General features: G+C 70.5%; 52 protein-coding genes and 6 pseudogenes (2 of these 58 only partly in view). 25 read left to right on the top strand and 33 right to left on the bottom strand.

Annotated elements, in window-relative coordinates; translation table 11 throughout:
- On the bottom strand, positions 1–1,355 hold the 5' portion of the coding sequence (locus tag ACU6WZ_RS03025; RefSeq protein WP_447031574.1) for a hypothetical protein. The gene continues 961 nt to the left of window position 1, outside the view; the window shows 1,355 of its 2,316 coding nt (coding positions 1–1,355); the start codon lies at positions 1,353–1,355; the stop codon falls past the left edge of the window.
- Positions 1,356–1,432: 77 nt separating this feature from the next.
- On the opposite strand from ACU6WZ_RS03025, the gene ACU6WZ_RS03020 reads away from it, so the two are divergent.
- Positions 1,433–2,649 (top strand): IS3 family transposase gene (locus ACU6WZ_RS03020; RefSeq protein ID WP_447031573.1). Its coding sequence is split into 2 segments (ribosomal slippage): positions 1,433–1,685 and positions 1,685–2,649, totalling 1,218 coding nucleotides; the frame shifts between segments, so codons are not numbered across the junction.
- Between the two features lie 32 nt (positions 2,650–2,681).
- Here ACU6WZ_RS03020 and ACU6WZ_RS03015 read toward each other — a convergent pair.
- Positions 2,682–2,886, bottom strand: a pseudogene (locus tag ACU6WZ_RS03015) (membrane dipeptidase); the annotation flags it as partial.
- A 54-nt stretch (positions 2,887–2,940) separates the two neighbouring features.
- Positions 2,941–3,330: a VOC family protein gene (locus tag ACU6WZ_RS03010; RefSeq protein WP_447031572.1), complete on the bottom strand. Its 390-nt coding sequence runs from the start codon at positions 3,328–3,330 to the stop codon at positions 2,941–2,943.
- A gap of 75 nt (positions 3,331–3,405) precedes the next feature.
- Between ACU6WZ_RS03010 and ACU6WZ_RS03005 the strand changes: the two genes are divergently transcribed.
- Positions 3,406–4,053: a nucleoside/nucleotide kinase family protein gene (locus ACU6WZ_RS03005; RefSeq protein ID WP_447031570.1), complete on the top strand. Its 648-nt coding sequence runs from the start codon at positions 3,406–3,408 to the stop codon at positions 4,051–4,053.
- Positions 4,054–4,085: 32 nt separating this feature from the next.
- Here ACU6WZ_RS03005 and treZ read toward each other — a convergent pair whose 3' ends face one another.
- Positions 4,086–5,840 carry a malto-oligosyltrehalose trehalohydrolase gene (gene treZ, locus ACU6WZ_RS03000; RefSeq protein ID WP_447031569.1) on the bottom strand — a complete coding sequence of 585 codons (1,755 nt, stop codon included), beginning with the start codon at positions 5,838–5,840 and terminating at the stop codon, positions 4,086–4,088.
- Between the two features lie 111 nt (positions 5,841–5,951).
- A pseudogene (locus tag ACU6WZ_RS02995) lies at positions 5,952–6,179 on the bottom strand (GNAT family N-acetyltransferase); the annotation flags it as partial.
- Between the two features lie 89 nt (positions 6,180–6,268).
- Here ACU6WZ_RS02995 and ACU6WZ_RS02990 point away from each other — a divergent pair.
- Positions 6,269–6,817 (top strand): FHA domain-containing protein, encoded by a 549-nt coding sequence (locus ACU6WZ_RS02990; protein ID WP_447031568.1) that lies wholly within the window; start codon positions 6,269–6,271, stop codon positions 6,815–6,817.
- 14 nt (positions 6,818–6,831) lie between these two features.
- Here ACU6WZ_RS02990 and treY read toward each other — a convergent pair whose 3' ends face one another.
- The gene (gene treY, locus ACU6WZ_RS02985) at positions 6,832–9,225 is read right to left on the bottom strand and encodes a malto-oligosyltrehalose synthase (RefSeq protein WP_447031567.1); all 2,394 of its coding nucleotides are present in this window, start codon (positions 9,223–9,225) and stop codon (positions 6,832–6,834) included.
- A 333-nt stretch (positions 9,226–9,558) separates the two neighbouring features.
- Positions 9,559–11,676, bottom strand: coding sequence for a glycogen debranching protein GlgX (gene glgX, locus ACU6WZ_RS02980; protein WP_447031566.1), 2,118 nt, complete (start codon positions 11,674–11,676; stop codon positions 9,559–9,561).
- 199 nt (positions 11,677–11,875) lie between these two features.
- On the opposite strand from glgX, the gene ACU6WZ_RS02975 reads away from it, so the two are divergent.
- From ACU6WZ_RS02975 to ACU6WZ_RS02960, 4 genes are all read left to right on the top strand, one after another.
- The gene (locus tag ACU6WZ_RS02975) at positions 11,876–12,727 is read left to right on the top strand and encodes a Tat pathway signal sequence domain protein (protein WP_447031565.1); all 852 of its coding nucleotides are present in this window, start codon (positions 11,876–11,878) and stop codon (positions 12,725–12,727) included.
- 63 nt (positions 12,728–12,790) lie between these two features.
- Complete coding sequence (locus ACU6WZ_RS02970) at positions 12,791–14,116, top strand: copper amine oxidase (RefSeq protein ID WP_447031564.1); 1,326 nt, start codon at positions 12,791–12,793, stop codon at positions 14,114–14,116.
- A gap of 108 nt (positions 14,117–14,224) precedes the next feature.
- Positions 14,225–15,460 carry a DUF5919 domain-containing protein gene (locus ACU6WZ_RS02965; RefSeq protein WP_447031563.1) on the top strand — a complete coding sequence of 412 codons (1,236 nt, stop codon included), beginning with the start codon at positions 14,225–14,227 and terminating at the stop codon, positions 15,458–15,460.
- A gap of 90 nt (positions 15,461–15,550) precedes the next feature.
- Positions 15,551–16,273, top strand: a complete 723-nt coding sequence (locus tag ACU6WZ_RS02960) for a 3'-5' exonuclease (protein WP_447031562.1) — start codon at positions 15,551–15,553, stop codon at positions 16,271–16,273.
- Between the two features lie 5 nt (positions 16,274–16,278).
- Here ACU6WZ_RS02960 and ACU6WZ_RS02955 read toward each other — a convergent pair whose 3' ends face one another.
- A complete protein-coding gene (locus ACU6WZ_RS02955) occupies positions 16,279–17,133 on the bottom strand; it encodes a phosphotransferase enzyme family protein (RefSeq protein WP_447031561.1) in 855 nt (284 codons plus the stop codon).
- Positions 17,134–17,400: 267 nt separating this feature from the next.
- On the opposite strand from ACU6WZ_RS02955, the gene ACU6WZ_RS02950 reads away from it, so the two are divergent.
- From ACU6WZ_RS02950 to ACU6WZ_RS02920, 7 genes and pseudogenes are all read left to right on the top strand, one after another.
- Positions 17,401–18,270, top strand: a complete 870-nt coding sequence (locus tag ACU6WZ_RS02950; RefSeq protein WP_447031560.1) for a carbohydrate ABC transporter permease — start codon at positions 17,401–17,403, stop codon at positions 18,268–18,270.
- On the top strand, positions 18,267–19,106 hold the full coding sequence (locus tag ACU6WZ_RS02945; RefSeq protein WP_447031558.1) for a carbohydrate ABC transporter permease: 840 nt from the start codon (positions 18,267–18,269) through the stop codon (positions 19,104–19,106). Before ACU6WZ_RS02950 ends, ACU6WZ_RS02945 begins: the two co-directional genes overlap by 4 nt.
- Positions 19,106–20,419, top strand: coding sequence for an ABC transporter substrate-binding protein (locus ACU6WZ_RS02940; RefSeq protein ID WP_447031557.1), 1,314 nt, complete (start codon positions 19,106–19,108; stop codon positions 20,417–20,419). The genes ACU6WZ_RS02945 and ACU6WZ_RS02940 overlap by 1 nt, the downstream gene beginning before the upstream one ends.
- A 42-nt stretch (positions 20,420–20,461) precedes the next feature.
- Positions 20,462–21,660 (top strand): annotated as a pseudogene (mgt, locus tag ACU6WZ_RS02935) (macrolide-inactivating glycosyltransferase).
- A 382-nt stretch (positions 21,661–22,042) separates the two neighbouring features.
- Entirely contained in the window at positions 22,043–23,242 is a 1,200-nt protein-coding gene (locus tag ACU6WZ_RS02930) for a S8 family peptidase (RefSeq protein WP_447031556.1), read from the top strand.
- A gap of 75 nt (positions 23,243–23,317) precedes the next feature.
- Positions 23,318–23,872 carry a DUF1697 domain-containing protein gene (locus tag ACU6WZ_RS02925; RefSeq protein ID WP_447031555.1) on the top strand — a complete coding sequence of 185 codons (555 nt, stop codon included), beginning with the start codon at positions 23,318–23,320 and terminating at the stop codon, positions 23,870–23,872.
- A complete protein-coding gene (locus ACU6WZ_RS02920) occupies positions 23,862–24,230 on the top strand; it encodes a nuclear transport factor 2 family protein (protein ID WP_447031554.1) in 369 nt (122 codons plus the stop codon). The genes ACU6WZ_RS02925 and ACU6WZ_RS02920 overlap by 11 nt, the downstream gene beginning before the upstream one ends.
- Before the next feature lie 28 nt (positions 24,231–24,258).
- Here the strand turns inward: ACU6WZ_RS02920 and ACU6WZ_RS02915 are convergent, their stop codons facing one another.
- From ACU6WZ_RS02915 to ACU6WZ_RS02850, 14 genes are all read right to left on the bottom strand, one after another.
- A complete protein-coding gene (locus ACU6WZ_RS02915; RefSeq protein WP_447031553.1) occupies positions 24,259–25,026 on the bottom strand; it encodes a sirohydrochlorin chelatase in 768 nt (255 codons plus the stop codon).
- A gap of 5 nt (positions 25,027–25,031) precedes the next feature.
- On the bottom strand, positions 25,032–25,925 hold the full coding sequence (locus tag ACU6WZ_RS02910; protein WP_447031552.1) for an ABC transporter permease: 894 nt from the start codon (positions 25,923–25,925) through the stop codon (positions 25,032–25,034).
- Entirely contained in the window at positions 25,912–26,709 is a 798-nt protein-coding gene (locus ACU6WZ_RS02905) for an ABC transporter ATP-binding protein (RefSeq protein WP_447031551.1), read from the bottom strand. Before ACU6WZ_RS02905 ends, ACU6WZ_RS02910 begins: the two co-directional genes overlap by 14 nt.
- A gap of 43 nt (positions 26,710–26,752) precedes the next feature.
- Positions 26,753–27,874 carry an aliphatic sulfonate ABC transporter substrate-binding protein gene (locus ACU6WZ_RS02900; protein ID WP_447031550.1) on the bottom strand — a complete coding sequence of 374 codons (1,122 nt, stop codon included), beginning with the start codon at positions 27,872–27,874 and terminating at the stop codon, positions 26,753–26,755.
- 232 nt (positions 27,875–28,106) lie between these two features.
- Positions 28,107–29,447 (bottom strand): sulfate adenylyltransferase subunit 1, encoded by a 1,341-nt coding sequence (locus ACU6WZ_RS02895; protein WP_447031548.1) that lies wholly within the window; start codon positions 29,445–29,447, stop codon positions 28,107–28,109.
- Between the two features lie 2 nt (positions 29,448–29,449).
- Complete coding sequence (gene cysD, locus ACU6WZ_RS02890; protein WP_447031547.1) at positions 29,450–30,388, bottom strand: sulfate adenylyltransferase subunit CysD; 939 nt, start codon at positions 30,386–30,388, stop codon at positions 29,450–29,452.
- The gene (cysC, locus tag ACU6WZ_RS02885; protein ID WP_447031546.1) at positions 30,385–30,948 is read right to left on the bottom strand and encodes an adenylyl-sulfate kinase; all 564 of its coding nucleotides are present in this window, start codon (positions 30,946–30,948) and stop codon (positions 30,385–30,387) included. The genes cysD and cysC overlap by 4 nt, the downstream gene beginning before the upstream one ends.
- The gene (locus ACU6WZ_RS02880; RefSeq protein WP_447031545.1) at positions 30,948–31,667 is read right to left on the bottom strand and encodes a phosphoadenylyl-sulfate reductase; all 720 of its coding nucleotides are present in this window, start codon (positions 31,665–31,667) and stop codon (positions 30,948–30,950) included. Before ACU6WZ_RS02880 ends, cysC begins: the two co-directional genes overlap by 1 nt.
- Entirely contained in the window at positions 31,664–31,843 is a 180-nt protein-coding gene (locus tag ACU6WZ_RS02875) for a hypothetical protein (protein WP_447031544.1), read from the bottom strand. Before ACU6WZ_RS02875 ends, ACU6WZ_RS02880 begins: the two co-directional genes overlap by 4 nt.
- Entirely contained in the window at positions 31,840–33,537 is a 1,698-nt protein-coding gene (locus ACU6WZ_RS02870) for a nitrite/sulfite reductase (protein WP_447031543.1), read from the bottom strand. Before ACU6WZ_RS02870 ends, ACU6WZ_RS02875 begins: the two co-directional genes overlap by 4 nt.
- 199 nt (positions 33,538–33,736) lie before the next feature.
- Complete coding sequence (locus tag ACU6WZ_RS02865) at positions 33,737–33,820, bottom strand: putative leader peptide (RefSeq protein WP_447033823.1); 84 nt, start codon at positions 33,818–33,820, stop codon at positions 33,737–33,739.
- 167 nt (positions 33,821–33,987) lie between these two features.
- Entirely contained in the window at positions 33,988–34,557 is a 570-nt protein-coding gene (locus tag ACU6WZ_RS02860; RefSeq protein WP_447031541.1) for a GNAT family N-acetyltransferase, read from the bottom strand.
- Between the two features lie 62 nt (positions 34,558–34,619).
- Positions 34,620–35,882 (bottom strand): GAF domain-containing protein, encoded by a 1,263-nt coding sequence (locus ACU6WZ_RS02855; RefSeq protein WP_447031540.1) that lies wholly within the window; start codon positions 35,880–35,882, stop codon positions 34,620–34,622.
- Positions 35,883–36,169: 287 nt separating this feature from the next.
- Positions 36,170–37,804 carry an acyl-CoA dehydrogenase family protein gene (locus tag ACU6WZ_RS02850; RefSeq protein WP_447031539.1) on the bottom strand — a complete coding sequence of 545 codons (1,635 nt, stop codon included), beginning with the start codon at positions 37,802–37,804 and terminating at the stop codon, positions 36,170–36,172.
- 17 nt (positions 37,805–37,821) lie between these two features.
- On the opposite strand from ACU6WZ_RS02850, the gene ACU6WZ_RS02845 reads away from it, so the two are divergent.
- Together ACU6WZ_RS02845 and ACU6WZ_RS02840 are read left to right on the top strand one after the other, a co-directional pair.
- Positions 37,822–38,982, top strand: a complete 1,161-nt coding sequence (locus ACU6WZ_RS02845; protein ID WP_447031538.1) for a YihY/virulence factor BrkB family protein — start codon at positions 37,822–37,824, stop codon at positions 38,980–38,982.
- Between the two features lie 67 nt (positions 38,983–39,049).
- A complete protein-coding gene (locus ACU6WZ_RS02840) occupies positions 39,050–39,832 on the top strand; it encodes a helix-turn-helix domain-containing protein (RefSeq protein ID WP_447033821.1) in 783 nt (260 codons plus the stop codon).
- Here ACU6WZ_RS02840 and ACU6WZ_RS02835 read toward each other — a convergent pair.
- A pseudogene (locus tag ACU6WZ_RS02835) lies at positions 39,748–40,217 on the bottom strand (VOC family protein); the annotation flags it as partial. The gene ACU6WZ_RS02840 and the pseudogene ACU6WZ_RS02835 sit on opposite strands and share 85 nt — an antisense overlap.
- A 75-nt stretch (positions 40,218–40,292) precedes the next feature.
- Between ACU6WZ_RS02835 and ACU6WZ_RS02830 the strand changes: the two are divergent.
- From ACU6WZ_RS02830 to ACU6WZ_RS02820, 3 genes and pseudogenes are all read left to right on the top strand, one after another.
- Entirely contained in the window at positions 40,293–41,012 is a 720-nt protein-coding gene (locus tag ACU6WZ_RS02830; RefSeq protein ID WP_447031537.1) for a response regulator transcription factor, read from the top strand.
- Positions 41,005–42,117, top strand: coding sequence for a sensor histidine kinase (locus ACU6WZ_RS02825; RefSeq protein WP_447031536.1), 1,113 nt, complete (start codon positions 41,005–41,007; stop codon positions 42,115–42,117). Before ACU6WZ_RS02830 ends, ACU6WZ_RS02825 begins: the two co-directional genes overlap by 8 nt.
- Before the next feature lie 94 nt (positions 42,118–42,211).
- Positions 42,212–43,191 (top strand): annotated as a pseudogene (locus ACU6WZ_RS02820) (slipin family protein).
- Positions 43,192–43,252: 61 nt separating this feature from the next.
- Here the strand turns inward: ACU6WZ_RS02820 and ACU6WZ_RS02815 are convergent.
- The 3 genes from ACU6WZ_RS02815 to tdh all read right to left on the bottom strand — a co-directional run bounded on the left by ACU6WZ_RS02815 (position 43,253) and on the right by tdh (position 46,556).
- Positions 43,253–44,167, bottom strand: a complete 915-nt coding sequence (locus ACU6WZ_RS02815; protein ID WP_447031535.1) for a LysR family transcriptional regulator — start codon at positions 44,165–44,167, stop codon at positions 43,253–43,255.
- On the bottom strand, positions 44,164–45,345 hold the full coding sequence (locus ACU6WZ_RS02810) for a glycine C-acetyltransferase (RefSeq protein ID WP_447031534.1): 1,182 nt from the start codon (positions 45,343–45,345) through the stop codon (positions 44,164–44,166). Before ACU6WZ_RS02810 ends, ACU6WZ_RS02815 begins: the two co-directional genes overlap by 4 nt.
- A gap of 182 nt (positions 45,346–45,527) precedes the next feature.
- Positions 45,528–46,556: an L-threonine 3-dehydrogenase gene (gene tdh, locus ACU6WZ_RS02805; RefSeq protein WP_447031533.1), complete on the bottom strand. Its 1,029-nt coding sequence runs from the start codon at positions 46,554–46,556 to the stop codon at positions 45,528–45,530.
- Positions 46,557–46,856: 300 nt separating this feature from the next.
- Between tdh and ACU6WZ_RS02800 the strand changes: the two genes are divergently transcribed.
- The 5 genes and pseudogenes from ACU6WZ_RS02800 to ACU6WZ_RS02780 all read left to right on the top strand — a co-directional run bounded on the left by ACU6WZ_RS02800 (position 46,857) and on the right by ACU6WZ_RS02780 (position 50,035).
- The gene (locus ACU6WZ_RS02800) at positions 46,857–47,933 is read left to right on the top strand and encodes an enoyl-CoA hydratase/isomerase family protein (RefSeq protein WP_447031532.1); all 1,077 of its coding nucleotides are present in this window, start codon (positions 46,857–46,859) and stop codon (positions 47,931–47,933) included.
- 19 nt (positions 47,934–47,952) lie between these two features.
- On the top strand, positions 47,953–48,582 hold the full coding sequence (locus tag ACU6WZ_RS02795; protein ID WP_447031531.1) for an alpha-ketoglutarate-dependent dioxygenase AlkB: 630 nt from the start codon (positions 47,953–47,955) through the stop codon (positions 48,580–48,582).
- A gap of 65 nt (positions 48,583–48,647) precedes the next feature.
- Complete coding sequence (locus ACU6WZ_RS02790; RefSeq protein WP_447031529.1) at positions 48,648–48,833, top strand: DUF6480 family protein; 186 nt, start codon at positions 48,648–48,650, stop codon at positions 48,831–48,833.
- Between the two features lie 381 nt (positions 48,834–49,214).
- A pseudogene (locus ACU6WZ_RS02785) lies at positions 49,215–49,467 on the top strand (transposase); the annotation flags it as partial.
- 88 nt (positions 49,468–49,555) lie between these two features.
- A complete protein-coding gene (locus ACU6WZ_RS02780) occupies positions 49,556–50,035 on the top strand; it encodes a hypothetical protein (RefSeq protein ID WP_447031527.1) in 480 nt (159 codons plus the stop codon).
- On the opposite strand, the gene ACU6WZ_RS02775 is transcribed toward ACU6WZ_RS02780, so the two are convergent.
- The 5 genes from ACU6WZ_RS02775 to ACU6WZ_RS02755 are packed head-to-tail and all read right to left on the bottom strand — an operon-like array spanning position 49,983 to position 53,559.
- Positions 49,983–50,771, bottom strand: a complete 789-nt coding sequence (locus ACU6WZ_RS02775) for a 4'-phosphopantetheinyl transferase family protein (RefSeq protein WP_447031526.1) — start codon at positions 50,769–50,771, stop codon at positions 49,983–49,985. The genes ACU6WZ_RS02780 and ACU6WZ_RS02775 overlap by 53 nt on opposite strands.
- Positions 50,768–51,664, bottom strand: coding sequence for a cation:proton antiporter (locus ACU6WZ_RS02770; RefSeq protein ID WP_447031525.1), 897 nt, complete (start codon positions 51,662–51,664; stop codon positions 50,768–50,770). Before ACU6WZ_RS02770 ends, ACU6WZ_RS02775 begins: the two co-directional genes overlap by 4 nt.
- Complete coding sequence (locus ACU6WZ_RS02765; protein ID WP_447029501.1) at positions 51,645–53,039, bottom strand: IS30 family transposase; 1,395 nt, start codon at positions 53,037–53,039, stop codon at positions 51,645–51,647. The genes ACU6WZ_RS02770 and ACU6WZ_RS02765 overlap by 20 nt, the downstream gene beginning before the upstream one ends.
- The gene (locus tag ACU6WZ_RS02760; RefSeq protein ID WP_447031524.1) at positions 53,006–53,260 is read right to left on the bottom strand and encodes a hypothetical protein; all 255 of its coding nucleotides are present in this window, start codon (positions 53,258–53,260) and stop codon (positions 53,006–53,008) included. Before ACU6WZ_RS02760 ends, ACU6WZ_RS02765 begins: the two co-directional genes overlap by 34 nt.
- A complete protein-coding gene (locus ACU6WZ_RS02755) occupies positions 53,251–53,559 on the bottom strand; it encodes a cation:proton antiporter domain-containing protein (protein WP_447031523.1) in 309 nt (102 codons plus the stop codon). Before ACU6WZ_RS02755 ends, ACU6WZ_RS02760 begins: the two co-directional genes overlap by 10 nt.
- Positions 53,560–53,936: 377 nt before the next feature.
- On the opposite strand from ACU6WZ_RS02755, the gene ACU6WZ_RS02750 reads away from it, so the two are divergent.
- Positions 53,937–55,148, top strand: coding sequence for a Cmx/CmrA family chloramphenicol efflux MFS transporter (locus tag ACU6WZ_RS02750; protein WP_447031522.1), 1,212 nt, complete (start codon positions 53,937–53,939; stop codon positions 55,146–55,148).
- 82 nt (positions 55,149–55,230) lie between these two features.
- Here the strand turns inward: ACU6WZ_RS02750 and ACU6WZ_RS02745 are convergent, their stop codons facing one another.
- Positions 55,231–55,611 carry a 3-deoxy-7-phosphoheptulonate synthase gene (locus tag ACU6WZ_RS02745; RefSeq protein ID WP_447031521.1) on the bottom strand — a complete coding sequence of 127 codons (381 nt, stop codon included), beginning with the start codon at positions 55,609–55,611 and terminating at the stop codon, positions 55,231–55,233.
- A 229-nt stretch (positions 55,612–55,840) separates the two neighbouring features.
- Positions 55,841–56,136, bottom strand: partial view of a GNAT family N-acetyltransferase gene (locus ACU6WZ_RS02740; protein WP_447033820.1) — the 3' portion only. Its footprint extends 178 nt past the window's final position; the window shows 296 of its 474 coding nt (coding positions 179–474); the start codon falls outside the window, past its right edge; the stop codon is at positions 55,841–55,843.

Raw genomic sequence — 56,136 nt, 5'->3', positions numbered from 1 at the left:
CTGGCCGCGTCACCGAGCCTGTCACTGTGTGCGTCGTGGCCCTGTCGGCCCAGGCTGTCCAGATCTGCGGTGCTGGGCGAAATGTCGGCCCGGCCGGGTAGTGCGCCGGTGCCAGATCGACTATTACCGTCCCGGCCCGAGGGTTCGTGGTTGGCCCGCGGCGGTACATTCTCGCCTGCATGTGCGCTGGCTTCAGGTGCGTGAGGATGAGCGCTGACCGGGGCAAGCTCCCGCTGTTCAGGGACTTTCTCCGGTGTGGCGTGCGCACCAGCAGGCGTCTCTTGGTGCGGACTGGTGGTGTTGATCTTCCCGTTGGCGTCGATGGGGATGAACTCGCCGTCTCTGATGACGACTTTGGAGCCGTCCTCGAGTTCGATGACGCTGTGCAGGCGCTGTGAGGTCGAGGTGGTGTCGAAGGCGCTGCGGATACCCGCCGTTACGTCGGACAGCCTGGGTATCGAACCGACCGCCTTCCCCGTGACCTTGAGGCCGGCGGAGAGTGGGTCGATCCAGGTGCCGACCTTGGCCGCGGTGCCGGCGGTCTTGGCGAGTGCGCCGCCACTGCCCGCCTTCGCGCCGGCGGCGAGGGCACCGCTGCCGAGAGTCAGGACGGTGAAGGTGACGGTCGCGGCGGCGCGTGCGGGGTTCTCGTCCCACATGTCCCAGCCGACCAGGGCCTTGCCGAAGTCCCGGGTGGCCTGCTTCTGCCGTTCTACCGCTGGGTCCTTCGGTTCCTCGCCGAGCGCCTGGTCCATGAGCCAGTTGTACGGCGTGGCGGTGTACTGGCCGATGCCGCCGACGACGTCCCCGAGATGGCTCCAGGCGTCGCTGGTGTCCTCGTCGCCGATACCGACCAGGGTCCCCAGGCCCTTGAGGCCCCCCCATATGTTGTCGACGATGAGCCCGTCCCACACATAGCTCTTGGCCCAGTAGCCGATCTCCCACCCGGAGTGGGTCTCGGAGACGGGGGTGCCCCAGGGCACTTCCTCGGCCTGCTTGAGGGTGTCGAGGTCGTTGCCGTACATCACCGTCTTGTCGTTGACGGTATGGCTGCCGTCGTCGAAGACGAACTTCGGGCCGCCGACGATCGCCGAGATCTTGCTGGCGGCTCTGTTCTCGGCTTCCTGGAAGGCCGCCCGCGCGGCGCTCACGCCGTCAAGGAGCTGCTGGTGCCGGTTGATCTTTTCTTCGTCCTCCGTCCACTCGTCGTCACCCTTGACGCTGTCGACGAAGGCGAAGGCATCGGCCTTGAGCTGGGCCAGTTTCTTGGCGAGCGGGCGGGCCTCGATGGAGAACGTGTCCAGCGCGTCGGCCACCGTCTCCAGGTTCGTGGCGAAGGTCTCGGCCTTGTCCATCACCGGGCGCGTGAGGCGACCCCGGCGGTGTGGACACTCTGACAATGGATCTTGCAGATTCAAGGAAGGGTGTCCTGGTGGGACGGAAGTCTCCGTATCCGGCGGAGTTCAGGAACGATGCCGTCGCGCTGTACCGCGCGGCGGGTGGGAAGCGCGCGTATGCGGCGGTGGCGGCGGATGTTGGGGTGACCGGCGAGACGCTGCGCAGTTGGGTGCGCCAGGCCGATGAGCAGGCGGGCCGCGGCAACCGTGACGAGCCGGTCGCCGAGGGCAGGGATGAGGAACTGGCCCGGCTGCGGGCGGAGAACGGCCGGCTGCGCAGGGCGGAGAAGGAATGGGAACTCGAGCGGGAGCTCCTGCGCCGGGCGGCCCAGTATTTCGCGATGGAGATGAGGGCATGACCCTCCGCTGGGGCTTCATCTCCGACAACCGGGCCGACTTCGGCGTGCAGCGGATATGCCGGGTGCTTCAGGTCTCGCGCTCGGGCTTCTACCGGTGGATCGCCGACGCGAAGGCCCGCGAGGTGCGGCAGGCCGCCGACGATGCCCTGGCCGCGGAAATCCGCGAGATCCACACCGACCACAAGGGAACTTACGGAGTGCGGCGTGTCCATGCTGAGCTGCGGGGCTTCGGACACACGGTGAACCGCAAGCGCGTCGAGCGGCTCATGCGCAAGCACGGCCTGGAGGGCCTCCATCTGCGGCGCCGTAAACGCACCACGGTCCCGGACCGCCTCGCACCGCCTGCCGCGGACCTCGTCCAACGTGACTTCTCCGCCGGGCAGCTGGACGAGAAGTGGTGCGGTGACATCACATATGTGCAGGTCGGCGGGTCGTGGCTGTATCTCGCCTGCGTCCTGGACATCTGCTCACGCCGGGTGCTCGGCTACTCGATGGCCACCCATATGCGGGCCGAGCTGGTCATCGACGCCCTCAAGATGGCGGTGGCGGCCCGCGGCGGTCACGTGGACGGCGTGATCTTTCATGCGGACAGGGGCTCGCAGTACACCGCTGCCGCGTTCGCGCAGGTCTGCGACGGTTTCGGGATCCGCAGGAGCATGGGCCGGGTCGGCTCGAGTTACGACAACGCCCTCGCCGAGTCGTTCTGGCAGGGCCTCAAGAGGGAGACGATGCACCAGAGGCTGTTCTCGACGATGCGTCAGGCGAGGCTGGAGATCTTCCAGTGGCTGACCTACTACAACGCCCGCAGACGTCACAGTGCCCTCAACTACCTCTCACCGGTGGAGTTCGAACAGCAGCATCTGCGAGCAGCTAAACTCTCAATCGCGGCATGAGCCCCTGTGTCCACACTCCGGGGGACGCCTCACTCGCGCAGCGCACCCTCCGGGCGGAACTGGACCTCGATGAAGACCGGCAGCACCTGAAGGTCCACCCCGCCCTCACGGAGCTGCGGAAGCCACCGCTCGCGGAAGAAGGACGCCCAGCGGCGCGGCGGCCGGGCGGTGACGGCCATGAGCAGGTCGTTGTGTGTCGGCTACCACGGCGCCGCGGTGGAGCAGTTCGAAGGACATGTGGGCGCATGGTAGAGGGCCTGGGGGTTGCGCTGCCCAGTGGGTGTGGCGGGGTCACGCGGGCTGCAGCAGGTCCCAGCGGTTGCCGTACAGGTCCGCGAAGACCGCTACTGTTCCGTACGGCTCGTGGCGCGGCTCTTCCAGGAAGCGGACGCCTGCCGCGGTCATCCTGGCGTGGTCGCGTGCGAAGTCCTCGGTGTGCAGGAAGAAACCGACCCGATCGCCGGTCTGGCCGCCCACGCGGGCGAGTTGTGCTTCCCCACTTCCACGCGCCAGCAGCAGGCCCGTACCGTCCGCCGACCCGGGCGGGCACACCACCACCCAGCGCGAGCCGTCGCCCCGGTCGGTGTCCTCGGCCAGCTCGAAGCCGAGTGCGCCGGTGAAGAACGCGAGGGCCTCGTCATAGTCGCGGACGACGAGGGTGACCAGGGCGATGCGGGGCACGGGCGTTTCCCTTCATGAGAGCGAGCTTGGTGCGTCATACGTATCACCTGGACCCGGCCCGGCAACAATGCGTGCATGGAACCGCACCGGCTCGGCGAACGCGCCCGCCGTCTCGTCGTCCCCGGCCGCCGGCGCATCCTCGGCATCGCGGGCGCGCCCGGATCCGGCAAGTCCACCCTCGCCGCGCAGCTCGTCGACGGTCTCGGCGGACTGGCCGTGCTCGTCCCCCTGGACGGGTTTCACCTTGCGGGGGCGGAGCTGGACCGGCTGGGGCGTACGGACAGGAAGGGCGCCCCCGACACCTTCGACGCCGCCGGGTACGTCGCCCTGCTGGCGAGGCTGCGGGCGCCGGGAGGAGCGGGCACTCTCGTGTACGCACCCGCCTTCGACCGGACCCTCGAAGAACCCGCGGCCGGCAGCATCGCGGTGCCGGGGCCGACGGACGTACCTCTCGTCGTCACCGAGGGCAACTACCTGCTGTTGGCGGACGGTGTCTGGGCCGGGGTGCGCGATCTGCTCGACGAGGTCTGGTTCCTGGAGCTCGACTCCGGTGAGCGCGTACGCCGTCTCGTCGAGCGGCACGTACGCTTCGGCAGGTCGCGCGCGGATGCCGAGCGCTTCGTGCGGGCATCGGACGAGGCCAACGCCCGGCTGGTCGCGCCGGGGCGGGCGCATGCCGACCTCGTCGTCACCCTCGACGCGGCGGAGGCCCCGCCGGCCTGAACGACGGCGGGCGGGGCGGCAGGGTCGGGCGGTCAGGTGCCTGCGGGGCCCAGTACGACGCAGGATTCGGGCGGCAGGACCAGCAGGCCGTCGCTGCCCGGTGCCTGCACCGGCTCCCAGGCCGCGAGGACGCGGCTGCGGCCGTTGCGGCCGAGGCCGATGGTCGCGGGCTCCTTCGACAGGTTCACCGCCACCCGGATGTCACCGCGCCGGTACGCCAGCCAGCGCGCGCCCTCGTCGTACGCCACCTTGACCGCCGCCAGGTCGGGGTCGCCGAGGTCGGGGCGGGCGCGGCGTAACGCGATCAGCTCGCGGTACCAGGCCAGCATGCGCGCATGGGGTTCGTGCTCCGGCTCGGACCAGTCCAGACAGGAGCGTTCCCGGGTACGCGGATCCTGCGGGTCGGGGATGTCCTCCGCCGCCCACCCATGCGTCGCGAATTCCCGCCTCCTGCCGTCCCGCACCGCCTGCGCGAGCTCCGGGTCGGTGTGGTCGGTGAAGAACTGCCAGGGGGTGCGGGCCGCCCACTCCTCACCCATGAACAGCATCGGAACGTACGGCCCGGTGAGCACGAGCGCCGCGGCGCAGGCGAGCAGCCCCGGGGAGAGGGTGGCGGAGAGCCGGTCGCCCTGTGCCCTGTTTCCCACTTGGTCGTGGGTCTGGGCGTAGCCGAGGAAACGGTGTGCGGAGGTTTTCGTGCGGTCCACGGCACGTCCGTGTGCGCGTCCCCGGAACGTCGAGTACGTGCCGTCGTGGAAGAACACCCGGGTGAGGGTCTTGGCGAGCGCGCTCACCGGGGTACGCGCGAAGTCGCCGTAGTAGCCCTGCGATTCACCGGTGAACGCGGTGTGCAGCGCGTGGTGGAAATCGTCGTTCCACTGAGCGTGCAGACCGAGCCCCCCGGACTCGCGCGGAGCCGTCACACGCGGGTCTCCCAGATCGGACTCAGCGATCAGGAACAGTGTCCTGTCCACATCGCGGGAGAGCGCGTCGACCGCGGAGGACAACTCCTCCAGGAACGTCAGGGCCCGGGTGTCGGCGAGGGCGTGCACCGCGTCGAGCCGCAGCCCGTCGAGACGGTAGTCACGCAGCCAGCCCAGCGCACTGCCGAGCAGATACTGCCGCACCTCGTCGGACCCGGGAGCGTCGAGGTTGACGGCCGATCCCCAGGGCGTGTGGTGGGTGTCGGTGAAGTACGGGCCGAACAGGGGCAGGTAATTGCCTGAAGGGCCCAGGTGGTTGTGGACCACGTCCAGCACCACGCCCAGGCCCAGCCCGTGCGCCGTGTCGACGAAGCGCTTGAGCCCGTCGGGCCCGCCGTAGGGCTCGTGCACCGCCCACAGCGACACACCCTCGTACCCCCAGCCGTGCGTTCCCGGGAACGGGCAGACGGGCATCAGTTCGACGTGCGTGACACCGAGCTCCGCCAGGTGAGCGAGCCGCCGGGCAGCCGCGTCGAAGGTGCCCTCTGGGGTGTACGTACCCACGTGCAGCTCGTAGAGGACCGCCCCGGGCAGCGGGATGCCCGGCCAGTCGGCGTTCCACTGATGGGCGTCGTGGTCCACCACGGCACTGAGTCCGTCCGGCCCGTCCGGCTGGCGGCGCGAGCGCGGGTCGGGCAGCACGGGGCCGCCGTCCAGCGAGAAGCCGTAGCGGGTCCCCTCGTCCGCGGCGGCCTCGGCGGCCCACCAGCCGTCCCGTGCCGGGTCGGGTTCCATGGCGTGCGTCTCGCCCGCCAGCCGGAGCTCGATCCGGTCGGCCTTCGGTGCCCACACCTCGAACCGCACTGGCGGCCCCTCTCGTCGACGATGCCGCCACCATGGTGCTTCAGACGAGCCTGATCCGCCCGCGAATCGTCAGCACTGTTCAACTCCACGTCATGTTGACCGCCCGCTCAAAAGAGCCAGCGGCGGCTCGCCGCCCTTCGCCGTCCACCAGTACGCGCGGGCCAGGACCGGTCACCGCGCAGCGCCACCCACATCCACTCGGGACGCCTCCTGCCGGTGGCGAGGTCGTCGGCGAGCTCGTGGTCCAGGACGCGGGCGAGTCGGCAAGAACAGACCCAGCTCCTCGGGCCCTGCGAGCGGTCGTACGGTGAGGGGCTGCTCCTGCGGTATCGCGGTCAAGCTGTCCTTCTGGGACGTGCGGGTGCGCAGACAGTGGCAACGCCGTTTCTTCTGGACACCGGTGGCCGGACGGACCGACAATCACCCGTGTGACGTCCTCTTTCGAGTTCCACACGTATCCGGCGCGGCTCTCCGACGCCGAGCGGGACCGTGTGCTCGGGGTGCTCAGAGAAGGCGCGGCGCAGGGCAAGTTGTCGCATGACACGTTCCTGCGCCGGATGGAACTCGTCCTCGCCGCCCGACAGTCCGACGACCTCGCCGAACTGACCGCGGACCTTGAGACCGAGAGCCGGTGGTCGCGCGGTCTGTTCGGCGTGGTGGAGCGGGTGTCGGCCTTCAACGTACGGCTGCGCAGGGCGTGGCAGTCGGAGCGGCTGCCGAAGCTGCTGTTCCCCGAGCCCGGCCCGTCCCCGCTGCGCATCGGGCGCGACCCCGCGAACGGACTGCGCCTGAGCCACGACACGGTCTCGCGTGTGCACGCCGAACTGTCCGCGCAGGGCGGCATGTGGACTCTGCGCGACCTCGGCTCCACCAACGGGACCGCGGTCAACGGCCGCCGGGTCACCGGAGCCGTCCTGGTGCGGGACGGCGACCAGGTGAGCTTCGGCCGCATGACGTTCCGCCTCTCCGCCCGCTGAGCGGAACAGCCGGCTCAGGAGCCCGCCTGGGAGCCCTCCTGCCCGATCTGGGTGAGGAGTGACACCGGGCTGTCGGCGAACAGGTCGGCCAGCCTTACCGACCCCGTGAACCCGCGCGCCGGCGTCGTCAGGACGTCCCCCCAGCGGCCCTGCGGGAGCACCAGCTCCGTGTCCCGCCAGCCGCCCGCCTCCGCCAGCCGAAGCGACAGCCGGGTGACCGCCGTGACGGCCTCACCGGAGCGGCAGAACGCCACACAGTGGTCGGCCGCCGGGCCCACGACGGTGAGCGGGGTGTACGTCGCCGACTCGCCGAAGACCTCCGGGCGCCCCCGGCGCAGCCCCAGCGCGGCCACGGTGAGCGCGTACTTCTCCGCGGAGAGCCCCTCGCCCGTGGGGGGCGTGAAATCGACCGGGCGCCGGTTGTCCGGGTCCACCAGGGCGCGGAACTCCCGCTCCGTGCCCTGGTAGACATCGGGCACCCCCGGCATCGTCAGGTGCAGCAGCGCCGCCCCGAGGACATTGGCCCGTACGTGCGGGTCGAGTTCCTGGGCGAACCGGGCCACCGCTTCGAAGGCCGGTCCCGCCGGGCCCGCCGCCACGAACTCGGCCACCGCCTGCTCGTACGCCTCGTCCTGCTCGGCCCAGGTGGTGCGCAGTCCCGCCTCCCGGACGGACTTGAGCAGCGCCGCGGTCAGCCGCTCCTCGGTGGGCTCCCCGTCCGGCTTCCCGAAGCCGAAGGCCGTCTGCCACGCCGTCCACGCCAGGTGCGCATCGGGCGCGGGTACGGCGGCCAGCTTGCCCAGCAGCTCCGACCACCGCTGCGGGCACTCGGACAGCACCGCGATGCGTGCGCGCACGTCCGCGCTGCGCTTGGTGTCGTGCGTGGACAGGACCGTGCCGGTGGCCGGCCAGTCGCGTGCCAGGCGGGCGCAGAACGCGTGGAAGTCCGCGGGGCTCACCGCGGGCGCCCCCGGGTCGCCGCCCACCTCGTTCGCCGAGACGAGGGGGACGTAGCGGTAGAAGGCCGTGTCCTCCACCGACTTGGCGTGCAGCGCCGAGGCCGTCTGCGCGAAGCGTGCGCAGAACGCGGCTTGGTCGGGGCCGGGGCCCAGCCTGCCCAGCGCGAGGTCACGCACCACGTCGACGACCGCCGCTTCCTCGGGCACCGCGAAGCCGGCCTTCACCTGACGCACCGCGGCCGGCGGAACGGCGGCCTGCGCGCTCTCCGGGCAGGGCCCGCCCGCCGTCACGTACGGGCGGTACACGGGAACGCGCACCAGCAGTTCCCGTACCGCTGTGCGCAGCGCCCATGGGGCGAAGTCGCGCAGGGCGGGATCCGCGGCGCAGACGCGTTCCGCGGTACGCACCAAGAAGGCCGTCTCGGCCGCCAGCTCATGGGTGAGCACCTTGTACGCCGACCGTCGAACTGTCGCTTCCCAGGAACCGCCGCGGTCCTCCGCAGGACGCGCGAAATCCCGGTAGCGACTCGTCAGTTCCGATGCGCCGTCCGGGTCGGTGAACAGTGCGTCGATCCGGTACAGGGCGTCGTACCCCGTCGTGCCCGCGACCGGCCAGTCGGCGGGCAGCTGCTCGGGACCGGTCAGGATCTTCTCCACGACGGTCCAGCGCCCCTCGACCGCCTCCGCGAGCCGGCGCAGATAGTCCCCGGGGTCGGCGAGCCCGTCCGGGTGGTCGATGCGCAGCCCCTGCACGACCTCGTCCCGTACCAGCTCCAGGATCTTCGCGTGCGAGGCGGCGAACACGTCGGGGTCTTCGACCCGGACACCGATCAGGTCCGAGATGGTGAAGAAGCGCCGGTAGTTCAGCTCGGTGCGGGCGAGCCGCCACCAGGTGAGCCGGTACCACTGGGCGTCCAGCAGTTCCGGCAGCGGCAGCTTCTCCGTTCCCGCGCGCAGTGGGAACGCGTGGTCGTAGTAGCGCAGGGTCTCGCCGTCGACCGTAAAGGCGTCCGCGTCCAGTTCGTCACCGACCCGGTGGGCGAGCACGGGCAGCAGGACTTTCCCGCCGCCCGCCTCCCAGTCGATGTCGAACCACCGGGCGAACGGTGATCCTGGCCCCTCCCGCAGTACCTGCCACAGCGGACGGTTCAGGCTTTCGGGCGCCGGTACGGCCATGTGGTTCGGCACGATGTCCAGGATCAGCCCGAGACCGTGCGCGCGAGCGGTACCGGCCAGCGCGCGCAGCCCCTCCTCGCCACCGAGTTCGGCGCGCACCCGCGCGTGGTCGACGACGTCGTATCCGTGCGCGGAGCCGGGCACCGCTTCGAGCACGGGGGACAGATGCAGATGCGAGATCCCGAGTGCGGCCAGATGGGGGACCGCCTCCTCGGCCGCCGAGAAGGGAAAGTCGGAGCGGAGCTGGAGGCGATAGGTGGCGGTGGGAGTCATACGAACGTAAGTACCCGCATGCGAGGCATCTGTGTCATCCGCGCGGGCGTCAGTGTGAGAAGTACGTGATGGGCACGAAAAACAGTGTCACGAAAAGAATGGGGGCGGGCCGGTCGGCCCGTCCCCCGTCGCCGCGCCGGCGCCCCCCGGCGCCCCGCTAGGTCGTGTTTTAGAAGTCCCGTCTGTCTCGCGTGGTCTGGCGCGCACGGTCGCCGCGTTGCCGAAATGCCCTAGTAGCTCCGCTACGAGACCATCCCGGCGCCTTGCGATCGCACGCGCCAGACCACGCGAGACCCGCCCTCCGGGCGGACGACGCTACTTCTAAAACACTCCCTAGGCAGGCCGCTGCAGCACCACCAGACTGCGCCCGATCATGGTGATCCGATCGCCGGCCGCCACCTTCGAACCGCTCCCGGGTGGCACCCCTTCCGAACACGCCGTGTCGACCACGACCTGCCACTGCTTTCCGTGGTTCACGGGAACCGCGAAATCGAGCTCCTCCGCGCTCGCGTTGAACATGAGCAGGAACGAGTCGTCCGAGATCCGCTCGCCGCGCGGCCCCGGCTCCGAGATCGCATGGCCGTTCAGGAAGACCGTCAGCGCCTTCGCGTGCGCCGCCTGCCAGTCCCGCTGCGCCATCGTCGCGCCGTCCGGGGTGAACCACGCGATGTCCGAGAGATCGTCGTGGGTGCCCTCCACCGGCCGGCCGTGGAAGAAGCGCCGGCGCCGGAAGACCGGATGGTCCCGGCGCAGCCACACCATGGCCCGGGTGAACGCGTGGAGCGTGCCCTCCTCGTCGTCCTTTTCCGGCCAGTTGACCCACGACACTTCGTTGTCCTGGCAGTAGGCGTTGTTGTTGCCGCCCTGGGTACGGGCGAACTCGTCCCCGTGCGACAGCATCGGCACGCCCTGGGACAGCATCAGAGTCGCGACGAAGTTGCGCATCTGGCGGGCACGCAGCTCGTTGATCTCCGGATCGTCCGTCTCGCCCTCCGCCCCGCAGTTCCACGACCGGTTGTGGCTCTCGCCGTCCCGGTTGCCCTCACCGTTGGCCTCGTTGTGCTTGTCGTTGTAAGAGACCAGGTCGGCCAGCGTGAAACCGTCGTGGCAGGTGGCGAAGTTGATGGACGCCAGCGGACGGCGTCCGTCGTCCTGGTACAGGTCGGACGACCCCGTCAGCCGGCCGGCGAACTCCGCGATGGTCCGCGGCTCTCCCCGCCACATGTCGCGCACGGTGTCCCGGTACTTGCCGTTCCACTCGGTCCACAGCGGCGGGAAGTTGCCGACCTGATAACCGCCCTCCCCGACGTCCCACGGCTCGGCGATCAGCTTGACCTGACTGACCACCGGGTCCTGCTGCACCAGATCGAAGAACGACGACAGCCGGTCCACCTCGTGGAACTGCCTCGCCAGTGTCGCAGCCAGGTCGAAGCGGAAGCCGTCGACGTGCATCTCCGTCACCCAGTACCGCAGCGAATCCATGATCAGCTGGAGTACGTGCGGCGAGCGCATCAGCAGCGAGTTACCGGTGCCCGTGGTGTCCATGTAGTACTGGGGATCGTCGGCGAGGCGGTAGTACGAGGCGTTGTCCAGGCCGCGGAAGGAGAGCGTGGGGCCCAGATGGTTGCCCTCCGCGGTGTGGTTGTAGACGACGTCGAGGATGACCTCGATGCCGGCCTGGTGCAGCGCCCGCACCGCGGACTTGAACTCCAGGACCTGCTGGCCGCGGTCGCCCCAGGAGGCGTACGCGTTGTGCGGGGCGAAGAAACCGATCGTGTTGTAGCCCCAATAGTTGCTCAGGTTGGCGTCGGCCAGCCTGTGGTCGTTGACGAACTGATGCACGGGCATCAACTCAAGTGCCGTGACGCCCAGTTCGGTCAGGTGCGAGATGATCGACGGGTGCGCCAGCGCCGCGTACGTACCCCGCAGATCGTCGGGGAGGTCCGGGTGCGTCATCGTGAGGCCCTTCACATGGGCCTCGTAGAGGATCGTGCGGTGATAGTCGGTGCGCGGCGGGCGGTCGTCACCCCAGTCGAAGTACGGGTTGACGACGACCGAAGCCATCGTGTGCGGAGCCGAGTCCAGGTCGTTGCGGGAGTCCGGCTTGCCGAAGTGGTAGCCGTACACCGCCTCTCCCCAGTCGACCTTGCCGCTGATGGCCTTCGCGTACGGGTCGAGCAGCAGCTTCGCGGAGTTGCACCGGATGCCCTCCAGCGGGGCGTGCGGGCCGTGGACCCGGTAGCCGTAGCGCTGCCCCGGCATGATGCCGGGCAGGAAGGCGTGACGTACGAACGCGTCGGACTCGCGCAGTTCCACCGCCGTCTCCGAACCGTCGTCGTGCAACAGGCACAACTCGATTCGGTCAGCGGCCTCCGAATAGACAGCGAAATTCGTCCCGGCGCCGTCGTACGTGGCGCCGAGTGGGTAAGCCGCTCCCGGCCAGACCTGCATGCGATCGACTCTTCCACTTCTGATCCGGGTGCTGCGGGGCACTTGGGACAAGATCTTCCCCGAAAGTGGGGCAACCTCCTAGGACTTCGGATCGTCCTACCGGGTGACCACGCATACCCGGTGGGCCAGTTGCCGAAGCGCGTGACGCGCGGGGCGAAGGGGGCCCTGGGGGGATTAGGGGGGCAATGTGCAGGGAACAGTGCGCCGTCATCTGGGAAAGATGCTGGCGGGGGCGGCCATCGCGGTGACAGGAACCGCGGTGATGATCGGCGTGACGCTGCCGGGTCCGGCCGGCGCCGACGACGCGCGGGGCGCGGGCGCCGACACCGCCGCCGGGACCGCCACGGGCGAGCCCGGCGAGGAGCGCGGCCAGGAGGCGCAGGGCGCGCGGGACGCTGCGGGCGCCGTGGGGCGCGCGCCGGAGCCCGCGGTCGTCGAGGAAGCCCCGGCCGAGGGCGAGCAGGGCATCGGCAGGGACCCGCTCACCGACAGCGAGCTGGAGCGGGTGGAGAAGCTCGCGATGAAGCCGTCGCAGTTCGCCGCCGGCCGGGACGTCGAAGGCGACCGGGGGCCGCAGCACCTCGCCACCAACCTCAGTGAGCCGCAGCCGTCCGAGGCCGACGACCCGGCGGCGCCCCGCCGCGCGGAGGTCTCTTTCTACGACTACGGCCGCGACGAACTGGTGACCAGGACCGTCAACCTCGCCACCGGCAAGGTCGAGCGCTCCAGCACCCTCAAGGGCGTCCAGCCGTCGCCGACCCGCCGGGAGAACCGTGAGGCCACCCAGCTGATCCTGGCCAGTCCCCTCGGCGACGGGCTGAAGAAGGACTACCGGGACGCCATGGGCAAGCCGCTGACCTCGGCGGACCAGCTGTGGGTCAACGGTGGGATCTACCGGGTGGACCGCGAGGAGCGGGTGCCCAGGGCGCTCGCGAAGTGCGGTGCGCACCGATGCGTCCGGGTCACGTCCAAGGTCGTGAACGGACCGTGGATCGACACCCGCGATCTCGTCGTCGACCTCAGCGCGAGGACCGTCAGCCGCATCGGCTGACCATTCGGTCCCTTGCATCTCACTAGTCCCTTCCCGCACTTCCGTACGAGGGAGTCCATCCTCATGCACGTCACCAGAGCATCGCGTGCCCGCGACCGGGCCGCGGCAACCCTCGCCGGCGCCGCGCTGGCCGCCGTACTGGCCGCCGTCGGCGGCTCTGCCGCCACTGCCGCCCCGGCCGCGCCCCCGGCCAAGGCAGCTCCGAAGGCCCCGGCCGCGCCCCCGGCCGACTGCAGCGCCGCGTACCGCATCGAGCAGACACTCGACGGCGGCACCACCTGGCGCATGTGCTGGAACTACGACAGCGACGCCGGTCTCGTCCTGGAGAAGGTCTCCTACCAGCCCAAGGGCGAGCCCAAGCCGATCCGCGTCCTGACGACCGGCAAGCTCGCGCAGATCCATGTGCCGTACGACAACGGCCAAGAGGAGTACGACGACCTCACCGGGTACGGCTTCGGCTGGGGGCTCCAGGACCTCAAGGCGAGCGAGTGCCCCGGCGGCACCATCAAGACCGTCCGGGTTCCCGACGCCGGCAACGTCAAGGGCCTGTGCACCACCACCCGCGCGCGAGGCCACGCCTACCGGCTGGCCAGCGACGAAGGGACCAAGGTCTGGCAGGCCCAGGGCAAGGACCTGCTGGTCTACACGGTCAACAAGGTGTCCTGGTACGAGTACATCACCGAGTGGCGCTTCTCCTCCGACGGCACGATATCCGCCAACGTCGGCGCCACCGGCAGCCTCTCGCCGGGCGACTACGACGCCGGCGACGGCCGCGGCTGGCCGATCGGCAAGGGCGCGCGCCACTACGCCACCAGTCACAGCCACAACGTCTTCTGGCGGCTGAACTTCGGCCTCGACAACAGCTCCAAGAACCGGGTCGAGCAGTACGACTCGAAAGTCACCCCGCCGCGCGGCAACGGCAAGCCCACCACGAAGACCACCCGTACCCCGGTCACCAAGGAACTCGCCGGCGACGCCAAGAGCATGCGGTGGTGGCGCGTGGTCAGTGCGACGGGCAAGAACAAGGACGGGCACCCGCGCTCGTACGAGATCGTGCCCGGCAGCTCCAACAAGCACCCGGGGCGCAGCTTCACCCAGCACGACGTGTACTTCACGAACTACCGCAAGTGCGAGCAGTTCGCCAGCAACAACATCCGCGACTGCGGCCCCGGCAACGCTGCGGACAGCGTCGACAAGTGGGTGAACGGCGAGACCCTGACGAACCCGATCACCTGGGTCAACATCGGGTTCCACCACATCGCCCGGGACGAGGACCAGCAGCCGATGCCCGTCCACTGGCAGGGTTTCCAGCTCGCACCTCGGGACGTAACCGCTATGAACCCGCTCACTCCGGCCGATCTTGCCGGACAGAACGGGCAATACGAATAAGGGAGTTGAGCAAGCAGCCTGCGCATCCTGCTGCACCGCCTCCCGCTCCCGGAGTACCCTTCCTTGATCGTTGAAGACGGGCTTCCAGGAGCTGAAGGCGGTGCGTGGGTGAGCTCGGGAGGGCTGGAACTGCCCCCCGGTGACGCAGGTCACGAGGGGGGCTCCGCAGACGTCCCGCCCGGGGCGGTCTCGCTTGCGCGGCCGATGGAGATCGGGGCGGAACTGGACTGGGGCGCGGAGGCCTGGAGCGAGGTCAGTACGCGAGCCCGGCGGGCCGGCCGGGCCTACATCTGGCTGAACCTCGTCGAACAGCGGCTGCGCGCGGTCGTCGCCGCCGTGCTCCGGCCCATCTACGAGCCGGTGCACGGCGAGGACGACTGGGTGGTCGCCGCGGCAGGGCCGGCGGGTCAGGAGTGGGTGCAGCGCGCGGTCGCGGTGCGCGAGGTGTCCCGCCGCAAGGGCTACTTGCTCGACCCCGCCGACGACAACGTCATCAGTTTCCTCACACTGCCCCAGCTGCGTGAGCTCATGGTCCAGCACTGGCCGTGCTTCGAGCCGTACTTCGACGACCGGCGCGACGTCGAACTGGCCCTGGACGAGCTGGAGGTCACCCGTAACGTCGTCTCCCGCAACCGGGCGCTGTCCGAGGCGGTCCTTGCCCAGGCGGAACGGGCCTCCTCGCGGCTGCTCGACATTCTGGGCGGCGGGGCGGGCGTGCCCTCGTCCGGGCGGCTGAAGGTGGACGCCGTCGAGGATCTGGTGGGGGACCGCTACGCCGATGTGGTGAGCGTGCACCCGGACCGGGTGCGGCTGCAGCGTCAGCTGCCGGCCGAGGATCTGTTCGGCGGGGCGCGGCGCCTCGACGCGATCGGCATAGGCCTGAACCTCCTCGTCCAGAACTTCTCCGGACGCCGGCTGGTGCGGCTCGCCGAATCGGGCTGCCGGGTGCGGCTGCTGTTCCTGAATCCGGCGAGCAGCGCGATCAAGCGGCGCGAGCGGGAACTCGGTCTGCGAAAGGGTGAATTGAGCCGCTCGGTGGAGATGAACATCCTGCACATGCGCCGGGTGCGCTCGAAGCTGCGCGATCCGGGGGCCTTCGAGATCCAGGTCTTCGACGAGACGCCGCGCTTCACGGCGTACCTCGTGGACGGAGACGGTCCGGACGGGCTCGCCGTCGTCCAGACGTATCTGCGCCGGGCGCGAGGCATGGAGGCGCCGGTGCTGGTGCTGCGGGGTGGCGGGCGCGGTGTGGTGCGGCACGGACAGGACAGCGAGCACGGACTTTTCGAGACATACCGTGAAGAGTTCGAAGCGGTGTGGGGGGACTCCCGGCCGGTCTCCTGAGGGGTGTTGTCAGTGGTGCGTGCGAGGGTTGTTCTCCACCGGGGGAGCATCCGGGCAAGCATCACGAAGCATCATGAAGGAGGACCCGGGATGGGATGGCACGGGGAAGCGCTGGTCGGATTCGACCTGGAGACGACGGGCACGGAGCCGCTGGAAGCGCGCATCGTCACGGCCGCGGTCGTCGTCGTGCGGGGTGGCGCCGTGGCCGCCTGCCGCGACTGGCTGGCCGACCCCGGCGTCCGGATTCCGGCGCAGGCGTCGGCGATTCACGGCATCAGCAGCGAACGGGCCGGGGCCGAGGGGCGGGCCGCGCGAGCGGTGGTCGAAGAGATCGCGGAGACACTGACGGGGTACTGGGCGCAGGGAGTGCCCGTCGTCGCGTACAACGCGTCCTTCGATCTGACCCTGCTGGCAGCGGAGTTGCACCGGCACGGGCTGCCGTCCCTGAACGAGCGGCTCGGCGACGCCGGCATCGGTCCGGTCGTCGATCCGTACACCATCGACCGCGCCGTCGACCGCTACCGCAGGGGTAAGCGGACGTTGGAAGCGGTCTGCGCGGAGTACGGCGTGGTGCTGGACGGCGCCCACGAGGCGTCGGCGGACGCGTTCGCGGCGGTCGGGGTGGCGCGGGCGATAGCCGAGCGGCACCCGTCGGTCGCGGCGCTGGCGCCCGCGGAGCTGCACGACCAGCAGATCCGGTGGTACGCCGACTGGGCCGCGAACTTCCAGGAGTTCCTCCGCAGGAAGGGCACCCCGGATGCGGTCATCGACCCGCGGTGGCCCCTGCGCGAGCTGACCGGGGTCACGGTCTGACGCTGTCAGAAGGGGTACCAGCGGACTTCCGGGTCGCCGTCACGCAGGGACGCCACCCGTCGGCGGAACTCGGTGAGCGCCGCCGGGTTGGCCGGTGCGTGCTGCGACACCCAGGCGCAGCTCGCCGTCTCGCGGGCGCCGCGCAGGACGGCGCAGCCGGACCAGTCGCGCACATCCCAGCCGTACGCCACCGTGAACGCGTCGTACGCCTCGGGCGACAGGCCGTACCGGTCGCGCGAGAGGGCCATGACCACCAGGTCGTGCTCGCGGAAGTCGTCCGCGAAGGTCTCCAGGTCGACGAGGACCGGCCCGCCGGGACCGACATGGACATTGCGGGGGAGGGCGTCACCGTGGATCGGCCCCGGCGGCAGATGCGGGGTGAGCGCGGCCGACGCCGCTGCGAAGCCGTCGCGCCGCTCGCGCAGATACGCGGCGTCTGCCGGGTCGATGGTGTCGCCCGCGAGCCGAAGCCACCGCTCGACGCCGCCGAGCAGTTCGCGCGGGGGGAGGGCGAACGAAGGGAGGGGCAGGGCGTGGACGAGGCGCAGCAGCTCCGCCAGGTCCTGGGGACCTGCCGGGCGTACGGACTCGGGCAGCCGGTGCCACAGCGTCACCGGGTGGCCGTCCACCACACGGGGCGCCGGTTCGGCGGCCCGTACGGCGGGGACGCCCGAGGAAGCCAGCCAGGCCGCGACAGCCAGTTCGCGCTCGGCCCGCGCCACCAGCTCCGCGTCCCGGCGTCCGACCTTGACGACCAGACCGCCGTCACCGAACACCGCGTTCTCGCCCAGTGCCAGCAGCTTCGCGTCGGCGCGGAGCCCGGCGGTGGCCAGAACCTCGCGTGCCCGTGTCTCGTCCATGAGGACAGATTCTCGCATCCGTGCAGGTGGGCTTGACGAACCAACGACCCGTCAGCACGATGACCAGGGCCGCGGGGCCGGCCACAGCGGCCCGGTCGGCTGCACCGGCAGCCGTCCGAAGGAGCTGAGTCTGTGACATCCGAGACCGCAAAGGCGCGGTCAGCAGGCGGGTCCGGCACGGACTCCGGCCGCGACGCGGGCCGCGGCCCAGACCGTAATTCGGGTCGCCGTCCGGGCCGCGATGCCGGCCGGAAGACCACGGGCCGGGTGGCGGATCACGGCGCCTGGTTCCTGGTGCTGCCCGCACTGATCCCGATCCTCGTCCTCAGCGTCGGGCCCCTGCTCTATGGCATCGCGCTCGCCTTCACCGACTCCCAGTCGGGCCGCACCGCACCCACCCGGTGGATCGGGCCGGTGAACTTCCAGGACCTGCTGCACGACACCCTGTTCTGGGACTCCTTCCGCATCGGCCTGCTGTGGGCGGTCGGGGTGACCGTCCCGCAGTTCCTGCTCGCGCTCGGCCTTGCCCTGCTGCTCAACCAGAACCTCCGCTTCCGCTGGCTGGCCCGGGCCCTCGCGATCATTCCCTGGGCCATGCCCGAAGTGGTCGTCGGCATCATGTGGCGGCTCGTCTACAACCCCGACGCGGGGATCCTCAACGAGACCATCCGCGACCTCGGCCTCGGCGACGGGCGCGACTGGCTGACCGGCCTCGCAACCGCCCTGCCCGCCGTGATCCTCGTCGGCATCTGGGCGGGCATGCCGCAGACCACCGTCGCACTGCTCGCCGGCCTCCAGAACACGCCCGAGGAGCTGCACGAGGCCGCCGCCCTCGACGGCGCCGGCGCCTGGCGCCGCTTCCGCACGGTCACCTGGCCCGCCGTCAAACCGGTCGCCCTCGCCATCACCGCGCTGAACTTCATCTGGAACTTCAACTCCTTCGCCCTGGTCTACGTCCTGACCAGCGGCGGTCCCGGCGGTCGCACCCGCCTGCCCATGCTCTTCGCCTACGAACAAGCTTTTCGTTACGGGCAGTTCGGATACGCCGCCGCCATGGGCTGCGTCATGGTGGCGGCGATCTCGGTGATGCTCGCCTTCTACCTCGTCGGCCGCCTGAAGGGAGGCGAGGACCAGTGACGTTCCGCACCAGCAGGCCGGCCCGCACCGGCCAGTACCTGGCCCTGGCCGGTTATCTCGTCTTCCTCGCCTTTCCCTTTCTCTGGCTCGTCTCGACCGCCTTCAAGCCGCCACGCGAACTGGGCTCGCTGCACCCCACCTGGATCCCCGAGAATCCGACCCTCGACAACTTCCGCCAGGCCTTCGACGAGCAGCCGCTGCTGGAGGCAGCGCTCAACAGCCTGACCGCCGCGCTCTGTGCCGCCCTGATCGCCGTCCTCATCGCGACCCCGATGGCCTACGTCATGGCCCGCCACCGCAACAAGCTCTCCGCGGCGGCCACGGGCTGGGTCGTGGTCAGCCAGGCGTTCCCCTTCGTGCTGGTGATCATCCCGTTGTTCCTGATCCTCAAGAACCTCCAGCTGATCAACACCCTGGTGGGCCTGATCATGGTGTACGTCGTGTGGTCGCTGCCCTTCGCGCTGTGGATGCTGGTCGGTTACGTCCGGGCGGTACCGCGCGAACTGGAGGAGGCCGCCGCGGTGGACGGCGCGAGCCGGCTCCGTACCCTCGTCTCGGTCACCGCCCCGCTGCTGGCCCCCGGCATCGTCGCCACCGCGCTGTTCGCGTTCATCACCGCGTGGAACGAGTTCTTCTTCGCGCTCGTCCTCCTCAAGACACCGGAGAAACAGACGTTGCCCGTCGTGCTCACCCACTTCCTCGGCGCCGAGGGCGTGGCCGACCTCGGCCCGCTCGCCGCCGCGGCCTTCCTCGCCACCCTCCCCTCCCTCGTCGTCTTCGCGATCATCCAGAAGCGGGTCACGGGCGGCATGATGGCCGGGGCGGTGAAGGCCTGATGCGCGCCGCCAGGTTCACCGGTCACAGCTTCTCCAGGATCGCCGTCACGACCACCACGCTCGCGCTGCTGCTCACCGGCTGCTCGGACGGCGGCCGGGACACCGACGGGAAGATCACCCTCCGCTTCCAGTCGCTCGCCTGGCAGAAGGAGTCCGTCGACGCCAACAAGCAGCTGGTGGCGGAGTGGAACGCCGCCCATCCCGACGTCCGTGTCGAGTACGTGCAGGGCAGCTGGGACAGCGTCCACGACCAGCTGCTGACGTCCTTCGAGGGCGGCGAGGCCCCCGACGTCATCCACGACGCCTCCGACGACCTGGCCGACTTCGCGTACGGCGGGTACCTCGCCGACCTCGGCGAGCTGCTGCCGGCCCGGCTCAAAGAGGCGATTCCGCAGCGCAGTTGGGACACCGCTACCTTCGGTGAGGGGGTGTACGGAGTGCCGTTCCTCCAGGAGCCCCGGGTCCTGATCGCCAACGACAAGCTGCTCAAGGCCTCTGGCGTACGCATTCCCACCCCCGAAAAGCCGTGGTCGTGGCCGGAGTTCCGCCGGGTCGCCAAGAAGCTGAGCAGCGGTGACGGCAAGCGTTTCGGCGTCGCCTGGCCCCTGAAGGAACCGGTCTCCGCCACCCTCAACCTCGGGCTCTCCGGCGGCGGACAGCTTTTCCACCGGACCGCCGACGGCAAGGCCGAGGTGCGCTTCACCGAAGGCGACGCCGTCGTCCCCACCACCATCCACGATCAGGTCAACACCGACCGGAGCGCATCGGCGACCACCCTCGGCATGGGCGGCTCCGACACGCTGCCGGGCTTCTTCGGCGGCAAGTACGCCATGGTGCCCCTCGGGTTCTCCTACCGGCAGCAGGTCGTCCAGCAGGCACCTGAGGGCTTCCGCTGGAAGGTGCTGCCTGCCCCGGCCGGCGAGGAGGGACTGACGCAGGGCGTGAGCCCGCAGACGCTGTCGGTGGCCGAGGACAGCCCGTACAAGAAGGAGGCGATGGAGTTCATCGACTTCTTTCTCCGCCCCGCGAACATGGCTCGGCTGGCCAAGGGTGACTGGATGCTGCCGACCGGCACCACCGCGTTGAAGGACCAGGATCTGCGCGCAGAGAAGGACGGCTGGGCCACCGGTACCGCACTCGCCGAGCACCTCGTAGCCGCGCCCGCCCCGGCCGTGCGCGGCTACCCCGAGTGGAAGGACAAGGTGGCGACCCCCGCCTACCAGGAGTTCTACAGCGGCGCCATCGACGTCGGAGAGCTGGAGAAACGCCTGGTCAAGGACGGCAACCGGGTCCTGGCCCGCTACCAGCGATGAATTAGATTGCACGAGACGTCTCGTCTCGTCTAGGGTCATGGCATGACTTCACGCAAGCGTGCCCACATCGCCATGTTCTCCATCGCCGCCCCCGGGCACGTGAACCCGAGCATCGAAGTGATCCGGGAACTCGTGGCCCGGGGCACCGCGTCTCCTACGCGATCCCCGACTCCTTCGCCGAGCGGATCGCCCACACGGGCGCCGAACCCGTCCTCTACACCTCCACCCTCCCGACCGAGGACAACCCGGAGGGCTGGGGTACGGAGCTGATCGACAACATCGAGCCGTTCCTGAACGACGCCGTCCACGTCCTGCCCCAGTTGATCGAGGCGTTCGACGGAGACGAACCCGACCTTGTCATGCACGACATCACCGCCTACCCGGCGCCTGTGCTCGCCCACCGCTGGGGCGTGCCCGCCGTATCGCTCTCGCCGAATCTCGTTGCCTGGGAGGGGTACGAGGAGGAGGTCGCGGAGCCGATGTTCGCCGAGCTCAAGCAGTCCGAGCGAGGTCGGGCGTACTACGCGCGCTTCCGGGCCTGGCTCGACGGCAACGGTCTCGCCGACACCGACCCGGACCACTTCGCCCGCCCCCGCCGCAGCATCGTCCTGATCCCCAAGGTGCTCCAGCCGAACGCCGACCGCGTCGACGAGTCCGTCTACTCCTTCGTCGGCGCCTGCCAGGGCGATCGTGCCGACCAGGGCGACTGGCAGCGTCCCGCCGGAGCCGACAAGGTGCTGCTGGTCTCGCTCGGCTCGTCCTTCACTAAGCAGCCCGCCTTCTACCGGGAATGCGTCAAGGCCTTCGGAGACCTGCCCGGCTGGCATGTGGTGCTCCAGATCGGCAAGTTCGTCGACGAGTCGGAGCTCGGCGATGTGCCGTCCAATGTCGAGGTGCACCGCTGGGTGCCGCAACTGGCCGTACTCGGGCAGGCCGACGCCTTCCTCACCCATGCGGGCGCGGGCGGCAGTCAGGAGGGTCTCGCCACCGGCACGCCCATGGTCGCCGTACCCCAGGCCGTCGATCAGTTCGGCAACGCCGACATGCTGGTGTCGCTCGGCGTCGCCCGTCGCATCGACACCGAGGACGCCACGGCCGAGGCTCTGCGCAGCGCGGTCCTCGGCCTCCTGGGCGACCCCGAGGTGGCCGGCCGGGCGGAGGACATTCGTGCGGGCATGGCGGGGGAGGGCGGCACCGGGCGGGCGGCCGACCTGATCGAGGCCGAGATTCCGGCCTCATAAGTATTTCGGGAACGCATGTTCGGGCACTGCGGGCCGAATTTCCTTCATTCGGTCAGAGAATCCACTCGGGTCGTTCACGATTTGTTCAAGAGTCCCGGTGCGTCAATTGCCTGCCCCGAAGTCGAGCGGCCCTCGGTCGAGGGCCGCTCCGCGCTGAGCAGCACCGATGAGCGGCAAGTGCTTTAAGAAGCAACCTTGTTATTCGGTGTCCGACTTGGAATCCCGTGTCCCATTTTTTATTGCGAAACCTTGTTGAGTAAGTAACAGGCACGTGAAGGTCTTGATCTGTGCGCGTCAATAGGTCAGGGTTTCGAGCCATCCCCCGGAGAATTTCCGGTCCGGAGGCCAATCCCCCCACTTTTTGACGAGGAGACCCCTCTTCATGGCAACTCACAAGCGTTCCAGCCGGCTGAAGCTCACCGCAGCGATAACCGCCGTAGCGGCCGCGGCGGGTGTGACCGCACTGGGCACCTCCTTCGCCGGAGCTGCTCCCGTCCCTCAGGGGTACGTGTACGGAACGGACGCCAAGGGCGCCGTCGCCGGCAGCTACATCGTGATGCTGGACCAGAAGACCGACAAGAAGGACCTGGCTCAGGAGTACGGCGGCAAGCTGAAGCGCAACTACAGCTCAGCCATCAACGGCTTCTCGGCGAGCGGCCTTTCGGAGACCGAGGCGAAGCGCCTCGCCGCCGACCCGTCCGTAGCCAAAGTCGTGCAGAACAAGAAGTTCACGATCAACGCGACGCAGGACAACCCACCGTCCTGGGGGATCGACCGCATCGACCAGGACGACACGGCCGGCGACAAGAAGTACACGTACCCCGACAGCGCGGGCGAAGGGGTCACCGCGTACGTCATCGACACCGGCGTCCGCATCACGCACAAGGACCTCGTCGGCCGCGCCGCCCACGGCTTCGACGCCGTGGACAACGACGAGTCGGCGGACGACGGTAACGGCCACGGCACGCACGTGGCCGGGACCATCGCCGGTACCGCGCACGGTGTAGCCAAGAAGGCGAAGATCGTCGCGGTCCGGGTCCTCGACGACAATGGCTCCGGCACCACCGAAGGCGTCGTCGCGGGCATCGACTGGGTCACCAAGAACCACCAGGGCCCGTCCGTCGCCAACATGAGCCTCGGAGGCGGCGCCGACGAGGCGCTCGACGCGGCGGTACGCAAGTCCATCGCCGCCGGGGTCACCTACGGCGTCGCCGCCGGCAACGAGTCCAGCGACGCCGGTCAGGGCTCCCCGGCCCGGGTGAAGGAGGCCATCACCGTCGCCTCCAGCACCAAGGAGGACGCCCAGTCCGACTTCTCCAACTTCGGTGCGGTCGTGGACATCTACGCGCCGGGCTCGGACATCACCTCCTCCTGGAACGACAGCGACGAGGGCACGAAGGCCATCTCCGGTACGTCCATGGCGACCCCGCACGTGGTGGGCGCGGCAGCGGTCTACCTCGCCGGCCACAAGGACGCCACCCCGGCGGCGGTGGCCACGGCGCTCGTCGGCGGTGCCACCGCCGACAAGATCAGCAACCCGAGCACGGGTACGCCGAACAAGTTGCTGAAGGTCGTCGAGTAACCGTCTGGCAACCGATGAACGGGCGGTCGCCGTGCCCTCCCCCACGGGGTGCGGCGGCCGCCTATCGTTGCGTTCATGACCACGACGTACGCCGCCCTGCTGCGCGGAATCAATGTGAGCGGCCACAGGAAAGTGCCCATGGTCCAGCTCCGGGAGGTGCTCGCGGAGCTGGACCACCGGGATGTCGCCACGTACCTGCAGAGCGGCAACGCCGTCTTCACCACGGAGGCCGAAGACACTGAGGAATCGCTCGCCGCGAACCTCCGACAGGCCGTCGAAGCGCACTTCGGGTTCGCCGTCGACTGTCTGGTCCGCAGCGGCGCCTACCTGAACGCCGTCGCCGAGGCCTGCCCCTTCCCGGCCGTCGAGCTGGCCGGCAAGCAGCTCCACGTCACCTTCTTCTCACGGATGCCGGCCCCCGAACGGTTCGCGTCCGTCGACGCGGCGGCGTACCTCCCGGAGGAGTTCCGCGTCGGGGACCGGGCGGTCTATCTCTACGCGCCGGACGGCCTGGGCCGCTCCAAGCTCGGCGAGGTGCTGGCGAGGCCGGCCCTGGTGAAGGATGTGGTCGCGACCAGCCGCAACTGGAACACGGTCGCCAAACTGGTGGAGATGACGCGTGAGCACTGAACGTTCCGCTGTGGACTTCGCCATCGAGGGCGAACTGCGACTGCTCGACCCGCTCGTCCGCAACTCCGCCGATCTGCTGGCCGAGCTCTTGCACCCCGAGTTCCGGGAGTTCGGTACGTCGGGGCGCAGATGGGACCGCGAGTCGATCATCGCGGCACTCGCGGGCGCGGACGCCGAGGCGACCACGCGTCCCGTCACCACTACGGCGATGACGGGGGTGCAGCTCGCTCCCGACCTGGTGCTGCTGACGTTCGACACGGAGGCGAAGGGGCGTCGGGCGCACCGGAGTTCGTTGTGGCGTCGCACGGAGCGGGGCTGGCTCCTGTACTTCCACCAGGGCACGCCGTACGAAGCGTAGAACCCGAAGGGCGTCCGGAGGCCCACGCCTACGCGGTGGCCGCCGCCAGGGCCGGGCGCGCTCGGGCCGCGTCCTCGTAGCGGGACAGCAGCACGTGGGCCACCTCCGGGGACGCGCCCAGGGCCTCGCCCAGCACCTCCGCCCCCGCCTCCCGCGCGCCCCGCGCGATCCGGTCCGGCAGGAAGCCCGGCGCGATGACGTACGGCGCGACGGCGATACGCCGTACCCCCGCCGCACCGCGCAGGTCCCGGACGGCGTCCGGTGTGCGGGGAAGAGATGCGGAGGCGAACGCAGGCCGCACGGCGCACCAACCGGTGTGCCGCAGCTCCCGCGCGATTTCAGCGATCACTGCGATCGCCTCCGGGTCTGTGGAGCCCGCCGAGGCCAGGACGACCCCGGTCGAGCTCTTGTCGCCGGGGGTGAGCCCGGCCTCGTACAGCCGCCGCTGTAGCGCGGTCAGCAGCAGCGGGGAAGGCCCGAGGACCTCCGCCTGGCGGATCCGCAGCCGCGGCAGCCGCGCCGACGCCTCGCGCAGTACGGCAGGGATGTCGGCCTTGGCGTGGAAGGCGCGGGTCAGTAGCAGCGGCATGGCCACCACGTCCCGGACGCCGTCGGACGCCAGGCGCTCCAGCACCTGCGGCACCGCGGGGGCGTTGAAGTCCAGGAAGCCGGTCTCCACCCGCAGCCCAGGCCGCTGCGACCGTACGCGCTCCACCAGGGCGTGCACGGTCGCGGCGTGCCGCGGGTCGCGGCTGCCGTGGGCGATGACGAGGAGTACGGGGCGGCGGCGGTGCATGGTGATCAGCTCCTGACGAGGAGACCACGGCTGCGCAGCACGCGGCGCTCCAGCGGGGAGAAGAACAGCAGGTCGATTCCGATGCCGACGACCAGGATCAGGATGATGGTGGCCAGCACACCCGACATGTCGCTGTAGGTACGGAAGTTCTCCATCAGCTGGCCGAGACCCGTGCCGAGATCCGGCGAGTTGGCGATCAGCTCGGCCGCCATCAGCGAGCGCCACGAGAACGCCCACCCCTGCTTCAGCCCCGCCAGATAGCCGGGGAGCGCGGCCGGCAGCAGGACGTGGCGGATGCCGTTGATCCCGGTGGCCCCGATGGTGCGGCCCGCCCGCAGGTACAGCGGCGGGATCTGGTCGACGCCGGCTACGAGGCCGTTGGCGATCGACGGTACGGCGCCCAGCAGCACCACCGCGTAGATCGTCGCGTCGGTCAGTCCGAACCAGATGATCGCGGCGGGAACCCAGGCCACGGACGGCAGGGACTGCAGGCCGGACAGGATCGGGCCGATCGCGGCCCGCACCACCTTCACCCTGGCCACCAGCAGACCGAGCGGCGTGCCGATGGCGACCGAGACGGCGAATCCGAGGGCGCCGCGCGAGATGCTGGTCCAGATGTAGCCGAGCAGGGTGCCCTCGAGCCACATCTGTTCGATCGAGTGCCACACGTCCACCGGGCCGGGCAGGACGTAGTCCGGCTTGAGGTTCGAGGCCGCGGCGAGCTGCCACAGCGTGATGACCAGGGCGATGGCCACCAGCGGCGGCACCACCTTGGACAGCAGGATCCGCCCGAGGCCCACCCGCTCGGCGGAGTGCTTCGTCTCCAGTGCGTCCAGACCTGCCTCAAGACCGGCGAGGTCGTTCTTGGGACTCGCGTCCCGTGTCTCAGTGCTGGCCATGTCGGCGGATCTCCCCCCGCAGCTGCTCAGTGATCTCCACGGACAAGTCGGCGACCGCTGAATCCTCGATCCGGCGCGGCTGCGGGATGCCGACCTTCCATTCGCGCGCGATGCGTCCCGGGCGGGACGACAGCAGCACCACGCGTTCGGCGAGGCGGACGGCCTCGCGGACGTTGTGGGTGACGAAGAGGACCGACACGCTGGTCTCGGACCAGATCCGTGTCAGCTCCTCGTGCAGTACGTCGCGGGTGATGGCGTCCAGCGCCGCGAACGGCTCGTCCATCAGGAGCAGCTTGCTGTCCTGGGCGAGCGCCCGCGCCAGTGCCACGCGCTGGCGCATACCGCCCGACAGCTCGTGCACCCGCTTTCCGTACGCCCCGCCGAGCCGCACGAGCTGAAGCAGCCGCTCGGCCTCGCCGTGACGCTCGGCCTTCGCCATGCCCCGCATCTTGAGGGCGAGTTCGATGTTCTTCCCGGCCGTCAGCCAGGGGAAGAGCGCGTGCTCCTGGAACATCAGGGCGGGCCGCCCGCCGGGCACCTCGATCGTGCCCGCGGAGGGCCGGTCGAGCCCCGCGACCAGGTTGAGCAGCGTCGACTTTCCGCAGCCGGAAGCCCCCAGCAGGGTCACGAACTCACCCGGCGCGACATCGATGCTGATGTCGTCCAGCACGAGCTGCTGCGCGCCGGGCCGGCCGAACGACTTCGACACGTGGTCGATCCGTGCGGCGTACGGCACCGTGGCTACGGGCGCGGCGGCCTGCTCGATGTCGAGTGTGGTGGCCATGAGCCTCACCTCCTGAGGGCGTTCCGGTTGCGGGAAGGGGCGGTTACTTGGTGCCGAGTCCGGCGTCCTCGACGGCGGGCTGCTTCTCGGCCTTGAGCACCTTGTTCAGGAGCGTCAGGTCGTAGATGCCGTCGAGCACCGGATCCTTGAGGAGACCGGCCTTCACCGCGTGATCGGCCTCGTCCCGCAGCGTCGAAGCGAGCGGGTCGTTGATCGTCTCCACGTTCTTGAACGCGGGGTCGAGCACCTCGGCGGGCAGCTCCTTACCGGAGTCCGCTTTCAGCTTCGCGTTGATCGCGGCCTTCGCCTCGTCCGGGTTCGCCTTGATCCACGCATTGCTCTTCACGGAGCCGCGCAGCACCGCCTCGACGACGTCCGGGTGTTCCTTGAGGAACGTCTGGGAGACGATCACGTTCGTGATGACGAACTTGCCGTCCTTCCACAGCTTCTTCTCGTCGAGCAGCACCTTGCCGCCGCCCGCGACCAGCTTGGACGCGGTGGGCTCCGGAATCCAGGCGCCGTCCAGCGCACCGGACTCGAAGGATGCGGGGATCTCCTTGTTGTCCTGGCGGACGACGGATACGTCGCCCTTGCCGGTGTTGGCGTCGACGTTCAGGCCCTTCTCCGACAGGTAGTTCAGCAGCGCCACGTCCTGGGTGTTGCCGAGCTGCGGGGTCGCGATGCGCTTGCCCTTGAGGTCGTCCAGGGACTTGATCTTCTCCGGGTTGACTACGAGTGAGACGCCGCCGGAGGCCGAGCCCGAGATGATCTTCAGGTTCTGGCCCTGGGACTTGCTGAAGCCGTTGATCGCCGGGGAGGGGCCGATCCAGCCGATGTCGATGGCAGCGGCGTTGAGTGCCTCGATCTCCGAGGGGCCGGCGTTGAAGACCTGCGGCTTGACCTTGGTGCCGCCGAGCTCCTTCTGGAACAGCCCCTGCTGAAGACCCACCAGGGCGCTGGCGTGCGTGACGTTCGCGAAGTAACCGATACGCACTTCGTCGACGCCGCCGATCTTCTCGCCCTTGGCGACCGGAGCGACCTCGTCGTCCCGGTCGCCCTTCTCGGCGTTCGAACCGTAACCGCAGGCGCCCAGCGCGCCGATCAGCAGCGGCAGGGCGGCAGCGGCGGCGAGGCTGCGCCGAAGGGTCGTACGTGGGGCATGCACGGGAGGTGTTCCTCTCGGTGGCGCCCGGCGTCACACCTCTCGCTCGGAGCGGGGTGCGGCCGGGAAGTCGGCAGGTCTTCGTCGGTGGAGCGGCAGGGCGCGCAAGCGGTGCGCGTACGTCATCGGGCACATCGCCCGACCCCGCCCTGGCCGCTGCCGAGGGTGCCGCTGCCGACGCGGCCGCCCTCTTTCGCGAACGTCGCGTAGATGTCGATGCTGTCGATGGGCATCGTCAGAAGTCCCAGCCCTCGTCGTCCGCGGCGGCCTTCGCGGTCTCGGCGGCGAAGGAGTCGCCCGCCATGCCGGCCGCCAGCGTCGTACCGTCCGCCGGGTCGATCAGCAGGAACGATCCGGTGCGGCGCGAGTCGCGGTACGCGTCGAGCGCGAGCGGCTCGGCGGTACGGACCTTCACCCGGCCGATGTCGTTGGCGACCAGCCGGCCCGGGTCCGGATGCTGAGACAGGTCGTCCAGCGTCAGCCGCGACGGGATCTCCTTGACGATCGCCTTGACCGTGCGGGTGGTGTGCTTGAGCAGCACCCGCTGGCCCACGGTGAGTGGCTGGTCCGCCACGTGGCAGACCGTCGCCTCGACGTCCTGGGTGGTGCGCGGCGCGGAACCGCTCGGCGCGATCAGGTCACCGCGCGAGATGTCCAGGTCGTCGGCGAGCGTGACCGTCACGGACTGCGGCGCCCAGGCGATGTCGACGGCCTCGCCCAGCGCGTCGATGCCGGTGATCGTCGACGTACGACCGGACGGAAGCACCGTCACGGCCTCGCCCACGCGCAGCGCGCCGGACGCGATCTGGCCGGCGTAGCCCCGGTAGTCGGGGTGCTCGGCGGTCTGCGGGCGGATCACGTACTGGACCGGGAAGCGGGCCTTGCAGCCCGCCAGGTCGTGGCTGACCGGGACCGTCTCCAGGTGCTCCAGCACCGTGGGACCGCCGTACCAGTCCATGTTCGCGGAAGGCTCCACGACATTGTCACCGGCCAGCGCCGAGATCGGGATGGCAGTGATCTCGGGTACGCCGAGGGACGCGGCGTAGGCCGTGAACTCCTTGGCGATGGCCCCGAAGACGGGCTCGGCGTACTCGACGAGGTCCATCTTGTTCACGGCCAGCACCACGTGCGGCACACGCAGCAGCGCGGCGACCGCGGCGTGGCGGCGGGTCTGCTCGACGACACCGTTGCGGGCGTCGACCAGGACGACGGCCAGCTCGGCGGTCGAAGCGCCCGTCACCATGTTCCGGGTGTACTGCACGTGCCCGGGGGTGTCGGCCAGGATGAACCGGCGGCGGGCGGTGGCGAAGTAGCGGTACGCCACATCGATGGTGATGCCCTGCTCACGCTCGGCCCGCAGGCCGTCCGTCAGCAGCGCCAGGTCGGGCGCCTCCTGACCGCGCTTGAGGGAAGCCGCCTCGACGGCCTCCAGCTGGTCGGTGAGGATCGACTTGGAGTCGTGCAGCAGCCGCCCCACGAGGGTGGACTTGCCGTCGTCGACGGAGCCGGCCGTCGCGAACCGCAGCAGCGTGGTGGCTGACAACTGCTCGGTCAGCCCCGGTGTGGTGGTGGTCATGGTTAGAAGTACCCCTCGCGCTTGCGGTCTTCCATCGCGGCCTCGGACATCTTGTCGTCGGCGCGGGTCGCGCCCCGCTCGGTGAGCCGGGAGGCGGCGATCTCGGCGATCACGGCGTCGAGCGTCGTGGCGTCGGAGTCGACGGCGCCCGTGCAGGACATGTCGCCGACCGTGCGGTAGCGGATCAGCCGTGTCTCGACCTGCTCGTGCTCCTTGGGGCCGCCCCACTCGCCGGCGGTCAGCCACATGCCGGAGCGCTGGAAGACCTCGCGCTCGTGGGCGTAGTAGATGGCCGGGAGTTCGATCTTCTCGCGGGCGATGTACTGCCACACGTCGAGCTCGGTCCAGTTGGACAGCGGGAAGACGCGGACGTGCTCGCCGGGCGCGTGGCGGCCGTTGTAGAGCTGCCACAGCTCGGGGCGCTGGCGGCGCGGGTCCCACGCGGAGAACTCGTCGCGCAGCGAGAACACCCGCTCCTTCGCGCGCGCCTTCTCCTCGTCGCGCCGCCCGCCGCCGAACACCGCGTCGAAGCGGTGCTGCTGGATCGCCTCGGTCAGCGGCACGGTCTGCAGCGGGTTGCGGGTGCCGTCGGGCCGCTCACGCAGCTTCCCGGCGTCGATGTACTCCTGCACGGAGGCCACGTGCAGCCGCAGCCCGTGCTCGGCGACCGTGCGGTCGCGGTACTCCAGCACCTCCGGGAAGTTGTGCCCGGTGTCGACGTGCAGGAGGGTGAAGGGGACCTGAGCCGGCGCGAACGCCTTCAGCGCCAGGTGCAGCATGACGATCGAGTCCTTGCCACCGGAGAAGAGAATCACCGGCCGCTCGAACTCACCCGCCACCTCGCGGAAGATGTGGACGGCCTCGGACTCCAGGGCGTCCAGGTGGCTGAGCGCGTACGGGCTGTCCGTACCTTCGCTGACAGTTGCGGCGGTCGTCGTCATGCCAGACCCCTTTCGGTGAGCAGCGCGTGCACCGCGGCTGCGGACTCCTGCACGGTCTGCTGGTGCGACTCGATGCGCAGGTCGGGCGACTCGGGCGCCTCGTAGGGGTCGTCGACCCCGGTGAGGCCGGAGATCTCGCCCGCCGCCTGCTTGGCGTACAGACCCTTCACATCGCGTACGGAGCACACGTCCACCGGCGTGGCGACATGCACCTCCAGGTACGCGGTGCCCTCGCTGTGATGGCGCCCCCGGACGGCCTCGCGGCTGTCGGCGTACGGCGCGATGACCGGTGCCAGGGCCAGCACGCCGTTACGGGCCAGCAGTTCGGCGACGTAACCGATGCGCTGGACGTTGGTGTGCCGGTCCTCGCGGCTGAAGCCGAGGCCCGCGGACAGGAACTCGCGGATCTCGTCGCCGTCCAGCACCTGAACGCTGCGGCCCTCGGCGCGCAGGCGCCCGGCCAGCTCGTAGGCGATGGTGGTCTTGCCGGCGCTCGGCAGGCCCGTGAGCCAGATGGTGGCCCCAGTCACGTCTTTCTCCCGCTCCTGATCGTTCGTCATCAGCCGTGCAGCCCGCATTCGGTCTTGTTCCGCCCCGCCCAGCGGCCGGCCCGGGCGTCCTCGCCCGCCTCGACCCTGCGGGTGCAGGGGGCGCAGCCCACCGAGGCGTAGCCGTCCATCAGCAGCGGGTTGGTGAGGACGCCGTGCTCGGCGACGTACGCGTCCACGTCGTCCTGCGTCCAGCGGGCGATCGGCGAGATCTTGACCTTCTGACGCTTCTCGTCCCAGCCGACGACCGGGGTGTTCGCCCGGGTCGGGGATTCGTCGCGGCGCAGGCCCGTCGCCCAGGCGCGGTAGCCCTTCAGCCCGTCTTCGAGGGGCTTGACCTTGCGCAGGGCGCAGCACAGGTCGGGGTCGCGGTCGTGCAGTTGCGGCCCGTACTGCGCGTCCTGTTCCTCGACCGACTGCCAGGGCAGCAGGGTGATGACGTTGACGTCCATGACCGCCTCGACGGCGTCCCGCGTCCCGATGGTCTCCGGGAAGTGGTAACCGGTGTCGAGGAAGATCACGTCCATGGGGGACCCGCCGGGCTTGGCGCGGGAGGCGAGGTGGGCGACGACGGCGTCCTCCATGGACGACGTCACGCAGAAGCGGTCGCTGAAGGTGTCGGCGGCCCACCTGAGGATGTCGAGGGCGGACGCCTCTTCGAGGTCCCGCCCGGCCTGTTCCGCCAGCGACTTGAGATCGCGCGACGTGAGATCGTCCTGAGCCGTCGTCATGTCTGGTCCCCTCCACCGTCGTTGCGCTGAACTCCACGGGCGAGGAGCCCGAGGAACTTCAACTGGAAAGCGCGATTGCACGCCGCGCATTCCCAGGCGCCGTGACCTGTCTCGTTGGGACGCAGGTCCTCGTCGCCGCAGTACGGGCAGTAGAACGGCGCGGCACGCTCGCTCATGACAGGTCCCCCTCGCTCGCCCGCGCCGCCCAGGTCGCGAAGCGTTCGCCGGTCGCACGCTGCTCCTGGAAGCGCAGCAGCACGCGCTCGACGTAGTCGGGCAGCTCGTCCGAGGTGACCTTCAGCCCGCGGACCTTGCGGCCGAATCCGGCCTCGAGTCCGAGCGCGCCGCCCAGGTGCACCTGGAAGCCCTCGACCTGGTTGCCGTTGTCGTCGAGTACGAGCTGGCCCTTGAGGCCGATGTCGGCGACCTGGATACGGGCGCAGGCGTTGGGGCAGCCGTTGATGTTGATGGTGATCGGCTGGTCGAACTCCGGGATGCGGCGCTCCAGTTCGTCGATCAGCGAAGCGCCCCGCGCCTTCGTCTCGACGATCGCGAGCTTGCAGAACTCGATGCCGGTGCAGGCCATCGTGCCGCGCCGGAACGGCGAAGGCGTGACCCGCAGGTCCAGCGCCTCCAGCCCGGCCACCAGCGACTCGACCTGCGCCTCTTCGATATCGAGCACGATCATCTTCTGTTCGGCGGTGGTACGCAGCCGGCCGGAGCCGTGCGCACCGGCCAGGTCGGCGATCTTCGTCAGCGTGGCACCGTCCACGCGGCCGACGCGCGGGGCGAAACCGACGTAGAAGCGGCCGTCCTTCTGCCGGTGCACGCCGAGGTGGTCGCGCCAGGTCCCGGTGGGCTGCTCGGGCGCGGGGCCGTCGATCAGCTCGTACTTGAGGTACTCGTCCTGCAGGATCTGGCGGAACTTCTCGGGGCCCCAGTCGGCGACGAGGAACTTCAGGCGAGCGCGGGTGCGCAGGCGGCGGTAGCCGTAGTCGCGGAAGATGCCGATGACGCCGCCGTACACGTCGGGCACCTCGTCGAGCGGCACCCAGGCGCCGAGCCGCACCCCGAGCTTGGGGTTGGTGGAGAGGCCGCCGCCGACCCACAGGTCGAACCCGGGGCCGTGCTCGGGGTGGTTCACGCCGACGAAGGCGATGTCATTGATCTCGTGCGCCACATCGAGCTGCGGCGATCCGGACACGGCCGACTTGAACTTGCGCGGCAGGTTGGAGAAGTCCGGGTTGCCGATGAAGCGCCGCTGGATCTCGTCGATGGCGGGGGAGCCGTCGATGATCTCGTTCTCCGCGATGCCCGCCACGGGGGAGCCGAGGATCACGCGTGGCGTGTCGCCGCAGGCTTCGGTGGTGGACAGCCCGACCTCTTCGAGGCGCCGCCAGATCTCCGGCACGTCCTCGATCCGGATCCAGTGGTACTGGACGTTCTGCCGGTCGGTGAGGTCGGCGGTGCCGCGCGCGAACTCCTGCGAGATCTCGCCGATGACGCGCAGCTGCTCGGTGGTCAGCCGCCCGCCGTCGATTCGTACGCGCAGCATGAAGTACTCGTCGTCCAGCTCCTCCGGCTCCAGGATCGCGGTCTTGCCGCCGTCGATCCCGGGCTTGCGCTGGGTGTAGAGACCCCACCAGCGCATCCGCCCGCGCAGGTCGTTGGGGTCGATGGAGTCGAAGCCCCGCTTGGAGTAGACCGTCTCAATGCGTGTCCGCACATTGAGACCGTCGTCGTCCTTCTTGAACTGCTCATTGCCGTTGAGGGGGGTGAAATGGCCTACGGCCCACTGGCCTTCGCCACGATGGCGTCCCGCCTTGCGGCGAGGCGTGACGGCAGCGGGGTTTTCGGGCGTGGCGGCCATGTGGTGTTCGTCCTTCTCTGGCGGCTCAAGGCTCAAGGGGTGTTGGATCGCACCGGCCGTCCCTTTGACCTGCGAAAAAGGCGGTCGGACACGGCGGAGCCGAGAACCCCGCCGGGTGGGCGGAGTGCGCCTGCGTGTCAGGGCGGCCGGCTCGTCCGCGACGGCGGGGACGGCTGTGAGGTACGGCGGTGCTGTGCTGTCAGCCCGCCATACAGATGGCGCTGGACATGCGGCCGAGGTCGACGTGCCGCCGACTCACCAAGGCAACTCCAGCTGAAGACATGACGGAAGCGTGTCACGCGGATCTCGGGGCAGTCCACCACTATCCAGTATGTGGACAACACTGTCCCGCATCGCGAGACAGTGTGTCGCTGGTCACTCGACTTCCGGGCATACCAGGGGCGTCGGGAGGGTTCAGGGGTTCAGGCCAGAGCACCCGGCCACGGCTGCTCAGGCCTGAGCACCCGGCCACGGCCCGGGTGCCGTCACCTCGGCCTCCTCCGCCGTCGTGGTCGCGAACAGCCTGAAACCCCGGCGCCGGTAGTTGTCCATGGCGTGCGGCCCGTCCTTGCTGCACGTGTGCACCCACACCCGCTTCGTCTGCGGCCGCTCCGGCCACCGCTCGGCGAGGTCCCACGCACGCGCCACTCCGTACGACAGCAGATGGCCGCCGATCCTTCGCCCCCGGAACGCCGGCAGCAGGCCGAAGTACATGATCTCGACGACGCCGTCGTCCTGCGGATCCAGCTCCACGTACCCGGCCGGTGTGCCCTTCTCGTACGCCACCCAGGTCTCCACGCCGGGCCGGTCCAGGGCCTCACTCCACTGCGCGTACGTCAGCCCGAGCCGGTCGGTCCACCTGATGTCACCGCCCACCGCCGTATAGAGGAAGCGGCTGAACTCGGGGGAGGGGACCGCGGCCCGGATGATCCTGACGTCCCCGGCGGGCTCGGCGGCCGCCCGCAGATCGTCGGGCGAGGTCTGTTCCAGGGACCAGGTGGTCACGGTGATGGTGCGCATGGAGCCCAGCGAACCATGCCGCAGGCGTCGGCCCAAGTGGGGGCCGCACTTCTACCCGCCTGCTACCCGCGGCGGGCCGCCGTGATCGCCGGAGCCGTGGAATGCGTCAGCAGGTCCACCATGTGGGACGGCGGGACCACTTCCACCGCCACCTCGTCAACGAAGCGGTACGGGCGGTGCGCGAGCACCTGCGCCAGGTGGCGCCGCAGTCGAGACATCTCCGCCCGGACGGTCACCGTCCTGGTCCGGTCCCCGAACAGGTCGTCCGCCAGCTCGGCAGCGCTGCGCCCCTCCCTGCGCGTACTCAGGACGTACAGCAGCTCCGCGTGACGCGGACTGAGCTCGTGCGTCCACTGCCCGGCCGCCCCCGACACGGTCACCGAGGACCGACGCCGGCTGCTCAGGTCGAGTACGACACGGCTCACCGCCCCCTGCGCCACACCGTCGGGCGCCGCCGCCCCCGCCGCGTCGTCCTGCACCCGCACCAGCCAGCCGCCCGGCAGCGGCTCCACCGCGCACATCCCCAGCGAGGGCAGCCACCTGCGGCCCGCCCGGAAGGACTTCGGCAGCGGCAGCCGTCCGACCGGGGGCATCCCGGTCACCGCCGCGAGCCAGCCGTCCGCGTCCACCGCCAGTGCCCGGCCGCCGACCCGGCACAGGATCGGTGCCGCCACCGACCTCAGCCGTTCCACGGACAGCAGGTGCCGCTCCCGCAGCTGCGCCTCCGCCAGCCGGGCCACGGACTCGACGAGCGCGAGCGTGGCCGGATGGAAGGTGGTCTCCGCCCCGCTCACATCGATGACGCCGAGCAGCCGCCCGTCCCTGGGGTCGTGCACCGGCGCGGCGGCGCACGTCCAGTGGTGGAGCGTACGGACGAAATGCTCGGCGGAGTGCACCTGAACGGGCTTGCGCAGTGCGAGCGCCGTGCCGATGCCGTTCGTTCCCGCCCTGTCCTCGCTCCAGGACGCGCCCTCCTCCAGGCAGATCCCACCGGCCTTGCGCATCACCGCACGGTCGCCGTCCCGCCACAGGACCCGGCCCTCCTCGTCGGTCACCACCATGATCTGCTGCGACGCCTGGACGACCGAGACCAGTCCCTGGCTCACCGAGGGCAGCAGATCGCCGAGGGCGGTGGCCCGGCGCCGGTGCTCCAGCTCCTCGGCGGGCAGCAGCTCGCTGCTGGTGCTGTGGTCCGGGTCGATCCCGATGCGCATCACCCGCTGCCAGGACGCGTCGATGACCGGACGCGGCGCCGCGCCGCCGCGCGCGGCGGTCCGGGCGGACGGCGCGGGAAAGCCGGGCGGTCGAGGAGGTGCGGTCTTCACTGGGCTACCCCGTCACTCATGTGCGGATCATCACCTGCTGTGAGGTGGTCACTGCTCATCGTGCCCCGGCGCGGGCGCGCACGCCCCGGAGTCCGCACAAACAATGCAACGGTCTGCAACTCTCGTGCGCCGGGACCCGCTTGTACGAAGGTGGATACGTTCAGCCGGGGTGGTGCCGTGTCGGCGCAGCGCCACCCCGGCGGCTCCCGCTCCCGGCGGGCCGTTCCCCCGGCGGTCCGTCGGGTCCCACTCCGTCCGGCCGCGGTGTCAGCTCGCCGCCCGCCCCGTCAGCCCACTGCCCGCGCCCGCTCCACCACCGACGCCAGGTCGAGAGTGTGTGGCAGCGTGCCGAAGGCCGCGCCCCAGTCCCCGCCGAGACGCGAAGCGCAGAACGCGTCCGCGACCTGCGGCGGCGCCCACCGCACGAGCAGCGAACCCTGCAGGACGAGCGCCATCCGCTCCACCACGCGGCGGGCCCGCCCCTCCATCCCCTCCAGGTCCGCGAGATCGGTCAGCAGGTCCTTGACCGCCCCGTCCAGGCGGTGATCGGCCCCGCGCGCCTGCCCGATCTCGGTGAGGAAGGCATTGAGGGCCTGCGGTTCGCGCCCCAGCGCACGCAGCACGTCCAGGGCCTGTACGTTCCCCGATCCCTCCCAGATCGAGTTGAGCGGCGCCTCGCGCAGCAGCCGGGGCATGCCCGACTCCTCGACGTACCCATTGCCGCCCAGGCACTCCAGTGCCTCCGCCGCGACCGGTGTCGCCCGCTTCGTGACCCAGTACTTCGCGACCGGCACCGCGAGCCGCAGGAAGGCGCGGTCCTGCTCCGAGTCGCCGTCGTACGCCGCGGCGAGCCGCATCGCCAGCGTCGTCGCCGCCTCCGACTCCAGCGCCAGATCGGCCAGCACATTGCGCATCAGGGGCTTGTCGATCAGCGTGCCGCCGAACGCGCTGCGGTACGCCGCGTGGTGCGTGGCCTGGGCCACGGCCTGGCGCATCAGCGCGGCCGACCCGATCACGCAGTCGAGCCGGGTCGCGGCCACCATCTCGATGATGGTCCGCACGCCGCGCCCCTCCTCACCGACCAGCCGCGCCCACGTCCCGTCGAACTCGACCTCGCTCGAAGCGTTCGACCTGTTGCCCAGCTTGTCCTTCAGGCGCTGGATCCTGAACACGTTGCGCGTCCCGTCCGCCAGCACGCGCGGCACCAGGAAGCAGCTGAGGCCGCCGGGCGCCTGCGCCAGTACGAGAAAGCCGTCGCACATCGGCGCCGAGCAGAACCACTTGTGCCCCGTCAGCAGGTACTCGCCGGCTCCGGAGAGGGGCACCGCGTTCGTCGTGTTGGCCTTGACGTCGCTGCCGCCCTGCTTCTCCGTCATGCCCATACCGAAGAGCACCCCGGCCTTGCGCTCCGCCGGAAGCAGGCCCTCGTCGTACACGTGCGAGGTGAGCCGCGGCTCCCACTCCGCGGCCAGCGCCGGATCTGTGCGCAGCGCGGGCACCGCCGCGTGCGTCATGGACACCGGGCAGCCGTGACCCGCCTCCGCCTGCGTCCAGACCAGGAATCCGGCCGCGCGTCGCACGTGCCCGCCGGGCCGGCCCCAGGCGTCGGTGAGCCCCGCGGCGACGGCCTTGCCGAGCAGCCGGTGCCAGGCCGGGTGGAACTCGACCTCGTCGACGCGATGGCCGTAGCGGTCGTGCGTGATGAGTTTCGGCGGATTCTCGTTGGCCTGGATCCCCCACCCCTGGGCCTGGGCGGATCCGGCGCTCCGGCCCAGCCCGGAGAGTTCCTCCTGTACCTCCTCGGCGAGTTCGGGAGCGATGTGCCGGTCCACCCCTTCGGCGAGGACCCGGTCGGCGGTGAACACGTCGTAGTCGACCAAGGGCGGAGCCTGGTTGGTCACTGTGTGAGTGGTGGCTGCCATGCCGCTACGGTAAGGAGGTGCAGGCAGCAAATGAAACACCCTACCGGCCCTCCGGCCGGCTTCACCGGGCCAGGGTCCTCTATCGCAACGTCTCCAAGCGCAAGTTGGCCTGGTTGCTGCTGAAGGACACCGTCAACTCGTGCATCGAGTACCGGATCCTCGGACTCGCGGCAGAAGCGGCGTTCTTCACCCTGCTGTCGCTGCCGCCCCTGCTGCTCGGCATGATCGGCCTGCTGGGGTACGTGGACGCCTGGACCGACACGGACACGGTCGCCTCCATAGAGCGCAACATCCTCACCGCCGCGCAGACGGTCCTCTCCGACCGGGGCGTCAACGACTTCGCGAAACCCCTCATCAGCGACGTCACCCAGGGCGCCAGGCCCGACATCATCTCCATCGGCTTCGCCATCGCCCTCTGGTCGGGCTCACGCGCGGTCAACGTCTTCATCGACACCATCACCGTGATGTACGGCCTCGACGGCCATCGCGGCATCGTCAAGACGCGGCTGCTGGCCTTCCTGCTGTACGTCGTCGCCCTGGTGATCGGCGCGGTGGTGCTGCCGCTGATGGTGGTCGGGCCCGACCGGGTGGCCGATCTGTTGCCGTTCGGCACGGAGGTCGTCAGCGTCCTGTACTGGCCCGTGGTCATCGTGCTGTCGGTCGTCTTCCTCACGACGCTCTACCACGTGTCGGTGCCGGTGCGGTCGCCGTGGGTCGAGGACATTCCGGGCGCGCTGATGGCACTCGCGATGTGCGTGCTGGGGAGCTTCCTGCTGCGCATCTACCTCACCAGCACGGTCGAGGGACCCACGATCTACGGCTCGCTGGCGGCCCCCATCGCCGTCCTGCTGTGGATCGGCATCTGCGCCTTCGCGGTCCTGGTGGGCGCGGCGGTCAACGCGGCCATCGACCGCGTCTGGCCGTCGGTCGCCACGGCGGCGGCGCGCGAGGCGAACGACCTGGTGCGGACGGCGCAGGCGGCGGCGGTCATCGCACGGGCGGAGGCGGCGCGGGCGGCGCTGGTGGACGCGGAGGACGCCGACGAGTCCGATCCGGACATGCCGTCGGAGTTTCCGGAGCGGTGGTCGCGGTTCCTGCCGCCGGACGACGTGAAGTCGCGGCTGCACGGAGGGCGCGACAAGGAGACGAAGGATCCGGCGCGGGGCCCCGTGGAGTAGGGCGGCCGTATCGAGTCCGTCGAGGCGCCCCTCCCGTGATTTCGGGGCGTGGCGCCGGTTTCGTACCCTGGGCAGCGTGTACACCGAGCGCGCATCTCGGCTCGACGGCGCTGTCGTCTGGACGCACGTCGCGCCCGCCGCCCATACCGCCGCCCCCACGGCCGTCCTCCCCGACGGCTGCATGGACCTCTTGTGGGCCGCCGGCAGCCTCTACGTGGCCGGCCCCGACACCCGCCCCCACCCGCCCGGTGAGGTTCACGCGGATCCCGGTGCCCGGTTCGCCGGGGTGCGGTTGGCGCCCGGAGCGGGACCCGCCCTGTTCGGCGTGCCCGCGTACGAGCTGCGTGACCTGCGCGTCCAGCTGTCCGAGCTGTGGCCCGCGACCCGCGTGCGGCGGCTGACCGGCCTGGTCGGCGGGGCGCCCGACCCCGCCGCGGCCCTGGAGGACGTGGCGCTGCGGCGCGCCGCCGAGACCCGGCCGCCGGATCCGGTCCTGCGGGCCGTCGCCGCGCAGCTCGACGCCGGCCGCACCGTCGCCGCCACTGCCGACGCCGTCGGCCTCGGCGCCCGCCAGCTGCACCGCCGCTCCCTGGCCGCGTTCGGGTACGGCCCGAAGACGCTGGCCAGGATCCTGCGGCTGCAGCGTGCGCTGGCTCTCGTACGGCAGGGGCTGCCGTACGCGGAGGCCGCCCTCGCCGCCGGCTGCGCCGACCAGGCGCACCTCACCCGCGAGCTTCGCGACCTGGCCGGGACCACGCCGGGCGTCTACGCCGAGTCGGTCGCGGCGCCGGTCGTGGCGTCCGCGAACAGGGAGACGCCGCAGCCGTCCGGATCCATTACGACGGCGTAACGCTGTCCCCAGAAGGCGTCCCAGGGCTTCAGGTGCCCACGGTGTCCGGCGGCGAGCAGGGTGTCGTACACCGTGTCGACCTCGGCCGGGCTGTCGCACAGGAATGCGAGCCCGAGCCGCTCGCGGCCGGCCTCGGGCCTGGTCCAGCCCGGGTCGAACGAGCGCATGGTCTCCTCCGTGTCCCACAGGACCCGCAGACCACTGGGCAGGGTCGCCTCGGCATGCGGGGCGGTGTCGGCGTCGGCCGGGATGTCCAGACCGAGGAGGCGGTAGAAGGCGAGCGAGGCCGTCATGTCAGCGGTCACGATTCCGATGGCGTCAAGGCGTGGTTTCGTCATGGGTAGAACGTAGGCCGCCGGCCGGCTCCGCTCTTGAACGAATCGGACTTCGGCGCGACGTCACCGGTTCGTAAGGGCCCGTGCCCGCCGTCGCCCGTCGTACGTCGACGAGACTGGACCCCATGCAGAACATCCTGGTCGTCGACGACGATCCGACCGTCGCCGAGGTGGTCACCGGCTATCTCGAACGCGCCGGCTTCGCCGTGACCCGGGCCGCCGACGGCCCGGCGGCCCTGCGGCAGGCCAGGGACCGGCGCCCCGACCTGGTGGTGCTCGACCTGATGCTGCCCGGCATGGACGGCCTGGAGGTGTGCCGCGAGCTGCGCGCGGACGGGCCCGTTCCGGTCATCATGCTGACGGCGCGCGGCGACGAGGACGACCGGATCCTCGGTCTTGAGGTGGGCGCCGACGACTACGTCACGAAGCCGTTCAGCCCGCGCGAGCTGGTGTTGCGCGTCGAGTCCGTACTGCGCCGCGCGGCCTCCCGCCACGGCGGTCCGCAACTGCGCGCCGGCGGAATCGTCCTCGATCCGGCAGGCCGCCGGGCCACCCGCGACGGCCGGGAACTCGCCCTCACCCTGCGGGAGTTCGACCTCCTCGCCCACCTCGTCCGGCACCGGGGCGAGGCCATCGGCCGGGAGCGGCTGATGCACGACGTGTGGGGCTGGGAGTTCGGGGACCTGTCCACGGTCACTGTGCATGTGCGGCGGCTGCGCGGCAAGATCGAGGACGACCCGGCCAGGCCCCGCCTGATCCAGACGGTCTGGGGCCTCGGCTACCGCTTCGATGACCCTCCCGGTGACGGGCTCGCAGGCGAGGGGCAGGCCGCACCCCATGCGTGATCTCCTCCTGATGGCCCTCATCGCCTTCCTCGGCGCGGCCGGCGCCGGACTGCTCGGCGCACTCGCCCTGCGCCTGCTGCGCCACCGCTCGGTCGCCGTGTCGCTGATGGTGGTCGCCGCCGTCACGGTGACCGCGATGCTGGCCGGCACGGTCGCCGTCGCCCAGGCGATGTTCCTGAACCGGCACGACCTGGCGGTGGTGACGACGGTGGTCGCGATGGCCGCCGTGGTCTCGCTCGCCACCGCCCTGCTCATGGGGCGCTGGGTCGTCGCCCGCAGCAACGCGCTGAAGCAGGCGGCCCGTACCTTCGGCGACGGCGGCTCCTTCGCCGCGCCCACCGGCTCCGCCACCGCCGAACTCGACGCGCTGGGCCGCGAGCTGGCGGCGACCAGCGCCAAACTGGCCGCCTCACGGGAGCGAGAGCGCTCGCTGGAGACCTCGCGGCGCGAACTCGTCGCCTGGATCTCGCACGACCTGCGCACCCCGCTCGCCGGGCTGCGCGCCATGTCCGAGGCGCTGGAGGACGGCGTCGTCGCCGACGAGGCCCGCTACCACCGGCAGATGAGGACCGAGGTCGACCGCCTCAACGCCATGGTCGGTGACCTCTTCGAACTCTCCCGTATCCACGCGGGCGCGCTCGCCCTGACTCCGGTACGCATCTCCGCGCACGACCTGATCGGCGAGGCACTGGCGGGCGCCGACCCGCTCGCCCGGGCGCAGGGCGTACGGCTGATCGGCGACACGCAGGCCGGGCTGCCGCTCGAAGTGGACGCCGGTGAGATGACCCGGGTCCTCGCGAACCTGCTGGTCAACGCCATCCGCCGGACCCCCGCCGACGGGACGGTCGCCATCGGCGCGCAGCTGCGGGCGGACTCCGTCGTACTGTCCGTCACGGACGGCTGCGGCGGCATCCCGGCCGAGGACCTCCCGCGCGTCTTCGACACCGGCTGGCGCGGCACCGAGGCCCGTACGCCGCCGGGTGGCGCGGGGCTCGGGCTCGCCATCGTGCGCGGCATCGTGGAGGCCCACGCGGGCCGGGCCGACGTACGCAACGTGCAGGGCGGCTGCTGCTTCGAGGTCACGCTTCCGGCGGCGGGCCGCTGAGGACCGGGCCCGCGACCGGGCCCTCGACCGGGGTGTGAGGCCGGGCGTATCGTGATAATACGATGCGGCGCGGACCGGACCCATGGGGGTCGTGATGCTCGACGAGCTTGTGGCAGTGGGAGCGGCGACCGGTGTGGCCGCTGTGGTCTATGTGGGGGCTGCGGCCGTGTGGTGCGGCAGTACGAACGGGGGGTCGTCTTCCGGCTGGGACGGCTGCGGGAGGAGATCCGCGGCCCGGGCTTCACCATGATCGTTCCGGGGGTCGACCGGCTGCGGAAAGTGAACATGCAGATCGTGACGATGCCGGTGCCCGCGCAGGACGGCATCACCCGGGACAATGTCACGGTCCGGGTCGACGCGGTCATCTACTTCAAGGTGATGGACGCGGCCGAGGCGGTGGTCAAGGTCGAGGACTACCGGTTCGCGGTCTCGCAGATGGCGCAGACATCCCTGCGGTCGATCATCGGGAAGAGCGATCTGGACGACCTGCTGTCCAACCGGGAGAAGCTCAACCAGGGGCTGGAGCTGATGCTCGACAGTCCGGCGGTCGGGTGGGGGGTGCAGATCGACCGGGTGGAGATCAAGGACGTGTCCCTGCCGGAGACGATGAAGCGGTCCATGGCGCGTCAGGCGGAGGCGGACCGGGAGCGGCGGGCGCGGGTCATCAACGCGGACGCCGAGCTGCAGGCGTCGAAGAAGCTGGCGGAGGCGGCGGGGGTGATGTCGGAACAGCCGGCGGCGTTGCAGCTGAGGCTGCTGCAGACGGTGGTGGCGGTCGCGGCCGAGAAGAACTCGACGCTGGTACTGCCGTTTCCGGTGGAGCTGCTGCGGTTCTTGGAGCGGGCGGCTCCGGTGCCGGGGGCTGTGGCGGGGGATAAGTCGGCCGCCCCGCCGGCCCCGGCGCCCTCGTCGCCGACTTCGGGGGAGACACGGGAGTCCCTGCTCGCGTCGGCGGAGGAGGTGCTGCGCCGGTTGACTTCCGCGTCGGACGAAGCGCCGCGAAGCCTGTCGCCCGGCGCGGCGCCCGGCGCGGACGAGGCGCAGCCGCCGCGGCGGCCGTCAGCGCCGGCCTGAACCTCCGCAGGACGCCCTGCGGGCGTGACCAACGCCGGACGGGCTGGTTGTGCCGCCGGGGTCAGCCCGTGGTGAGGCCTGTCGCCGATTCCGCGAGCGCGTCCAGGACCGGGCGGATCAGGGGATGCTGCTCCGCGCCCCGGCGTACCGCCGCGAACACCCGCCGAGTGGCGGCGGGGCCCGCCACGGGGCGTACCACCGTGTCCTTGAGCTCCATACCGCGCAGCGCGGACCGCGGCACCAGCGCCACGCCCGCCCCCGCACCCGCCAGCGCCACCACGGCCCGGAAGTCGTCGGACGAGTGCACGAGGCGGGGCTGGAAGCCGGCGAGTTCGCAGGCCAGCAGCATCACGTCGTGGCACGGATTGCCGGGGTACGGGCCGATCCAGTCGTCGCCGGCCAACTCGGCGAGCGCGACGTGCGTGCCCTGCCCGAGCGGGTGCGAGGCGGGCAGTACGGCGTCGAACGGCTCCGCGTACAGCGGCACGCGCGCCAGCCGCCGGTCGTCCTCGTGCGGCGCCCCCCGGTACTCCACGGCCAGCGCGAGATCCACTTCACCGTCCAGCACCAGCGTCAGGCTCTCGTCGCCCTCGGCGTCGCTGACCCGGACCCGGATGTCCGGGTGGCGGTCGGCGAGGCGGGCGATGGCCGGGGCCAGTACCTCCGCGATGCCCGTCGCGAAGCCCACCACCCGCACCTCACCCGCCGCCCCGCCCGCGTACTCGGCGAGGTCCGTCTCGGCCCGCTCCAGCTGCGCCAGTACGGCGTTGGCGTGGGTCAGCAGAATGTCGCCGGCGGCGGTCAGCCGTACGCCGCGGCCGCTGCGTGTCAGCAGCGTGTGCCCCGTCTCCTGCTCCAGCGCGGCCAGCTGCTGGGACACCGCTGACGGCGTCAGATACAGCGCGGCCGCCGCGGCGGTCACCGTCCGGTGGTCCGCCACGGCCCGCAGGATGCGCAGTCGTCTGGGGTCGATCACCCAGCCATTGTCGCCCGTGCGTCGACGAAGGCCGCCACCGCCCGCTCCACGTCCGCCGTGGAGTGCGCGGCCGAGAGCTGGACCCGGATACGGGCCGCGCCCATCGGCACGACGGGGTACGAGAAGCCGATCACGTAGACGCCGCGCTCCAGCAGCAGCTCCGCCATCCGGCCCGCCTCCGCCGCGTCGCCGATCATGACGGGCGCGATGGCGTGGTCGCCGGGGAGGATCTCGAAGCCGGCCTCGGTCATCTTCGCACGGAAGAGCGAGGTGTTGGCGGCGAGGCGCTCGCGCAGCCCACCGGCCGATTCGAGCAGGTCGAGGACCTTGATCGAGGCGGCGGCGATCACGGGGGCGAGGGAGTTGGAGAAGAGGTACGGGCGCGAACGCTGGCGCAACAGCTCCACGATCTCGGCGCGGGCCGCGACGTAACCGCCGGACGCACCGCCGAGCGCCTTGCCGAGGGTGCCGGTGATGATGTCGACGCGGTCCATCACGCCGTGCAGCTCGGGGGTGCCGCGGCCGCCGGGGCCCACGAAGCCGACGGCGTGCGAGTCGTCGACCATGACCATGGCGTCGTAGCGGTCGGCCAGGTCGCAGATCTCGGCCAGCGGGGCGACGTAACCGTCCATCGAGAAGACGCCGTCGGTGACGATCAGGCGGCGGCGGGCGTCCTGCGTGTCCTTGAGCTGTTGCTCCAGGTCGGCGAGGTCGCGGTTGGCGTAGCGGTGGCGGCGGGCCTTGGACAGGCGGATGCCGTCGATGATCGACGCGTGGTTGAGGGCGTCGGAGATGACGGCGTCCTCCGCGCCGAGGAGGGTCTCGAAGACTCCGCCGTTGGCGTCGAAGCAGGAGGAGTAAAGGATCGTGTCCTCCTGGCCGAGGAAGGCGGAGAGGCGCTGCTCCAGCTCCTTGTGGATCTCCTGCGTGCCGCAGATGAAGCGCACGGAGGCCATGCCGTAGCCCCAGCGGTCGAGGGCGTCCTTGGCGGCGGCGACGACCTCGGGGTGGTCGGCGAGGCCGAGGTAGTTGTTGGCACAGAAGTTGAGTACGCCGGCGGACGCGACGGCCACGGAGGCGTTCTGGGGGGTGGTGATGACGCGCTCGGGCTTGTAGAGACCGGCGTCGCGGATCTCGTCGAGGGTGCGGGCGAGGTCGTCGCGGACGGATGCGTACATGGGGCGGCTCTCCTTGAGATGCGGTGCGGTGTGGCGCGGTGCGGGCGGTGCGGCGCGGTGTGTTTGCCGTGTGGTGCGGAAAGCCCCGCCCGGCGAAATCCGGCCCGTCCGGGTCCGTGGGCCTGCCTGCCCCGGTTCGGGAAGGGGCGGGTCGGGGATCGGGGAAAGGCCCCCGCAAAGGATCAGGTGGTCCAGTCGAGGATGATCTTGCCGCTGCGCGCCGTCGCCGCCTCGTCGAACGCCGCGTCGAAGTCCCGGTAGCCGTAGCTGCCGGTGATCACGGGGCTGAGGTCCAGGCCCGCCTCCAGCAGCACCGTCATGGCGTACCACGTCTCGTACATCTCACGACCGTAGATCCCCTTCACGGTGATCATCGACGTGACGATCTTCGACCAGTCGACGGCGAACTCCTCCGCCGGCAGCCCCAGCATCGCGATGCGCCCGCCGTGCGTCATGTTCGCGACCATGTCGCGCATCGCCTCCGGCCGGCCGGACATCTCCAGGCCGATGTCGAAGCCCTCCTTGAGGCCCAACTGGCGCTGTGCGTCCGCGATGTCCGACTGGGCGACGTTGAGGGCCAGCGTCGCACCCGCCTTACGGGCGATCGCCAGGCGGGAGTCGCTGACGTCGGTGATCACGACGTTGCGCGCGCCCGCATGCTTGGCCACCGCCGCCGCCATGATGCCGATCGGGCCCGCGCCGGTGATCAGTACGTCCTCGCCGACCAGCGGGAAGGACAGCGCGGTGTGCACGGCGTTGCCGAACGGGTCGAAGATCGCGGCCACGTCGAGGTCCACCTCGGCCCGGTGCACCCACACGTTGGAGGCGGGCAGTGCGACGTACTCGGCGAAGGCGCCGTCACGTCCGACGCCGAGCCCGATGGTGGAGCGGCACAGGTGCCGGCGGCCCGCGAGGCAGTTGCGGCACTTCCCGCACACCAGATGGCCCTCGCCGCTGACCAGGTCGCCGACCGCGATGTCCGCGACGTCGGATCCGACGGCGGCGACCTCGCCCACGAACTCGTGGCCGAGGATCAGCGGGGTGGAGACGGCCTGCTGGGCCCAGCCGTCCCAGGACCTGATGTGCAGGTCGGTGCCGCAGATACCGGTACGCAGCACCCTGATCAGCACGTCACCGGGGCCCGTCTCCGGCTCCGGCACATCCATCAGCCACAGCCCGGGCTCTGCGTGCTGCTTTACAAGTGCCTTCATAACTGCGGCTCCAGGGGTGGGCTGGGAGAGGCGGCGTGGGGAGGTGACCGGGTGTGATCGTGGACGTGATCGTGGACGCGTACCAATCTGGCGGTCCCGGCGCTCGTCGTCCATCGAGGTTTTCTTAACCGGGCCAACAGCGCAGCTGAACGCGCCCCCCTGCCGCGCACTGCCGCGCCCTTCACCGGTCGGGCCGGGTCAGGGCTCCGCGAGGCCGAGGTATAGAAAAGATCCTCCGCAGTCCCGGGCCCCGCCGCCACCCCGCCGCCGGGCCGGGCCCCTTCCGGAAGGACGACGCCGATGACCGACGACTCCGTACTCCTGCACACCGAGGGGCACGCCGCGTACATCACGCTGAACCGCCCCAGGGCCATCAACGCCCTGAACCACGGCATGGTGAACCGGATGGCCGACGCCCTCGCGGCCTGGGAGCGTGACCCGGCCGTCGCCACCGTGGTGATCACGGGGGCGGGGGAGCGCGGGCTGTGCGCAGGTGGTGACATTCGGTCGATCTACGACGACGTACGGACCGGCGGTGGCGAGGCCTCCGCGGCCTTCTGGCGCGACGAGTACCGGCTCAACGCGCGCATCGCCCGCTTCACCAAGCCGTACGTCGCCGCCATGGACGGCATCGTGATGGGTGGCGGCGTCGGCGTCTCCGCGCACGGCAGCGTCCGCGTCGTCACCGAGCGTTCCCGGGTGGCCATGCCCGAGACCGGCATCGGCCTCGTGCCCGATGTCGGTGGCACCTACCTGCTGTCCCGTGCCCCCGGCGAACTCGGCACCCACCTGGCCCTCACGGGTGCGGCCGTCGGCGCGGGCGACGCGCTGCTGTGCGGGCTCGCCGACCACTTCGTACCGTCCGAAAGGCTCCCGGACCTCACCGGCGACCTCGCGAAGGAGCCGGCGTACGACGTGCTGTCCGCGTACGTGCGCTGCGCCCCGCCCGCTCCGGCGCCCGAACTGGCGGCCCACCGGGGGTGGATCGACCACTGCTACTCGGCCGACACCGTCGAGGAGATCGTGGAGCGCCTCGCAGGCAGCGCCGAGCCGGCCGCCGGGGAAGCGGCCCGCACGATCCTCACCAAGTCGCCGCTGGCACTGAAGGCCACCCTGGCGTCGATCCGCGGGGCCAGGGGACTCGATTCGCTGGAGCGGGTCCTGGAGCAGGAGTACCGGGTCTCCTGCGCGGCCCTGACCTCGCCCGACCTGGTCGAGGGCATCCGCGCCCAGGTGATCGACAAGGACCGCACCCCGCGGTGGTCGCCGGCCACGCTGGCCGAGGTCACGGACGAGCAGGTGGCGCGCTTCTTCGCACCGACGGCCCCGGGGGAAGAATCGTTCGTTCTCCACCACGGTATTCGCACAGATGTTTGATTCGAGTTATGCTGGGTTCATGGCGGTACACCTCCAGAGTTCGCTCTTCGACCAGGGGGACGACATCCGACCGCGCCCGCTGGACGGGCTGCGCCGCACGGATCTGGGCCAGGGCGCCTGGATCGACGTGCTCCCGGAGTGGCTCGCCGGCGCGGACGCCCTCTTCGGCGTACTGGCGCGCGAGGTGGCGTGGCGCGCCGAGCAGCGCGTGATGTACGAGCGTGTGGTCGAGGTCCCGCGGCTGCTGTGCTTCCTCGGCGTACGCGACCCGCTGCCGCACCCCGCCCTCGACGCGGCCCGCACCGCGCTGAGCGGCCATTACGCCGCCGAACTCGGCGAACCGTTCACGACGGCCGGGCTCTGCTACTACCGGGACGGGCGCGACAGCGTGGCCTGGCACGGAGACACGATCGGCCGGGGAGCCCGCGAGGACACCATGGTCGCCATCGTGTCCCTCGGGGCGCCAAGGCACCTGGTGCTCAGGCCGCGCGGAGGAGGCGCGGCCACCGTGCACAAGCCGCTCGGGCACGGCGACCTCATCGTCATGGGCGGCAGTTGCCAGCGGACCTGGGAGCACGCCGTCCCCAAGTCGGCGCGCGCGGTCGGACCGCGTATCAGCGTCCAGTTCCGGCCGTCCGGCGTGCGCTGAGATCGACCGGACACCTCCCAGCGGCCCGGGGTGCGCCGCCGGTGGTCGGCGCGCAGAGTGGAGGCATGTCTGACTCCAAAGTTCCGCCCGGCGAGACCCCGCCCGTTGAGGGCTCGACCGCCGAAGCCCACGAGGAGCGCTCCGACGGCGGTCTCTGGGAGCACCCCAAGGTGTGGATCGTGCTGATCGTGCTGGGTGCCATGATGATCGCCGCGTTCTTCATCGCCCGGTTGGCCGAGCTCGGGATGTGACTCCCCTGCGACCACACCGGCCAGTGAACGGAGGTCCGGCTTGGGGACGTCCGGCACGGTCGGTGTGCCGGAAGGCCGCTTCGCGGCGGGCTTCACCGCGGAGGCCTTCCGGGAGCCATCGGTCTGTCCGGCCCCGTCCCCCACGGGCGCCGCTCTGAGTGGGCGTTTACCCAAACTTGCTCCGCAATGCGGCTTTCACGCCTGCCCCGCTATGAGGGTATTCACCCGGTAGGCGATGAATGCCTTCCTCTGCACTCGAAGCTCGACCGTCCGTCTCGTCCGCTTCCATACTCGAAGATCCGTCTGGTTTGAAGATGCCATGGAATCGCCGCATGGACAGCGGAATCAGATAGTCCGGCCCGGTCATGCTCACGCTGAGCCGTGAGCCAGCGCAAGCCGTACCCCAGCGACCTGTCCGACGCCCGATGGGCCTTGATCGAGCCGACGTTGACGGCCTGGCGGAAAGCCCGACTCGACCGCAGGCCGACCGGGCAGCCGGCCAAAGTCGAATTGCGCGACGTGTTCAATGCGATCCTCTACGTCAACCGCACCGGGATCCCCTGGAAATACCTCCCGCACGACTTCCCGAACCACGGCACCGTCTACGCCCACTATGCCGCCTGGCGCGACGACCGGGACATCGCTGACCCGACGCGCGACCGGACGCGCGTGTCGGCCGTGACGGCCGGGTCCGTCCGTCCACCACGGCGGAGGGACGCCGGGTGGCCGCCGAGGTGATCAGGCAGAACCCGGCAGCCTCGCTGCGGGAGATCGCCAGGCGGGCCGGGATCTCCGTGGGGACCGCCCGTGACGTGCGCTACCGGCTGGACCAGGGGCGGCCGGCGGTTCCGGGCAGCCGCCGGTCCGACGGTCCCGCGGGCACAGCTGATCCCACCGCCACCAGGCTGCCCGCACCGGACGAGGACCGTTCGGGTCGTGGAGCTGCGCCTGATCTCGCTCGCCGCATCACCCTCTTCCACGGACTCCGCAACGATCCCTCGCTGCGGCTGAGTGAGAGCGGACGGCTCGTCCTGCACCGACTGCACACGCAGCTGCGGACGACCGAGGAATGGAGGCGCCTCGCCCCCACCATCCCCCTGCACGGACGGAGCGCGGTGGCCGACATCCTGTCCGCCTGCGCCGATGACCTCAAGGGAATGGCTCAGGAGCTGCGTTGCGTCGAGGATTCCCTGACCGGTTAGCGCCTGCCGTACGCGGTGGTGGAGCCGGGCTCCCCCCGGGCGGAGGTCGGCCCCTATGGGCGGAGGCCGTGACCCTGTGGGCGACGGCGGTGACGACGAGCCGGCGGCCGACCCGCCACCGCCCGTGAAGGGTGTGGAGCGGTCGCCCCTCGTCGTCCTGTCCGGTCCGCAGGAGACGGGCGCGGAAGGTCTGCCGGTACGGGTCGAGGACCAGCTCCGCCTCGCGGAAGTCCAGCCAGGTCCCGGTCAGGGGGAACCACGCCTTGTACACGGACTCCTTCGCGCTGAAGAACAGCCGGTCCCAGTGGAGCGCGGGACGGGTGTGGCGCAGCGCCGTCAGGTGACCCCGCTCGGACGGTGACGCGATCCGGTGGAGAAGGCCCGGCGGCAGCGGCGCGTGGGGTTCGGCGTCGATGCCCAGGGCGGCGACGTCGATCCTCCGGGACACGGCGGCGGCACGGTAGCCGTCGCAGTGGGTCATCGAACCCACCACGCCCTCCGGCCAGGTCGGCGCACCCCTTTCCCCTGGGACCATCGGTCCGGCCGGCCGCCCGAGGGAGGTCAGGGCGAGCCGCGCGCAGTGCCGTACGGTGGCGAACTCCCGGCGCCGGCGGTCCACCGCTCGGCTCAGCACGGCCGCTTCCTCCGGGAAGATCCAGGCGTCCGGGACGTCGCCGAACTCCTCGGCGGTCAGGGCCGCTTCCGGCACCAGCCCGGTCAGGAGCGTGGGCATCATCGCTTCGCCTCCGACGGCTTCCCGCCCACGGGCCGGGCGGGCTCGGCGCGCCGTGCCGCCGACTCCCACTCCCCGGCCAGCTCCCGCAGATCCGCCTCGACCATCTGGCGCGGGTAAGCCCAGCGCAGCAGGGGCGCGGTCATGGCGGTGGTGACGAGGGCCATGACCACCATGAGCGAGTACAGGTCCGTGTCGAGCAGCCCCAGTTGCAGTCCCACGCCGAGGATGATGAGTTCGGTTAGACCGCGGGTGTTCATGAGGATGCCCAGCGTCGTCGCCGACCGCCCGGGCCGGCCCGCGGCCCGCGCTCCGAGGTAGGCGCCGCCGAACTTGCCGCCGATCGCCACGAGGAGGATCAGGCCCAGCTCGCCCAATCCGTTCCCGTCCACCGTGCTCAGGTCCACCTTCAGCCCGGCCACCGTGAAGTACGCCGGCAGCAGCATCCAGGTGATCGTCTCGAACCGGTCGACGACCGCCGCGCGCAGCCGCTCCGTGCCGTGGCGCGGCACGATCGCGCCGGCGAGGAACGCGCCGAAGATGAAGTGCAGCCCGAACCACTCGCTCAGCGCACCGGAGACGAGCAACAGCACCGTCAGCACACCGAGCGGCGCGGCGCCCGGCCCGCGCTCCCCGCCACCCGGCCCGCGCTCCCCGCTACCCGTTTCGCGCGGCTCCCGGGTGGCAAGGAACCTGCCGAGGAGCGGCCGTACCACTGCGATCATGACCACGGCGTACGGCAGGACCAGCAGCACCTGCCAGGAGCTCTGGCTCCCCATGAAGGTGAGGACGGCCGCGAGCAACAGCCAGGCGACGACGTCCCCGACGGCCGCGCTCGCCATCGCCAGCGCACCGACCCTGGTGTGCTGCTTGGGTTCAAGGAGTCGTCGCAACACTTCCGCTTTGTGTCGATAGTAGGTGACTGTCGAGAGTCTCGGCTGGGGTCCTCCAGCCAAGGGTCTTGCGAGGTCTGCTGTTAAGGGCGGCGGCGACGGCGGCGAGGTCTTCGCGGGTGTGCCTGCTGAGGTCGGTGCCCTTCGGGAAGTACTGCCGTAGCAGGCCGTTGGTATTCTCATTGGTTCCGCGCTGCCAGGGGCTGTGCGGGTCGGCGAAGTAGATCTCCAGACCTGTGTCGATGCGGAGCAGGGCGTGCTGCGCCAGTTCCGAACCCTGGTCCCAGGTAAGGGACTTGCGGAGCTGGGAGGGAAGGTCGACGATCACTTCCGCGAGGGCTGCACGTACGGCCTCGGCTCCGTGACCGGCAAGCGCGGGGCCGTTCTTGGTCCGTGGGCCGCCGTGGCCGGGCATCGGCGGCAGGTGCAACAGCATCGTGAACCTGCTGCTGCGTTCCACCAGGGTGCCGATCGCGGAGCTGTTCAGGCCGATGATGAGGTCGCCCTCCCAGTGACCGGGGACCGCCCGGTCCTCCACCTCAGCCGGCCGCTGACTGATCAGCACCTCCTCGGTGACGAATTTCTTCCCCCGGCCAGCGGTGCGGGCCCGGGGCACTCGTAGGGCTCGGCCGGTACGCAGGCAGGCGACGAGTTCACGCTTCAGCCCGCCGCGGCCCTGGACGTAGAGCGCCTGGTAGACCGCCTCGTGCGAGATACGCATGGACTCATCATCGGGGAAGTCGACCCTCAGCCGGTTGGATATCTGCTGTGGGCTCCACGATGTGGCCCAACGGCGGTCCTGACGCCTCGGCTTGTTCCGTCCCTTCCACCGCGATACCGCGGGCCCCGGCGCAGGTGCACCGTCCTGGTAGCGGATCTCTCCGGCCAGGCGGTCCTGGACGTACTCGTGCAGCCGCTCGTTGCCGGCCAGCTTGGACAGTTTCGGCCGCTGCGCGGCCAGTTCGGCCTTCCACTGCGCGATCGACGCCCGGTAGGCGAGCTGTCCATTGCGGGTGGCGGCGTTGCGCCGCAGTTCCCGCGAAATCGTCGAAGGGGTCCTGCCCAGCCTGCGGGCGATCTCCCGGACCCCGGCGTCCTGAGCCTTCAGCAGAGCGATCTCTTCACGCTCTTCGAAGGAGAGATACCTGCCCGACACCGGGCCAATCTGGATCGACGGCATCCCGCCACGTTCCCGGAACCACCGAGTTCCCACGGGCCCCGACACGCCGCACGCGATCGCCGCATCCTCACTGGTCAGCCCCTCAGCAATCTTCTTCCAGAAGACACGCTCCACATCCCGACGAATCGGCGGTCTGCCCGGCGATCGCATCGCCGGGCGCCCTGTTACCGCCGTCGTCCACCCAGTCGGCCGTCCCATCGGACACCTCCACGATCAAGGTGTTGCGACGACCGGTTGAATCCGCCCTGGATGCCCCGGTCAGTGAGGATGCGGGCCAGGACCGGGAAGGCCGTGATGGACATGGCCGCGCCGATGAACAGCACGAAGCCGAGCCGGTTGCCGACCGCGTGGTCGTTCCACAGCCACACCGCCAGCAGCACGCCGAGACCGAACGAGCAGACGATCGACCCTACGGACACCCGACCGCGGCACGCTTGTTCCCGCGCAGCAGCCGGTGGTCGAGCTCGAGTCCGACGAGGAACATGAACAGCGCGACGCCGAGGTTGCCGAGCGTGCTGAGCATCGGCCGGACGTCCGAGGGGAAGACCGCGTCCGAGAGGGCGCCGTGGAACAGCGTCGGACCGAGCAGGATGCCGGCGAGGATCTCGCCGAGGACGGCCGGCTGGCCGCACTGCCGTGCGAGGCGCCCGAGCACGTGCGCGAGCGCGAGGATCAGCGCCAGACCGACCATGATTATGGCCGTTTGGTGGGTGGTCACTAAACATTCCTTCTCTACAGGTCGGCGGGCCCGCGGCGGCGGTGCCGTACCCGGTCGGGGCCAGCGGAGAGGCCGGGGCGCCGGGGGTGTCCAATGCGTTAGACACGGCGATCCGGGCGTTGCTATGTTGAGAGGTATGTCGAGTCCTGAGGCGGAAAGAAGCGGGCCACCGGTGATCTGGTGGCTGATCGCGTAACCCTCTGACGACCCTGCTTTCTCCGGCCCCGTCGCCGAGCAGTGCGTCGCGCATCCGCCACGGATCAACCGCATCGCGGGATCACGCCCGGAGCTCTCTCCGGGACGTCTCCCACGCGACCGCATGACCTTCCGTCCATGCGCCGCGTCTCCCCTTTCTGCGATGTAGTTGGAGCTTCTTCATGCCATTCGCCATCTACGTTCTCGGGCTGGCCGTATTCGCCCAGGGAACGTCGGAATTCATGCTGTCCGGGCTGGTGGAGGACATGGCCGCCGACTTCGGCGTGTCCCTCCCGGCCGTCGGCTCGCTCACCTCGGCCTTCGCCGTCGGCATGATCGTCGGCGCACCGCTGGTCGCGATGCTCAGCCTGCGATGGCCGCGCCGCCGGGCGCTGCTCGCCTTCCTCATCACCTTCCTCCTCGCCCACGTCGTGGGCGCCCTCACCCACAGCTTCGAGGTCCTCTTCGTCACGCGGGTGATCGCCGCACTGGCCAACGCGGGCTTCCTCGCCGTCGGCCTCGCGACCGCGGCGAGCATGGCCGGACCCCAGGCCAAGGGCCGGGCGACCTCGGTGCTCCTGAGCGGAGTCACCCTCGCCTGCATCGCGGGTGTCCCCCTCGGCGCCGTACTGAGCGAGGTCTGGGGCTGGCGTTCGGCCTTCTGGGGTGTCGCGATCATCTCCACCCCCGCGGTCTTCGCGGTGCTGTGGTCCGTGCCGGCGACGCCCGTCGACCCCGCGGCTCCCAGCGTCCGCCACGAGCTGCGGGCGCTCCGCACGCCCCGGCTGATCATGACGCTCGTGCTCGGGGCGCTGGTCAACGGAGCGACGTTCTGCTCGTTCACGTACCTCACGCCCGTCATCACCAACGTGACGGATCTGAGCTCCGGGTGGGTGCCCGCCACGCTGGCGCTGTTCGGCATCGGGTCCTTCGTCGGGGTCAACGTGGGCGGCCGGCTGGCGGACAGCCGTCCCGGCCAGGTGCTGGCGGTCGGTGGTGCGGCGCTGCTGGCGGGCTGGCTGCTCTTCGCCCTCACGGCCGCGAACCCGGTCATGGCGCTGATCCTCGTCTTCGTCCAGGGGGTGCTCTCGTTCGGCGTGGGCTCCACGCTGATCGCGCAGGCCCTCTACACGGCCTCGGACGCCCCCACGCTGGGCGGCGGCTTCGCCACCGCCGCGCTGAACGTCGGCGCTGCTGCTGGACCCGCCCTGGGCGGTCTCGCCCTGGGCGCCAACCTCGGCTACCGCTCGCCGCTGGTGGTGAGCGCCGTGCTCGTCGCCACCGCCGTGGTCCTGGCGGGTGTGGCCCGGGCCACCGGCATCACCGGCGGCAAGGGCGACACCGGGGCCACGGAGAACCGTCCGGCCGAGCGTCCGGTGGAGGCCCGTTCCTGACCGCCGCTTTCCGTGTCCGGTGGCCCGTCCTTCTCGTGGGGACGGGCCACCGGCCGTATGCGCGGAGCGCACGGGACACACTTCAGAGCAGGGAGAGGAAATGGGAGACCATCTCCGCCGACTGCTCGGGGTTCAGATGCGGGTCGTACGTGGACCGGTAGTCCGTGAACCGCGGCGGCTCGTCCCGCTCCGACACGCATTCGGTGACCGGGTCCGGGGTTAGCTCCAGATGGAGACCCGCGGGCCACTGCCCATGCGCCCGCAGCGCCCGGGCGAAGGACGCGATCTCGCCGTGCCCGACGTCGACGAGCTTGGGGTTGCCGGTCGAGCCCGAGGTGAAGATGGAGTACGCGACGCGGGAACGGGTCGGCTCCTCGGGCGCGCCGCCCGCCCGCACCGGGTCGGTGGGCCAGCCCACGTCACCGGCGTGCAGGGCGCGGACGCCGGCCTTCTCGGCTCGCACCAGCGCCTCGCGGTCGAAGCAGACGAGGAGCGCCGCGTCCGCGAATCATCGCGAAACTGTCTCCGGCCTGTGAGAGTCGGCGGAGGGCAGCATGGGTTGTCTGCGGGCTCGCGAGACGCGGATCGTTGTCCGAAAACATAGTGCTGTTTTTGCCGCACGGGCTTGTCGGTCGTGATAAGGGCCTGGTGCGCGATAGGGGGCGGATCAGGCCGTAACGGGGTGGGGAAAATTATCCATCCAACCGCAGCACCAGCTCGTCGATCTCCGCTCCCCGCGCGTTCGCGAAGCCCCGGTCCTCGCCGACGACCTTGAAGCCGCGCTTCTCCAGGACCCGCACCGATCCGGTGTTGTCCGCCGCCGCCCGGGCGAGCAGCGGGCGTTCGGGGACCTCGGCGAGCAGCCCCCGCAGCGCCGCGGTCGCGATGCCCCGCCCCCAGTAGTAGCGATCGATGAAATACGTGACCTCCCGCTCGCCCGGCTCGCCGTACACGGCCGCGTGCCCGACCACATCGCCGTCCGCGAGCA

Source organism: Streptomyces hypolithicus, from assembly GCF_052934925.1.
The sequence above is the reverse complement of the archived record's forward strand: the minus strand, read 5'-3'. Positions and strand labels throughout refer to the sequence as shown.

Bases quoted from the DNA above. Each gene is read 5' to 3' on its own strand.
- ACU6WZ_RS03005 (WP_447031570.1), top strand. From the start codon at position 3,406: ATGGAACCGCACCGGCTCGGCGAACGCGCCCGCCGTCTCGTCGTCCCC.
- treY (WP_447031567.1), bottom strand. From the start codon at position 9,225: ATGACTCCCACCGCCACCTATCGCCTCCAGCTCCGCTCCGACTTTCCC.
- glgX (WP_447031566.1), bottom strand. From the start codon at position 11,676: ATGCAGGTCTGGCCGGGAGCGGCTTACCCACTCGGCGCCACGTACGAC.
- ACU6WZ_RS02970 (WP_447031564.1), top strand. From the start codon at position 12,791: ATGCACGTCACCAGAGCATCGCGTGCCCGCGACCGGGCCGCGGCAACC.
- ACU6WZ_RS02960 (WP_447031562.1), top strand. From the start codon at position 15,551: ATGGGATGGCACGGGGAAGCGCTGGTCGGATTCGACCTGGAGACGACG.
- ACU6WZ_RS02955 (WP_447031561.1), bottom strand. From the start codon at position 17,133: ATGGACGAGACACGGGCACGCGAGGTTCTGGCCACCGCCGGGCTCCGC.
- ACU6WZ_RS02940 (WP_447031557.1), top strand. From the start codon at position 19,106: ATGCGCGCCGCCAGGTTCACCGGTCACAGCTTCTCCAGGATCGCCGTC.
- ACU6WZ_RS02930 (WP_447031556.1), top strand. From the start codon at position 22,043: ATGGCAACTCACAAGCGTTCCAGCCGGCTGAAGCTCACCGCAGCGATA.
- ACU6WZ_RS02925 (WP_447031555.1), top strand. From the start codon at position 23,318: ATGACCACGACGTACGCCGCCCTGCTGCGCGGAATCAATGTGAGCGGC.
- ACU6WZ_RS02915 (WP_447031553.1), bottom strand. From the start codon at position 25,026: ATGCACCGCCGCCGCCCCGTACTCCTCGTCATCGCCCACGGCAGCCGC.
- ACU6WZ_RS02910 (WP_447031552.1), bottom strand. From the start codon at position 25,925: ATGGCCAGCACTGAGACACGGGACGCGAGTCCCAAGAACGACCTCGCC.
- ACU6WZ_RS02905 (WP_447031551.1), bottom strand. From the start codon at position 26,709: ATGGCCACCACACTCGACATCGAGCAGGCCGCCGCGCCCGTAGCCACG.
- ACU6WZ_RS02895 (WP_447031548.1), bottom strand. From the start codon at position 29,447: ATGACCACCACCACACCGGGGCTGACCGAGCAGTTGTCAGCCACCACG.
- cysD (WP_447031547.1), bottom strand. From the start codon at position 30,388: ATGACGACGACCGCCGCAACTGTCAGCGAAGGTACGGACAGCCCGTAC.
- cysC (WP_447031546.1), bottom strand. From the start codon at position 30,948: ATGACGAACGATCAGGAGCGGGAGAAAGACGTGACTGGGGCCACCATC.
- ACU6WZ_RS02880 (WP_447031545.1), bottom strand. From the start codon at position 31,667: ATGACGACGGCTCAGGACGATCTCACGTCGCGCGATCTCAAGTCGCTG.
- ACU6WZ_RS02875 (WP_447031544.1), bottom strand. From the start codon at position 31,843: ATGAGCGAGCGTGCCGCGCCGTTCTACTGCCCGTACTGCGGCGACGAG.
- ACU6WZ_RS02870 (WP_447031543.1), bottom strand. From the start codon at position 33,537: ATGGCCGCCACGCCCGAAAACCCCGCTGCCGTCACGCCTCGCCGCAAG.
- ACU6WZ_RS02865 (WP_447033823.1), bottom strand. From the start codon at position 33,820: ATGTCTTCAGCTGGAGTTGCCTTGGTGAGTCGGCGGCACGTCGACCTC.
- ACU6WZ_RS02860 (WP_447031541.1), bottom strand. From the start codon at position 34,557: ATGCGCACCATCACCGTGACCACCTGGTCCCTGGAACAGACCTCGCCC.
- ACU6WZ_RS02850 (WP_447031539.1), bottom strand. From the start codon at position 37,804: ATGGCAGCCACCACTCACACAGTGACCAACCAGGCTCCGCCCTTGGTC.
- ACU6WZ_RS02830 (WP_447031537.1), top strand. From the start codon at position 40,293: ATGCAGAACATCCTGGTCGTCGACGACGATCCGACCGTCGCCGAGGTG.
- ACU6WZ_RS02825 (WP_447031536.1), top strand. From the start codon at position 41,005: ATGCGTGATCTCCTCCTGATGGCCCTCATCGCCTTCCTCGGCGCGGCC.
- ACU6WZ_RS02810 (WP_447031534.1), bottom strand. From the start codon at position 45,345: ATGTACGCATCCGTCCGCGACGACCTCGCCCGCACCCTCGACGAGATC.
- tdh (WP_447031533.1), bottom strand. From the start codon at position 46,556: ATGAAGGCACTTGTAAAGCAGCACGCAGAGCCCGGGCTGTGGCTGATG.
- ACU6WZ_RS02800 (WP_447031532.1), top strand. From the start codon at position 46,857: ATGACCGACGACTCCGTACTCCTGCACACCGAGGGGCACGCCGCGTAC.
- ACU6WZ_RS02795 (WP_447031531.1), top strand. From the start codon at position 47,953: ATGGCGGTACACCTCCAGAGTTCGCTCTTCGACCAGGGGGACGACATC.
- ACU6WZ_RS02790 (WP_447031529.1), top strand. From the start codon at position 48,648: ATGTCTGACTCCAAAGTTCCGCCCGGCGAGACCCCGCCCGTTGAGGGC.
- ACU6WZ_RS02775 (WP_447031526.1), bottom strand. From the start codon at position 50,771: ATGATGCCCACGCTCCTGACCGGGCTGGTGCCGGAAGCGGCCCTGACC.
- ACU6WZ_RS02765 (WP_447029501.1), bottom strand. From the start codon at position 53,039: ATGGGACGGCCGACTGGGTGGACGACGGCGGTAACAGGGCGCCCGGCG.
- ACU6WZ_RS02750 (WP_447031522.1), top strand. From the start codon at position 53,937: ATGCCATTCGCCATCTACGTTCTCGGGCTGGCCGTATTCGCCCAGGGA.